The organism is Actinoplanes subglobosus (genome assembly GCF_042650585.1).
In the GTDB taxonomy this organism is placed as follows: domain Bacteria; phylum Actinomycetota; class Actinomycetes; order Mycobacteriales; family Micromonosporaceae; genus Actinoplanes; species Actinoplanes subglobosus.
Map to the genome: position 1 here is coordinate 24,475 of NZ_JBHSBL010000045.1, position 54,804 is coordinate 79,278.

The 54,804-nt window shown below is 68.0% G+C and carries 60 protein-coding genes and 2 tRNA genes; 35 read left to right on the forward strand and 27 right to left on the reverse strand.

Going from position 1 to position 54,804, the window contains the following annotated elements:
* Nucleotides 1-66: 66 nt before the first annotated feature.
* Nucleotides 67-402 carry a hypothetical protein gene (locus ACFO0C_RS48440; protein WP_378073792.1) on the reverse strand — a complete coding sequence of 112 codons (336 nt, stop codon included), beginning with the start codon at nt 400-402 and terminating at the stop codon, nt 67-69.
* A 234-nt stretch (nt 403-636) separates the two neighbouring features.
* Nucleotides 637-1,860: a GNAT family N-acetyltransferase gene (locus ACFO0C_RS48445; RefSeq protein WP_378073712.1), complete on the reverse strand. Its 1,224-nt coding sequence runs from the start codon at nt 1,858-1,860 to the stop codon at nt 637-639.
* Nucleotides 1,861-1,961: 101 nt separating this feature from the next.
* Between ACFO0C_RS48445 and ACFO0C_RS48450 the strand changes: the two genes are divergently transcribed.
* Nucleotides 1,962-2,588: a DNA-directed RNA polymerase II gene (locus tag ACFO0C_RS48450; RefSeq protein ID WP_378073713.1), complete on the forward strand. Its 627-nt coding sequence runs from the start codon at nt 1,962-1,964 to the stop codon at nt 2,586-2,588.
* Between the two features lie 41 nt (nt 2,589-2,629).
* Here the strand turns inward: ACFO0C_RS48450 and ACFO0C_RS48455 are convergent, their stop codons facing one another.
* The 17 genes from ACFO0C_RS48455 to ACFO0C_RS48535 all read right to left on the reverse strand — a co-directional run bounded on the left by ACFO0C_RS48455 (nt 2,630) and on the right by ACFO0C_RS48535 (nt 16,363).
* Nucleotides 2,630-3,502, reverse strand: coding sequence for an SDR family oxidoreductase (locus ACFO0C_RS48455; RefSeq protein ID WP_378073714.1), 873 nt, complete (start codon nt 3,500-3,502; stop codon nt 2,630-2,632).
* A 38-nt stretch (nt 3,503-3,540) separates the two neighbouring features.
* Nucleotides 3,541-4,608 carry a hypothetical protein gene (locus ACFO0C_RS48460; RefSeq protein WP_378073715.1) on the reverse strand — a complete coding sequence of 356 codons (1,068 nt, stop codon included), beginning with the start codon at nt 4,606-4,608 and terminating at the stop codon, nt 3,541-3,543.
* On the reverse strand, nt 4,605-5,219 hold the full coding sequence (locus ACFO0C_RS48465; protein ID WP_378073717.1) for an ABC transporter ATP-binding protein: 615 nt from the start codon (nt 5,217-5,219) through the stop codon (nt 4,605-4,607). Before ACFO0C_RS48465 ends, ACFO0C_RS48460 begins: the two co-directional genes overlap by 4 nt.
* Nucleotides 5,216-6,247 (reverse strand): peptidoglycan-binding domain-containing protein, encoded by a 1,032-nt coding sequence (locus tag ACFO0C_RS48470; RefSeq protein WP_378073718.1) that lies wholly within the window; start codon nt 6,245-6,247, stop codon nt 5,216-5,218. Before ACFO0C_RS48470 ends, ACFO0C_RS48465 begins: the two co-directional genes overlap by 4 nt.
* A 1-nt stretch (nt 6,248) precedes the next feature.
* Nucleotides 6,249-6,899: a hypothetical protein gene (locus tag ACFO0C_RS48475; protein ID WP_378073720.1), complete on the reverse strand. Its 651-nt coding sequence runs from the start codon at nt 6,897-6,899 to the stop codon at nt 6,249-6,251.
* 75 nt (nt 6,900-6,974) lie between these two features.
* Nucleotides 6,975-7,283 (reverse strand): hypothetical protein, encoded by a 309-nt coding sequence (locus tag ACFO0C_RS48480; protein ID WP_378073722.1) that lies wholly within the window; start codon nt 7,281-7,283, stop codon nt 6,975-6,977.
* 144 nt (nt 7,284-7,427) lie between these two features.
* The gene (locus ACFO0C_RS48485) at nt 7,428-8,087 is read right to left on the reverse strand and encodes a hypothetical protein (protein WP_378073724.1); all 660 of its coding nucleotides are present in this window, start codon (nt 8,085-8,087) and stop codon (nt 7,428-7,430) included.
* Nucleotides 8,084-8,623 carry an RNA polymerase sigma factor gene (locus tag ACFO0C_RS48490; RefSeq protein WP_378073726.1) on the reverse strand — a complete coding sequence of 180 codons (540 nt, stop codon included), beginning with the start codon at nt 8,621-8,623 and terminating at the stop codon, nt 8,084-8,086. Before ACFO0C_RS48490 ends, ACFO0C_RS48485 begins: the two co-directional genes overlap by 4 nt.
* A gap of 38 nt (nt 8,624-8,661) precedes the next feature.
* Nucleotides 8,662-9,486 carry an AfsR/SARP family transcriptional regulator gene (locus ACFO0C_RS48495; RefSeq protein ID WP_378073727.1) on the reverse strand — a complete coding sequence of 275 codons (825 nt, stop codon included), beginning with the start codon at nt 9,484-9,486 and terminating at the stop codon, nt 8,662-8,664.
* Nucleotides 9,487-9,766: 280 nt separating this feature from the next.
* Nucleotides 9,767-10,147, reverse strand: coding sequence for an AtzH-like domain-containing protein (locus tag ACFO0C_RS48500; protein ID WP_378073728.1), 381 nt, complete (start codon nt 10,145-10,147; stop codon nt 9,767-9,769).
* 1 nt (nt 10,148) lies between these two features.
* Nucleotides 10,149-11,726 (reverse strand): regulator, encoded by a 1,578-nt coding sequence (locus tag ACFO0C_RS48505; protein WP_378073729.1) that lies wholly within the window; start codon nt 11,724-11,726, stop codon nt 10,149-10,151.
* A 4-nt stretch (nt 11,727-11,730) separates the two neighbouring features.
* Nucleotides 11,731-12,387: a cysteine hydrolase family protein gene (locus tag ACFO0C_RS48510; protein WP_378073731.1), complete on the reverse strand. Its 657-nt coding sequence runs from the start codon at nt 12,385-12,387 to the stop codon at nt 11,731-11,733.
* A 14-nt stretch (nt 12,388-12,401) separates the two neighbouring features.
* Entirely contained in the window at nt 12,402-13,124 is a 723-nt protein-coding gene (biuH, locus tag ACFO0C_RS48515; RefSeq protein ID WP_378073733.1) for a biuret amidohydrolase, read from the reverse strand.
* The gene (gene atzF, locus ACFO0C_RS48520; protein ID WP_378073735.1) at nt 13,121-14,767 is read right to left on the reverse strand and encodes an allophanate hydrolase; all 1,647 of its coding nucleotides are present in this window, start codon (nt 14,765-14,767) and stop codon (nt 13,121-13,123) included. The genes biuH and atzF overlap by 4 nt, the downstream gene beginning before the upstream one ends.
* An 83-nt stretch (nt 14,768-14,850) precedes the next feature.
* The gene (locus ACFO0C_RS48525; RefSeq protein WP_378073736.1) at nt 14,851-15,486 is read right to left on the reverse strand and encodes a GntR family transcriptional regulator; all 636 of its coding nucleotides are present in this window, start codon (nt 15,484-15,486) and stop codon (nt 14,851-14,853) included.
* 53 nt (nt 15,487-15,539) lie between these two features.
* The gene (locus ACFO0C_RS48530; protein WP_378073738.1) at nt 15,540-16,046 is read right to left on the reverse strand and encodes an SRPBCC domain-containing protein; all 507 of its coding nucleotides are present in this window, start codon (nt 16,044-16,046) and stop codon (nt 15,540-15,542) included.
* Nucleotides 16,043-16,363 (reverse strand): ArsR/SmtB family transcription factor, encoded by a 321-nt coding sequence (locus tag ACFO0C_RS48535; RefSeq protein WP_378073739.1) that lies wholly within the window; start codon nt 16,361-16,363, stop codon nt 16,043-16,045. Before ACFO0C_RS48535 ends, ACFO0C_RS48530 begins: the two co-directional genes overlap by 4 nt.
* A 101-nt stretch (nt 16,364-16,464) precedes the next feature.
* Between ACFO0C_RS48535 and ACFO0C_RS48540 the strand changes: the two genes are divergently transcribed.
* Both ACFO0C_RS48540 and ACFO0C_RS48545 read left to right on the forward strand, forming a co-directional pair.
* The gene (locus ACFO0C_RS48540) at nt 16,465-17,130 is read left to right on the forward strand and encodes a hypothetical protein (RefSeq protein WP_378073741.1); all 666 of its coding nucleotides are present in this window, start codon (nt 16,465-16,467) and stop codon (nt 17,128-17,130) included.
* A gap of 25 nt (nt 17,131-17,155) precedes the next feature.
* Complete coding sequence (locus tag ACFO0C_RS48545) at nt 17,156-18,139, forward strand: hypothetical protein (RefSeq protein ID WP_378073743.1); 984 nt, start codon at nt 17,156-17,158, stop codon at nt 18,137-18,139.
* On the opposite strand, the gene ACFO0C_RS48550 is transcribed toward ACFO0C_RS48545, so the two are convergent.
* A complete protein-coding gene (locus ACFO0C_RS48550; protein WP_378073744.1) occupies nt 18,136-19,218 on the reverse strand; it encodes a tartrate dehydrogenase in 1,083 nt (360 codons plus the stop codon). The genes ACFO0C_RS48545 and ACFO0C_RS48550 overlap by 4 nt on opposite strands.
* Entirely contained in the window at nt 19,215-19,904 is a 690-nt protein-coding gene (locus ACFO0C_RS48555; protein ID WP_378073746.1) for a GntR family transcriptional regulator, read from the reverse strand. The genes ACFO0C_RS48550 and ACFO0C_RS48555 overlap by 4 nt, the downstream gene beginning before the upstream one ends.
* A gap of 96 nt (nt 19,905-20,000) precedes the next feature.
* On the opposite strand from ACFO0C_RS48555, the gene ACFO0C_RS48560 reads away from it, so the two are divergent.
* The 4 genes from ACFO0C_RS48560 to ACFO0C_RS48575 are packed head-to-tail and all read left to right on the forward strand — an operon-like array spanning nt 20,001 to nt 23,945.
* The gene (locus tag ACFO0C_RS48560; protein ID WP_378073748.1) at nt 20,001-21,221 is read left to right on the forward strand and encodes an MFS transporter; all 1,221 of its coding nucleotides are present in this window, start codon (nt 20,001-20,003) and stop codon (nt 21,219-21,221) included.
* Nucleotides 21,218-22,174: a phosphoglycerate dehydrogenase gene (locus ACFO0C_RS48565; protein WP_378073749.1), complete on the forward strand. Its 957-nt coding sequence runs from the start codon at nt 21,218-21,220 to the stop codon at nt 22,172-22,174. Before ACFO0C_RS48560 ends, ACFO0C_RS48565 begins: the two co-directional genes overlap by 4 nt.
* Nucleotides 22,171-23,619: an acyclic terpene utilization AtuA family protein gene (locus tag ACFO0C_RS48570; RefSeq protein WP_378073750.1), complete on the forward strand. Its 1,449-nt coding sequence runs from the start codon at nt 22,171-22,173 to the stop codon at nt 23,617-23,619. The genes ACFO0C_RS48565 and ACFO0C_RS48570 overlap by 4 nt, the downstream gene beginning before the upstream one ends.
* Nucleotides 23,616-23,945, forward strand: a complete 330-nt coding sequence (locus ACFO0C_RS48575; RefSeq protein ID WP_378073752.1) for a DUF4387 domain-containing protein — start codon at nt 23,616-23,618, stop codon at nt 23,943-23,945. Before ACFO0C_RS48570 ends, ACFO0C_RS48575 begins: the two co-directional genes overlap by 4 nt.
* A 111-nt stretch (nt 23,946-24,056) precedes the next feature.
* Here the strand turns inward: ACFO0C_RS48575 and ACFO0C_RS48580 are convergent, their stop codons facing one another.
* Nucleotides 24,057-24,488, reverse strand: coding sequence for a hypothetical protein (locus tag ACFO0C_RS48580; protein WP_378073753.1), 432 nt, complete (start codon nt 24,486-24,488; stop codon nt 24,057-24,059).
* A 289-nt stretch (nt 24,489-24,777) separates the two neighbouring features.
* On the opposite strand from ACFO0C_RS48580, the gene ACFO0C_RS48585 reads away from it, so the two are divergent.
* The 12 genes from ACFO0C_RS48585 to ACFO0C_RS48640 all read left to right on the forward strand — a co-directional run bounded on the left by ACFO0C_RS48585 (nt 24,778) and on the right by ACFO0C_RS48640 (nt 36,479).
* Nucleotides 24,778-25,416, forward strand: a complete 639-nt coding sequence (locus ACFO0C_RS48585) for a hypothetical protein (RefSeq protein ID WP_378073755.1) — start codon at nt 24,778-24,780, stop codon at nt 25,414-25,416.
* A 58-nt stretch (nt 25,417-25,474) separates the two neighbouring features.
* Entirely contained in the window at nt 25,475-25,861 is a 387-nt protein-coding gene (locus ACFO0C_RS48590) for a hypothetical protein (protein ID WP_378073756.1), read from the forward strand.
* Nucleotides 25,862-25,870: 9 nt separating this feature from the next.
* Nucleotides 25,871-27,064: a glycosyltransferase gene (locus ACFO0C_RS48595; protein ID WP_378073757.1), complete on the forward strand. Its 1,194-nt coding sequence runs from the start codon at nt 25,871-25,873 to the stop codon at nt 27,062-27,064.
* A 3-nt stretch (nt 27,065-27,067) separates the two neighbouring features.
* On the forward strand, nt 27,068-27,628 hold the full coding sequence (locus tag ACFO0C_RS48600; protein ID WP_378073758.1) for a TetR/AcrR family transcriptional regulator: 561 nt from the start codon (nt 27,068-27,070) through the stop codon (nt 27,626-27,628).
* 50 nt (nt 27,629-27,678) lie between these two features.
* Nucleotides 27,679-28,128, forward strand: coding sequence for a hypothetical protein (locus ACFO0C_RS48605; RefSeq protein ID WP_378073760.1), 450 nt, complete (start codon nt 27,679-27,681; stop codon nt 28,126-28,128).
* 237 nt (nt 28,129-28,365) lie between these two features.
* Complete coding sequence (locus tag ACFO0C_RS48610) at nt 28,366-28,848, forward strand: hypothetical protein (RefSeq protein ID WP_378073762.1); 483 nt, start codon at nt 28,366-28,368, stop codon at nt 28,846-28,848.
* Between the two features lie 855 nt (nt 28,849-29,703).
* Nucleotides 29,704-30,372, forward strand: coding sequence for a hypothetical protein (locus ACFO0C_RS48615; RefSeq protein ID WP_378073763.1), 669 nt, complete (start codon nt 29,704-29,706; stop codon nt 30,370-30,372).
* 185 nt (nt 30,373-30,557) lie between these two features.
* On the forward strand, nt 30,558-30,836 hold the full coding sequence (locus ACFO0C_RS48620) for a hypothetical protein (RefSeq protein ID WP_378073765.1): 279 nt from the start codon (nt 30,558-30,560) through the stop codon (nt 30,834-30,836).
* Between the two features lie 197 nt (nt 30,837-31,033).
* On the forward strand, nt 31,034-32,908 hold the full coding sequence (locus tag ACFO0C_RS48625) for an IS481 family transposase (protein WP_378073767.1): 1,875 nt from the start codon (nt 31,034-31,036) through the stop codon (nt 32,906-32,908).
* 232 nt (nt 32,909-33,140) lie between these two features.
* A complete protein-coding gene (locus tag ACFO0C_RS48630) occupies nt 33,141-33,983 on the forward strand; it encodes a hypothetical protein (RefSeq protein ID WP_378073768.1) in 843 nt (280 codons plus the stop codon).
* Nucleotides 33,973-34,455, forward strand: a complete 483-nt coding sequence (locus ACFO0C_RS48635; protein ID WP_378073769.1) for a hypothetical protein — start codon at nt 33,973-33,975, stop codon at nt 34,453-34,455. The genes ACFO0C_RS48630 and ACFO0C_RS48635 overlap by 11 nt, the downstream gene beginning before the upstream one ends.
* Nucleotides 34,456-34,616: 161 nt before the next feature.
* Nucleotides 34,617-36,479: a hypothetical protein gene (locus ACFO0C_RS48640; RefSeq protein WP_378073770.1), complete on the forward strand. Its 1,863-nt coding sequence runs from the start codon at nt 34,617-34,619 to the stop codon at nt 36,477-36,479.
* A 53-nt stretch (nt 36,480-36,532) separates the two neighbouring features.
* Here the strand turns inward: ACFO0C_RS48640 and ACFO0C_RS48645 are convergent, their stop codons facing one another.
* Complete coding sequence (locus tag ACFO0C_RS48645) at nt 36,533-37,003, reverse strand: NUDIX domain-containing protein (protein WP_378073771.1); 471 nt, start codon at nt 37,001-37,003, stop codon at nt 36,533-36,535.
* A gap of 24 nt (nt 37,004-37,027) precedes the next feature.
* Complete coding sequence (locus tag ACFO0C_RS48650; protein WP_378073772.1) at nt 37,028-38,254, reverse strand: helix-turn-helix domain-containing protein; 1,227 nt, start codon at nt 38,252-38,254, stop codon at nt 37,028-37,030.
* 348 nt (nt 38,255-38,602) lie between these two features.
* Between ACFO0C_RS48650 and ACFO0C_RS48655 the strand changes: the two genes are divergently transcribed.
* The 3 genes from ACFO0C_RS48655 (at nt 38,603) to ACFO0C_RS48665 (ending at nt 39,932) form a co-directional block, all read left to right on the forward strand.
* Nucleotides 38,603-38,851, forward strand: a complete 249-nt coding sequence (locus ACFO0C_RS48655; RefSeq protein ID WP_378073773.1) for a hypothetical protein — start codon at nt 38,603-38,605, stop codon at nt 38,849-38,851.
* The gene (locus ACFO0C_RS48660; RefSeq protein ID WP_378073774.1) at nt 38,848-39,123 is read left to right on the forward strand and encodes a hypothetical protein; all 276 of its coding nucleotides are present in this window, start codon (nt 38,848-38,850) and stop codon (nt 39,121-39,123) included. Before ACFO0C_RS48655 ends, ACFO0C_RS48660 begins: the two co-directional genes overlap by 4 nt.
* Nucleotides 39,124-39,206: 83 nt before the next feature.
* Nucleotides 39,207-39,932 carry a GntR family transcriptional regulator gene (locus ACFO0C_RS48665; RefSeq protein WP_378073775.1) on the forward strand — a complete coding sequence of 242 codons (726 nt, stop codon included), beginning with the start codon at nt 39,207-39,209 and terminating at the stop codon, nt 39,930-39,932.
* 59 nt (nt 39,933-39,991) lie between these two features.
* On the opposite strand, the gene ACFO0C_RS48670 is transcribed toward ACFO0C_RS48665, so the two are convergent.
* Nucleotides 39,992-41,008, reverse strand: a complete 1,017-nt coding sequence (locus ACFO0C_RS48670) for a serine/threonine-protein kinase (protein WP_378073776.1) — start codon at nt 41,006-41,008, stop codon at nt 39,992-39,994.
* Nucleotides 41,009-41,977: 969 nt separating this feature from the next.
* Here ACFO0C_RS48670 and ACFO0C_RS48675 point away from each other — a divergent pair.
* The 7 genes from ACFO0C_RS48675 to ACFO0C_RS48705 all read left to right on the forward strand — a co-directional run bounded on the left by ACFO0C_RS48675 (nt 41,978) and on the right by ACFO0C_RS48705 (nt 48,292).
* Nucleotides 41,978-42,397, forward strand: coding sequence for a hypothetical protein (locus tag ACFO0C_RS48675; RefSeq protein WP_378073777.1), 420 nt, complete (start codon nt 41,978-41,980; stop codon nt 42,395-42,397).
* 139 nt (nt 42,398-42,536) lie between these two features.
* Nucleotides 42,537-42,746 carry a hypothetical protein gene (locus tag ACFO0C_RS48680; RefSeq protein WP_378073778.1) on the forward strand — a complete coding sequence of 70 codons (210 nt, stop codon included), beginning with the start codon at nt 42,537-42,539 and terminating at the stop codon, nt 42,744-42,746.
* Between the two features lie 223 nt (nt 42,747-42,969).
* On the forward strand, nt 42,970-44,376 hold the full coding sequence (locus ACFO0C_RS48685) for an FtsK/SpoIIIE domain-containing protein (RefSeq protein WP_378073779.1): 1,407 nt from the start codon (nt 42,970-42,972) through the stop codon (nt 44,374-44,376).
* Nucleotides 44,373-45,086 (forward strand): DUF2637 domain-containing protein, encoded by a 714-nt coding sequence (locus tag ACFO0C_RS48690; protein ID WP_378073781.1) that lies wholly within the window; start codon nt 44,373-44,375, stop codon nt 45,084-45,086. The genes ACFO0C_RS48685 and ACFO0C_RS48690 overlap by 4 nt, the downstream gene beginning before the upstream one ends.
* 65 nt (nt 45,087-45,151) lie before the next feature.
* Nucleotides 45,152-46,816 carry a replication initiator gene (locus ACFO0C_RS48695; protein ID WP_378073782.1) on the forward strand — a complete coding sequence of 555 codons (1,665 nt, stop codon included), beginning with the start codon at nt 45,152-45,154 and terminating at the stop codon, nt 46,814-46,816.
* A gap of 22 nt (nt 46,817-46,838) precedes the next feature.
* Nucleotides 46,839-47,057: a helix-turn-helix domain-containing protein gene (locus ACFO0C_RS48700; RefSeq protein ID WP_378073783.1), complete on the forward strand. Its 219-nt coding sequence runs from the start codon at nt 46,839-46,841 to the stop codon at nt 47,055-47,057.
* Nucleotides 47,057-48,292: a tyrosine-type recombinase/integrase gene (locus tag ACFO0C_RS48705; RefSeq protein WP_378073784.1), complete on the forward strand. Its 1,236-nt coding sequence runs from the start codon at nt 47,057-47,059 to the stop codon at nt 48,290-48,292. The genes ACFO0C_RS48700 and ACFO0C_RS48705 overlap by 1 nt, the downstream gene beginning before the upstream one ends.
* 81 nt (nt 48,293-48,373) lie before the next feature.
* Here the strand turns inward: ACFO0C_RS48705 and ACFO0C_RS48710 are convergent.
* Nucleotides 48,374-48,444, reverse strand: a tRNA-Gly gene (locus ACFO0C_RS48710).
* 131 nt (nt 48,445-48,575) lie between these two features.
* Here ACFO0C_RS48710 and ACFO0C_RS48715 point away from each other — a divergent pair.
* The 6 genes from ACFO0C_RS48715 to ACFO0C_RS48740 all read left to right on the forward strand — a co-directional run bounded on the left by ACFO0C_RS48715 (nt 48,576) and on the right by ACFO0C_RS48740 (nt 54,039).
* Nucleotides 48,576-48,649: transfer RNA gene (locus ACFO0C_RS48715), tRNA-Pro, on the forward strand.
* 36 nt (nt 48,650-48,685) lie between these two features.
* Nucleotides 48,686-50,029, forward strand: a complete 1,344-nt coding sequence (tig, locus tag ACFO0C_RS48720; RefSeq protein WP_378073786.1) for a trigger factor — start codon at nt 48,686-48,688, stop codon at nt 50,027-50,029.
* A gap of 206 nt (nt 50,030-50,235) precedes the next feature.
* Nucleotides 50,236-50,874, forward strand: a complete 639-nt coding sequence (locus tag ACFO0C_RS48725; protein WP_093620423.1) for a ClpP family protease — start codon at nt 50,236-50,238, stop codon at nt 50,872-50,874.
* 11 nt (nt 50,875-50,885) lie between these two features.
* A complete protein-coding gene (locus tag ACFO0C_RS48730) occupies nt 50,886-51,542 on the forward strand; it encodes an ATP-dependent Clp protease proteolytic subunit (protein ID WP_093620424.1) in 657 nt (218 codons plus the stop codon).
* A gap of 216 nt (nt 51,543-51,758) precedes the next feature.
* A complete protein-coding gene (gene clpX, locus ACFO0C_RS48735; protein WP_093620425.1) occupies nt 51,759-53,051 on the forward strand; it encodes an ATP-dependent Clp protease ATP-binding subunit ClpX in 1,293 nt (430 codons plus the stop codon).
* 193 nt (nt 53,052-53,244) lie between these two features.
* Nucleotides 53,245-54,039, forward strand: a complete 795-nt coding sequence (locus ACFO0C_RS48740) for a carbon-nitrogen hydrolase family protein (RefSeq protein WP_378073788.1) — start codon at nt 53,245-53,247, stop codon at nt 54,037-54,039.
* Nucleotides 54,040-54,079: 40 nt separating this feature from the next.
* Here ACFO0C_RS48740 and ACFO0C_RS48745 read toward each other — a convergent pair whose 3' ends face one another.
* The gene (locus tag ACFO0C_RS48745; protein ID WP_378073790.1) at nt 54,080-54,295 is read right to left on the reverse strand and encodes a hypothetical protein; all 216 of its coding nucleotides are present in this window, start codon (nt 54,293-54,295) and stop codon (nt 54,080-54,082) included.
* Nucleotides 54,296-54,804: the final 509 nt, after the last annotated feature.

A 54,804-nucleotide genomic window follows, 5' to 3' on the forward strand; every position in this document is an offset into this window, starting at 1 on the left:
CGTTTCCGTCACCGGTCCTCACCGGCGGTGGTAGGCCTCTGATGACGGCAGGTCCCTGACGGGTTCTCACCGGCGCGGGAGGTCCTCGCGAGGCAGCCAGTTGCGCCGGATGATCGGCAGGTCCCGTTCGGCCTCGGCCAGGTCGTCGTCGCTGGGCCGTGACGCGTCCCGGGCCCGCAACGCCGCCCCGACACTCACCTGGGACGATCCGGACCCGACCAGACCGCGCAGCCCCCGCTCGGACTCCCGCTCGTCGCCGCCCACGGCACCGGGCCGTTTCGGCATGCCACCGCGGGTCGGCCGGCCGGTCGACCGGTCACCGGCGGACGGCGGCCCGTCGGGGGTCACCGCGGCCGGAGGCGGTGCGTGCGGCGGAGCGGGAACCGGCGGCGGAGCCGGCACCGGAGGGTGCGGCGGAGGCGCGGGCACCGCGGGTGGGGCGCTGGGGGCCGCGGGTGGGGCGCTGGGGGCCGTGGGTGGGGCAGTGGGCACGGGGACAGCCGCAGCCGGCCCGGGGGCCGCCTTGGTGGTCGTCTCGTCGGTGGTCGTCTCGGCGGACGCCGAGGAGGGACGCACACGGCGGCGTCGGCGTTCGGGCTGGCCCATGCATCCGACGGTACCGCCGTGCCGATCAACTCAGAACACCTCGGTCGGGCTGGGCAGCCGGTTCCAGCGGAACGCGATCGTCGGGTCGTTGCCGGTCAGCTGACGGACCCGCCCGGCCGCGGCGAGCGTGCTGAACGAGGTGCCGCCCAGATAGACCGCGCCCAGATCGGTCACCGACAGGGCCACGTCGGCCGGGTCGGTGGTCGCCGTGCAGGTCGCCCCGTCCGGTCCGCCGGTGAGGCGCCAGCGGCCGGTGTTCGCGGTCAGGATCGGGTCGGTGACCTCGAGGACCACGTCGACAGCGGTGGCGTAGCGCCGGGCGGCCAGCGCCCCGGGTACGTCGATCACGCGCAGCCACAGGGCGTCGACATGACCGGCGCCGAGCCGGCGGGGCTCGTCGACCATGTAGATGAGCGGCTCCTCGACGGCGGCCAGCCGCATGGTGACGCTGCGGGTCAGGTCGATGCCGAGCAGGAAACGCCAGAGCGCCTGATAGGTCTCCGGGTCGGCGGCGACCACCTCACGGACCTGCACCTCGGCGCTCGGGCCGTGGCTGTTCCAGTCGTCCTTGATCCGCCACAGCGCATAGCCGGTGGGGCCGCCGGGACCCTCGTGCACCACGGCGTACCGCTTGGTGGCGCCGTCCCGATGGTCCTTCGGGTCGCCGAGGACCCAGGTCCACCAGCGGTCGTCCCGGCTGGACCAGCCGACGCGCCCGGGCCGCAACTGCTCGTACACCTTGGTCATCTCGGTGCGGAGGTTCTCCGGATCGGCCATCCGCAGCCGGCCGGACGGTTCCGGCGGCGGGGCGGGGAGACGTACCTCACGATTCATGATGTTGAGGAACAGCCGGTTGGCGGCCGGGCCGTACCCGAATCGGGGGTAGATCGAGGTCTCGCTGGCCCAGAGGATCGCCACCGGCTCCCGGCCGGCGTCGGCGATCTCGTGCAGTTGCCGGTGCATCATCCGGGTGAGAAGGCCACGCCGCCGATGGGTGGGCAGTACGCCGACCCCGGAGACGTGCGCGGCCGGGATGATCGCCCCGGGCACGGTCAGATCGCGGCTGAAGGCCTGGACATGCCCCGCCACCAGCCCCGCGTCGTCGGCGACCATCGAGCGGTCCAGCTCGTAGACCACCCCCTCCAGGTCCCGGAGCTCCCCGCTGATGTCCTCGTGGAAGACGGTGCTGAGAAGCCGGAAGATGTCCGCGAAGTCGTCGTCCTTGCTCGGGCGCAGTACTGTCTCATCCTTCATAAGCTGTGTGTAACGGACTGCTGTGTGCTGCGGCGACCGATTTGTTGGCTCGCTACGCTCGAACTTGTCGCCAGTCGGCGACCGCAGCCGGAGGGGGAACGATGCCGGAGCAACCGCAGTGGTCCGAGCGGACGCTCGACATGCCACCGCAGGACCCGTGGGCCGATCAGCCGACCAGGCAGACGACCCCGGAGAGCGCCGCCACCTCGCAGGTGCCGGCCGCGCAGGCGCCCACGTCGCCGGCTCCCGACCCGTCCCCCTTCAGTCAGGGGCGCGCCCGGGTCGGCCAGCCCACCCAGCGCACCGAGCAGTTCCGGGCCGGCCACGAGCCGACCGGCACCGGCTGGCCCGAGCAGCATCACCAGGAGCGCCCGCAGCGCAGCCTGAGCTGGCACATGCGCCAGTGGCGGCGGGGCGGCGAGTGGAGCAGCGCGGCGGTGCTGTTCGCGTTCGTCGGCTGGGGCATCTGGGCGATCTCCGAGGGCGGCAGTCTGGGCGGGCCGCTGATCATCTTCCTGGTGACGCTCGCCGTCGCCGTCGGCGTCTTCGCGCTGGCCCGGCTGGTCGGCCGGCTCGTGCTGGAGCAGCGGCTGGGCCGGCAGCGGCACACCGCCCGCGGCGCGCACATGGTGACCGGGCTGTTCCTGGCCGGTGTCGGGTTCGCGTTCCTGCGCCAGACCGGCTGGGTCGTCGACGCCTTCAACTGGGTGACCGGTTTGTTCCGTTAGCCGGCCGCTGTCCGGGCAGGCCCGGGGGCCTGCCCGTGACGTCAGCTGACCGGCTTGCCACCGGTGACGCCGAGCACCTCACCGGTGGTGTAACTGGAGTCATGGCTCGCGAAGTAGACGTAGGCGGCGGCGAGTTCGGCGGGCTGTCCGGCCCGGCCGAGTGGGGTGTCCCCGCCGAACGACTCCACCTTCTTCGCCGGCATGGTCGCCGGGATCAATGGTGTCCAGATCGGGCCGGGCGCGACGGCGTTCACCCGGATGCCCTGCTCGGCCAGGTCCTCGGCGAGCGCCTTGGTGAAGGCCACGATGCCGCCCTTGGTGGTGGCGTAGTCGAGCAGGGCGCTGGACGACAGATAGGCCTGGATCGACGCGGTGTTGACGATGGCCGCGCCGGGCGGCATGTGCGGGACCGCCGCCCGGCAGAGCCAGAACATCGCGTACAGGTTGGTCTTCATGACCCGGTCGAACTGCTCGTCGGTGATCTTGGTGATCCCACCGGGCTGGGCCATCTGGTAGGCGGCGTTGTTCACCAGGATGTCGACGCCGCCGAGTTCGTCGCGGGCCCGGTCGATGATCGCCCGGCAGTGTCCCTCGTCGCGGATGTCGCCGGGCACGAGGACCGCCTTGCGCCCGGCCTTCTCGATCCACTGTGCGGTGTCGTCGGCATCGGACTGCTCCTCCGGCAGGTAGGAGATCAGCACGTCGGCGCCCTCCCGCGCGTAGGCGATCGCCACGGCCCGGCCGATACCGGAGTCCCCGCCGGTGATGACGGCTTTCCGGCCGGTCAGCCGGCCGGTGCCGCGGTAGCTCTCCTCACCGTGGTCCGGCCGGTCCGGCATGGCCGAGGTGAGACCGGGCGGCCGCTGGTCGCCGCCGTCGAGTGCGGGCTTCGGGTACAGGTCGCGTGGGTTCATGCCTTCCCGCATTCCCGGGAAGCGCGCCGTCAACCACGTCAGCGGTTCTTGAAGTAGCGGAACAGGTGCCGTTCGCGGACCGTCAGTACGCCCAGGACGGCACCGATCAGGGCGGCGCACACCGCCGCGAGCGGCCCGCGGACGTCGACCAGGTAGACCGCCGCCGCGTCCTCCGGGCCGGCCGCCGTCACCCCGGCCAGCAGCGCCACCGCCGCCAGCACCACCGCCGCGCCGGACCAGGCGGCCGTCTCGATCACCTGGGTGGCCAGCAGATCCCGCCGGGACTCGCCCAGATGCAGTGCGGCGGCCAGCTCCAGCCGCCGGATCCGGACCGCCGCCAGACCGATCAGCAGACCGGCCAGCGCGCAGGCCGGCAGCCCGAACCGGGTCGGCCGGCCGGTGAACTCGGCCAGCGCGTCGAACCGGTTCCCCCGGCTGGTGTTGAGCTGGCCGACGGTGACCGCGTCGGCTGCCGACGCGTCCACGTCCAGTGCGGCGTGCAGCAGCTGCTCGCGGTCCCGGGACAGCGGCCAGATGTCGGCCCAGCACTCGTCGAAGGAACCGGCCGCCGGTTCGGGAAGCAGCGCGGCGTACGCCAGCCGGCTGTCCCGCCCGTCGTCCGGGTAGTCGTAGAGCCCGGCGACGGTGAGCGTCCCGGAGGCGGTCGGCAGCTCCTGACCGGGCTGTACGCCGAGCGTGCGGGCCAGCGGAGCGGGCAGCCACGCCCCGGCGGGTGCGGCCGGGTCGCCGCCGAGCACCGCGATCAGCCCCGGGGTCACCGAGTAGGCGGGCACCGGGTTCGCGTTCATCGTGCGCAGCACCACGGCGCCGGACTCACGGAGCGCGCCGGCGGCCCGTACCCCGGCGACGGTGGCGAGGCGTTCGCACGAGGCGGCGTCGGTCATGGCGGGGGCGACCATCACCCGTACCGAGGCGCCCGACGCGACGAAGTCCGCGGCCCGCCGCTGCACGCCGATGACCGTCCGCGCGTCCATGATCGCCGCGCCGGCTGTCACCGCGGCCAGCAGCAGGGCGAACAGCAGCGCCCGGGACGTGCCGGTGACCAGGTTGCGCCCGGCCTCGGACAGGATCGACCGGAACCTCATGACACACCCACCGCCAGGTCGACGACTCGGGTGCAGGCGGCCCGGGTGTGCGGGTCGTGGGTGGCGATGACCACGATGGTGCCCTCCTGCGCGACCGCCCCGAGCGTCCGGTTGACGGTCGCCGCCGTGGTGATGTCGAGCTGGGCGGTCGGCTCGTCGACGAGCAGCAGGTCCGGGGCGGCACAGACCGCCCGGGCCAGCATGAGCCGCTGCGCCTCGCCGCCGGACAGCTCCCGGAACGGCTGGCGCTCGGACCGGTCGAGCTGGAAGGTGGCGAGCACCTCGCGGGCCCGCTCCCGGGCCTGCGCGCGGGTCCGGCCGGCGGCGAGCAGCGGCAGGCAGACGTGGTCGAGCGCGGTGCGGGCGGGTACGCCGTACGGGTTCTGGAACACCCAGCCGGTCCGGTGCACCCCGATCCGCTCGATCCGCCCCTCGACCGGCGTCACCCAGCCCGCCAGCAGCGACAGCAGCGTCGACTTGCCCGACCCGGACGGCCCGCAGAGCCCGGTGATCTCGCCGGGTTCGAGGGTGACGTCGAGTCCACGGAACAGGAACGGCGCCCCCGGGAAGTGGTGTCCCAGCCCTTCGCCGCGGAGGAGTTTCGTGGTCACTCGCAGCCTCCGGTGGCGACGGCCGGCCCGAGGTCGACCCGGTCCGGCGCCGGGCCGTCGACGGTGACGAGGGTCGCGCCGAGGCGGGAGCTGACCACCCGTACCGCATAGGTCTGCTCGCCGGACCGCACGCACCCGGTGTCGCCCTCCAGGCCGAAGATCGCGCCCGGCGGCATCTTGAGGGTCTCCAGCGGCTCGCGCAGCGCGAGGCTGCCGGTCACGTCGGCGTCCTTGCCGCTCGCCTCCAGCAGCCGGTACTCGGCGCTGGCGGCGACCTCGTCCAGGAGCTTCGTGTCGGTGGCGACGCCGTCCCGGCCGATCGGCCCGGTCGCGCCCATCACGGTGAGTGTCCGCTCGCCGTCGACCAGGTTGGCCGGCAGGGTGTCGACGGTGATCGCGGTGAGCCGGGCGGGCACCTTCGCGAACTGCTGCCCGGCCGCGATCCGCGCGCCCTTGACCAGCTCGCACGAGCCGGGCCGGACCGAGGCGGCGGGCAGCCACAGCACCTCGGCGGCGGCCAGTTTCCCGTCCGGCGCGGCCTTGCCGGTCGCCTTCTGGAGTTTGCGGACCGCCGCCGACGTCCGCCGGTCGTAACGCCCGGTGTCCGGCGCCGGGTAGCCGAGCCGCCTCAGCTCACGCTGCACCGCCCGTACGTCGTCGCCCTTGTCGCCCCAGGTCAGGTCCCGGTAGGGCGGCACCGAGGTGGCCATCGCGACGACCGGGACGCCGTCGACCCGGGCGGCGCGCTGCCCGGCGGCCAGCGGCCGGCCGGGCCGGCAGGAGACCTCGGTGACCCGTCCGGCGAGTCCGACGGTGAGAGGTGCGGCGGGTGCCCGGGCCAGAGAGATCTTGACGGTACGGTCGTCCGCCAGCCGTTCCCGCCCGACCGGTGCGTCCGCCAGTCGTTCCGCCGCCCGCAACTGGTCCGGGGCGGTGGCGGGGCGGAGCAGGAAGCCGGTGGCCCCGGCCGCGCCGAGCAGCGTCAGCCCGGCCAGGATCGCGGTCCCCGCGAACCGTGTGTCGGCCACCTCAGCTCCCGCCCTTCGGGGCGTCCACCTGGACCGCGATGCCGCCGGCGGTGAGGCACTTCTGTGCCTCCGGGTTCATCGGGTCGAAGTCGCCGGACGAGTCCATGTCGGACTTGAGGTAGGCCATCAGGTCGTCCGGGGTGTAGGAAGACGGCACCAGGCCCGCCTTGACCAGGCAGCGGACCGCCACCAGCCGCGGGTCGGAGAGCAGATCCGGGTTGTCGACCTGGGTCCGCAGCAGCGCTTCCAGGCTCATCAGGCCGGCCTTGGCCGCGCAGTCCTGCATGGTCGCGGCGTACGCGTCGATCCCGTCACCGAGGTCCGCCGGCGGAGTGATCTTGTAGATGCCGTTGGCCTGCTTGGTGTAGGTGCCGGCCAGCCCGGCGTCCTCGGCGCACCGCCGGTACCGGCTGAACGCCTCCTCGTAGTCGGCCGGGTCGATCCGTCCGGTCTCGATGGCTCGGTCGAGGGCAGCCTTCTCGAAGTCCGACGCGGCCCGTGCGCGGGCGTCCCGGAACTGGTCGACGAGCGGTTTCATCTGCTCGCCGGAGCCCTGCCGCGGCATCGCCTCGGTGGTCGAGTCGACCCCGCAGCCGCTGGCCAGTGCCAGCGTGACGGCGGCCACGGCCACCCACATCCTCGTTCGTCTCATGCTGTCCCCGATTCGCAGACATGGCGGAGCGCGGCGGGACGGTCGATACGACCCGCCGCGCTCTGCCGGTGGTGGTTACTGGAAGTAGTTGCGAGCGGCGTAGCTCAGCGAGACGCCGCTGTCCGCGCGGGCCCACGACCAGCCGCTGTACCAGCCGGAGAAGATGCTGCTGCCCCCGTGCTGGGCGTAGGAGTTGCTCCAGTACGAGCAGTCCTCGGTGTGGGCCTCGGCGTAGGCGTAGTTGATGTTCGCGGTCCGGGAGTCGGACGCGCAGGCCGCCTGGGCCGGGCTCGCGATGGCGAGCCCCGCGATGGTGCCGCCGAGCAGGAGGCCGGTGGTGGCCAGCCCGGTGCCGAGCTTCTGGCGAAGAGTCGTCGCCGACATGTCGATGCCCCTCTCGTCTGCCGCCGGACGGCGGCTGTCGATGGTTTCCGGAAAAGCGCGTTCGCTGTTTCCGTAAGAAGCATCGAGGCCGGAGATAAGCGTGCGCATAAGCGCGGGATAAGCTAATTCACATTCGCCGCCCGGTCAGTCGCCGGACTCTCGTGGATGATCCGGCACGCCGTCGTCGACGGACGGATCCTGATATCTCTCGCCGGGCTGCGCGGCCCGGCCGAGGGTGTACCGGACCGACCCGCCGGCGTCCGCGGAAATGCGTATCACCATCGTGCAGGCGGCCGGTTCGAGGCGGCAGTCGACGGCCGCCGGGCCGGTCGGCACCAGCTCGGTCGAGGCGGTGCCCTCGCCGCCGCTGGTGCGCAGCAGCACACCGATCCGGTCCGGCGGGGCCGGCACCAGCTCGATGGCCACGTCCAGCCCCACCGCGTCGAACGCCTCACGGTAGGCGGCCCGGTCGGCCAGCGGGTCCTTGATCCGGGCGACGTAGAAGCCGTCCTCCCGGTGCACGGCGATCGCCGAGTTCGCATACGACGTGGTGCCGGTCGTGCCCAGCAGGCTCGGCCCGAGCACCACCACCGCGGTCGTGACGGTCAGCGCCGCCGTGGCCAGCCCCAGCGTGCGGGCCGGCCGGGCGGACCGTCGCCACCACGGGCGGGCGACCGTCTCGTACGGCTCGGCGGTCAGCGCCGTCAGCAGGGACGACGCGCCCGGGCCACGGTGCAGCCCGGTCAGTTCCTGATCGCCGGCCCGCGCCGTGCGGGCCAGCCGGGTGTCCAGTTCGTCGGTCATCGCGGCCTTCCTGACATGGCCGGTCGGTCGGGGACGTCGCCGGACTCGGCGAGCTGCCGGGTCAGGCGCTTGCGGGCCCGGTGCAGCCGGATCCGGACGGCGTTGCGGGAGACACCGAGCACCGCGGCTATCTCGCCGTGATCCAGCCCCTCCCAGGCGACCAGGGACAACAGCTCCCGGTCCTCCTCCGGCAGGAGACGCAGGGCCGGGCCGAGGGAACCCAGGTCGGCGCTGTCCTCGGCGCTCGGCGCGTAGAACCCGGCCAGGTCGCCGACGAGTGCGTAGGACAGGTCCCGGCGGCGCGCGGCACCCCGGCGATGTGCCGCCAGGACGTTGCGGGCCACTCCGTAGAGCCAGAGGCGGGCCTGGTCACCCGGAGGCACCGCGTCGAGCCGACGCCAGGTGACCGCGAAGGTCTCGGCGACGACGTCGGCGGCGTCCTCGGCACAGTCGCAGCGCCGCATCGCATAGCCCAGGAGATGGTGGAACGTGGCGGCATACAGGGCCTCGAACCGGGCGGTCCGGTCCTCCTGCACGGCAACCCTCCTTCGCTCGGCGAGCGGTGCTGACACCCCTACATGTCGCCGCGCGCCCCGGCATTCCAGGGAACCCGCGGAAAACCTGTCAGGCTCAGCAGCGCGGCCGCCTCGGCGCCCCGCAACAGCTCCTGGTGGAAGCGGTTGAGCAGGGGCATGTCCAGCCCGGTCTGCTCGACCAGGTGATATCTGGCCTGCGGAAACGTCTCGTTGGAGGCCTCCACGCGACGGCCGATCGACGCCTGCGCGGCCATCAGCTGGAGCCACGGCAGCTCCCGTGACGGGTAGCGGATGGTCATCGAGTGCAGGATCGGCAGTGCCTCCTGCGGGTGACCCAGGCGCAGGTGGCACTGCGCGGCCAGCTCCTCGGCCCGGAACCGGGCCTCCTCCAGCCGGTGGGCGGCGATCTCCAGGTCGAGCACGTCACGGACGCCGGTCATCGCCTCGGAACCGCGCCACAGGGCGAGCGCCTCGGTGACCGCGGCCAGCGACTCACGCAGCCGGCCCGCCTCGTGGAGCAGCCGGCTCTGCAGCGCCCGGGACCGGAAGCGGTCCGCGTCGGTCTCCAGGCACAGCCGGTACCCACCGCGGATGCTCTCGACGGCCTCCCCCTGACCGCCGGCCAGCCGCCGGATCATCCGGACGTGGTTGCGGACCATCTGGACCGCGCTGTCCGGAGCGTCGTCGTCCCACACGCGGTCCACGATGTATCGCGCGGTGAGTGGCACCTCGCGGTTTTCCGCGAGCAATGCCATGACCTTGCGTAATTGAACCGACAGTCTTGTTTCCGTCGCTTCGGCTGAATCGATGGTCACCGGCCCGAGAATGAGCACCCGCGCCGGTCGATCATATCTTTTGGTCATCCTTCCCCGCCCCCGTGCGATTATTGACGATCGTCGCTCAACCTAATCGCAGGTCGGCGCGCAGGAAAGTGTACGAGCGGCCGATATTGCGTGATTCCTGCTGTCAACAATCTTCATTGCCGGTGAAAAGGACCGGTGTTCGGATCACCGCGCGGGACGCTGAACTGGTGGTTCACCGTGGCCGCCGGAGCGGGGACCGGGCCCCATCGGGCCGTCCCGGGTGGGTACGCACGTCGCCCGGCCGACCACAATGCGGGACGGCCGGGCGATGGGAGCGTGCTCACTCAGGTGGATCAGCGGGTTCGGAGACGTGGGCGGTCACTATGCGCCACCCCTCGGGCAGGAGGACCCATGTCTGTGACTGTCGCCCCAGCACATCACTGCCGGGATAACCGAACAACGTCGTCACCACGGCGGTGCTCCGGCCGTACCCCCGGATGGTCGTGTCCTTGAGCCGGCGACCCGGCGGCAGACCGCCCTGCGTCTCCCGCCACCTCCTCTGCTCCTCGATGCCGGACTGCTGGTCGGCGATGCCGAACCGGATCGCCTCGGCGGCGAAGAAGCCGATGATCGCGTCGACGTCGTCGGCGACGAGGGCCCGCTCGTAGGCTTCGAACGCCTCGGTGACCTCGGCGATCACCTCGGGAAGGTCGCGCTCCATGTCAGGACACCGTGGCCGGCTCTTCGAGGGACGCCTCCTCGGGATCGGGCACCCGGGGCGCCGGCTTGGTCAGCGCGAAGAGCACGCAGACCGCGGTGAGGAAGAGGTAGCCGAGGGAGACCGGCCCGTCCGCGTTGAACTGCACCTTCTCGGCGTGGATCAGGCCGACGAAGGTGAGAACCGCGCCCGCGCCGGAGAAGACCGCGGCGTGCCAGAACCGTTTGTCGATGATGAACGCCACGATCGCGCCCAGCACCAGACCGGCCAGGATCGCGCCCTCACCGAGCGTCTTCAGGCCGTCGTAGACCACGCCCGCCCCGGCCAGCGCCTCGGTGCCGACCGCCGCGGCCGACGTCCCGGCCGCGGCCAGCGCGTTGTCCATCTGGCCGGTCGCCCACGACGCGATGTTCGGGATCAGCGCGGCCACCACCGCGGCGGCGTGTGCCCGCGGCGTCGCCTGGAACGCCTGCGCACCGATCAGCAGGCCGATGTAGAGCAGGATCGGCACGATCGCCGCGGTCGGGAAGATCGCGCCGAGCAGGCCGAACAACCCGAAGAAGCAGAGCAGCGCGATCACCACGCCGGTCGCCATCGAATATCCGGTACGGCCACCCGCCGCCTTCCACCCGGGGTGACCGACGTAGACCGCCGGCGGGAACGGCGACCCGAGACACGACCCGATCACCGCGCCCGCGCCGTCGGCCAGCAGCACACTGCGCAGGTTGTACCGGTCACCGGCGGTGGCGGCGCTCTCCACGTTGGTCATTGCCTCGGTGAAGTTGTAGACGCCCAGCGGGATCGCCGTCGCCAGCAGCGGTGCCATGTCCTTGAGCCCCTCGACGAGCAGGTCGAACTTGAGGTGCGGGAAGGCGAACGCGATGTCCTTGGCGGCACTCTGCACGTCCGGCACCGACATGGCACCGCCGATCCAGCCGATCGCCGTGCCGACCAGCAGCGCGGCCAGCCCGATCGGGAAGTTGAACGGCAGTTTCACGTCGGTGAGCAGGCCGATCAGCAGCAGGCCGAAGACCGGCAGGGCGATCCACGCGTAGTTCCACATGTTGCCGGCCGGGTTCATCGAGATGAACGTGATCGAGATGCCGGCCAGGGTGCCGAGCAGCGCGGCCCGCGGGGTGTACTTGCGGATGTACGGGCCGACGAACGCGCCGATCAGCACGATCACGCCGATGATGAACGCCCACGCGATGCCGGCCGTCCACGCCGCGATCGGATCCTTCGTGGTGAGGTAGATCGGCAGCATGATCACGAAGATGACGATGAACATGTGCGGGACGCTCGGGCCGTAGGGGAGGGCCGTCACGTCGGTGCGGTTCTCCTTCACCGCCAGCCGCCGCGCGAGGAAGGTGTAGTAGACGTTGCCGGCGACCAGGGCGATGCCCAGCGCCGGGAGGATCACGCCGAAGACGTTGCCGGCCGGCAGCTGGATCACGCCGAGACAGAGGCCGGTCAGGGTGAGCACGTTGACCAGGACGTTGACGCCGAAGCCGAAGAAGGCGTTGGTGTCACCCCGGACCCAGTAGGGCAGTTTGGCCGCCGGAGCGGCAGTGGTGGCGGTCATCTCTTCACTCCTGAATCGCGGCGATCACTGCGGGGGATTCGGCGACCCAACCGAAGATGCCGCCCTGGGCGGCGATCATCTTGAGGCCGACCTGCTGGAACTCAGGGAAGTAGGAGCCGACGCAGTCGGCCAGGACGAGACACTCGTAGCCGCGGTCGTTCGCCTCACGGACCGTGGTGTGCACGCACACCTCGGTCGTGACCCCCGTGACGACCAGGGATTTGATGCCATCGTTGTCGAGGATCTTGTGCAGATCGGTGGCGTAGAACGCGCCCTTGCCGGGCTTGTCGACCACCGGTTCGCCGTCGGCGGGCTTCAGCTCGTCGATGATGTCGTGGCCGTATTCACCGCGGACGAGAATGCGGCCGAAGGTCCCCTGTTGCCCGATCATCGGTCCGCGTTTGAGCTTCGCCGGCGGGCAATCCGACAAATCGGGTAGATGTCCCTCGCGGGTGTGGATGATCGGCAGTCCGGCTCCCCGCCAGGCACTGATCAACGCGGTCAGGGGCTCGATGGTCCGCCGGAGTTCGGCGACGTCGTTGCCGAGCGACTCGCCGAAGCCGCCGGGCAGGAGAAAGTCCCGCTGCATGTCGATGACGACCAGTGCGGTCTCATCTGCTTGAAAGGTGAAGGGTCCGGGTTGAGCGTCGACAGTAGGCATTGGCTGGACCGCCTTCAGTCCGTCTTATGGGTGGTGGGTGGGGCGGTTGGAAGGGTTGCCGCTATCACGTCGTCCGAGGTGGCGACGCAGCCGAAGACGCCGCCCTGCATGGTGACCATGTGCAGCGCGGCGGTGTGGTTGGACGGATCGGTGGCCCCCGTGCAGTCGCTGAGGATCAGGCACTCGTAGCCACGGTCGTTGGCTTCACGCATGGTCGTGTGCACACAGACATCCGTGGTGATTCCGGTCAGGATCAAGTGCGTTATCCCATGGGTACGCAGCACCAGATCCAGATTCGTCGCGTAGAAGGCGCCCTTCCCCGGCTTGTCGACGATGACCTCACCGGGCGCCGGGGCGACCTCGGGCACGATCTCCCAGCCGGGCTCACCTTTGATCAGGATCCGCCCGCACGGCCCCTGCCCGCCGATCTCGGCCCCGATCCGCGCCGACCGCCACCGCTTGTTGGCCGGCAGGTCGGACAGGTCCGGGTCGTGGCCCTCGCGGGTGTGGATGACGAGCATGCCCAGCTCACGGACGTGGGACAGCAGTTTCGCGGTGGCCGGCAGTCCGGCCCGGGTGAGCTCGATGTCGTACCCCATCGAGTCGACGTAGCCGCCGGGTCCGCAGAAGTCGGTCTGCCAGTCGATACAGAGGAGGGCGGTCCGGTTTACGGGAACCGAGCCGTCGTAGGGCCAGGTGTACGGATTGGCCTGGACCGGGCCGATGGTTGCGGTCATGAGTCAGATCCCTTCAGGCGGTGGTTCCGCCAGCCGCCGCTGGCGGTGATGTCCGGGGCGCCGCTCACCGCGTACGCCTCGCACAGGAACCCGGTCACCTCGGTGCCGTCCTCCAGCACGAGCCGGCCCAGCGACAACGGCGCCGGGATGCCCGCGAGGAAGCCGCCCACCGTCGCGGCCGGCAGTTGCCAGAGTTCGATCTCGATCGCCGCCCCGCCGGCTTCGGCCCGGACCAGGCCGGGGGCGCCGGACGGCAGCTCGTACATCCGGTACAGCGGGGCGGTCCGGGCCGTACCGAGCAGGGTGCCGCCGCGTCCGAGCAGCTCACCGTTGCGTGGCTCACCACTGAGATGCAGACCCACGACAGCGACGGTCATGCCTGCCCCGCCCGGGCCGGCGCCGCTCAGCACCCGGCCCGGCAGTGTGTGGCCGGTCGTCTCCACGTCGTCGCGCATCGACCGGGCCAGCGCCATCAGGGAGTCGTCGCTGAACGCCGGCCCGAACAGCGTCAGCGACGCCGGCCGGCCGTCCTCGGTGAACCCGTTCGGCACCGTCACCGCGGCCATGTCCAGCAGGTTCGCGAACTGCGTGTACCGGCCCAGGATCAGGTTCCGGCCGATCGGGTCCCCGGCGATCTCGGCGTGCGTGAACGTGGTGCCGATCGTGGGCAGGACCAGCACGTCGATCCGCTCCCACATCCGGTCCGCGGCGGCCCGCAACTCCTGGAGCCGGTGCTGGGCCCGGAAAGCGTCGGCCGCGGTGAACCCGTGCCCGGTCTCCAGCACCCGGCGGGTCACCGGCAGCACCGACTCCGGGTGCGCGGCCAGGAAGTCACCGAGAACGGCCAGGCGCTCGGCCACCCACGGCCCGCGATAGAGCAGGTCACCGGCTTCCAGCAGCGGCGCGACATCGACCGTCACGTCTCCGGCGAACCGGGCGTAGGCCTTCTCCTGCCCGCTGTCGCCGAAGAACTCCAGACCTTCCGCGACGCCCACCCGGGGTCGCCCGGTCTGCCGCGCCTCCTCCGGCGCCCTCCTCGACCAGGGATCCTCCGGTACGAAGCCCCGCGCGACCCGCATCACCCGGTCCGCGGTGGACAGTTCCCGCGCGAACACCGAGACGCAGTCCAGGGAACGGCAGGCCGGCACCACCCCGAGGGTGCTGAGCAGTCCACGGGTCGGCTTGATCCCGGCGATGCCGTTGAGCGCGGCCGGAACCCGCCCGGATCCCGCGGTGTCGGTGCCGAGCGAGAAGTGGACCGACCCGTTCGCGACCGCGACCGCGGACCCGGAACTGGATCCACCGGAGATCAGCCCGCCCCCGAAGACGCTCTCCGGCGCCCCGTAGGGCGAGCGGGCCCCGGTCAGCCCGGTCGCGAACTGGTCCAGATTGGTCTTACCGACCACGATCGCCCCGGCGTCGACGAGTCGTTGCACCACCGGGGCGTGGCGTTCGGGCAGGTAGGCGAAGTCCGCACAGGCCGCGGTGGTGGGCAGCCCGGCCACGTCGATGTTGTCCTTGACCGCGAACGTGAGCCCGGCCAGCGGCAGGCCGGGATCCACCGCGCTGGCGCGTTCATCCAGTTCGGCCGGGCTGAACCGGCTGATCCAGATCCCGTCCGGAGCGTTCTCGTGTGCGTCCACATCGTCGATTGTCGACAATTCTGTTTCGCCGAGAACCGCGTTGTGTAACGGCCCGATTTCCCGCGGCTATCCTCGCCGCCGGGTCAGTGGAGATAGGTACGGGCGCCGTGTCCGCTCAGCGCTTCCAGAAGTGCGGCCGCGTCACCCTGCTCCGCCGCCTCGAACAACCGCTCGTGCCGCAGCACCCCGTCGAGGGCCCGGGCGGTCTCCGCCTCGCGGCGCATGTTCACCGCCATGTAGAGCTGGATCCGCACGAGGATCGACTCATACAGCCCGGTGAGCTGCCGGTTGCCGCTGAGCGCCACCACCTCGACGTGGAACCGCCGATGCGCGTTGGCCAGCTCCAGCCGATCGTCGGTCTCGGTGGCCTTGCGGATCGACTCGAGGGCCAGCCGCAGCCGGCTCAGATCGCGCCCCGGGGGAGTGGTCGTCACCGCGTGCCGCTCCAGGACGTCGCGAACCTCATACAGCTCGCGCACGTCGTCGTCGGAGAGTGTCGCGACCCGGGCGCCGCGCCGCGGGATGTGCTCGACCAGCCCCTGCTCGGCGAGCAGCCGCATGGCCTCCCGCAGCGGCGCCCGGCTGATCCCCAGCCGGCGGGTCAGCTGCTCCTCGACCAGGCGCTCACCCGGATCGGTCCGCCCACTCAGGATGTCCCGCCGCAGCCGATCGACGGCGAGCTCGACGAGACTGTACGTCTCCAACTCACCGTCGCTCACGCCGCAAGTCTGCCAGCCCGTGCCGGTGTGGCACGGGCTGGCCCCGGCGCATGTCAGGCGTCGGTCATGATCTTGCCGGTCTCCAGCAGCGACTTGAGGTCGCTGAGGACCCAGGCCCATCCGCCGCCACCCTCGGCGCCGGCCTCGGTGTTGCCGCGGATCATGGTGGCGGTGGCCGGCGCGCCCGGCGTGTCGTGGGTGATGGTGACCCGCTGGACGCCGGCGCCGGCCTCCTCGATCTCCCAGGTGAGCGTCGTGAACGGCTCGGCCCCGGTGGTCGGGTCCATCAGCATCCGCCAGGTCTGCACCAGGCGCCGCGGCGGCTCGGACTCCAGCACCTCGCCGTCCAGGATGACCTCCGGCATCGGGAACCCGTTCGCCTCGGCGTAGTCCCGCATGCCCTGGTTCGGGGTGGAGTGGAACTTCCCGCCCTTCTTCAGCTCGAAGAACTGGGGCGCGGCATACCCGTACTTCTCGTTCCACGCGGGGTCGGTGATGGCCTGCCAGATCTTTTCGGCCGGCGCCTTGATCCAGATGCGGAAGACCTGGGTGTCGCTCATGACTCTTCCTCCAGCGTTCGCTTGAGATCGATCAGTGCGGTGACGTGTTGCTCGGTGAACTTGTCGATCCACCGGTCGTGGATCTGCCGGATCGGCACCGGATTGAGGAAGTGCAGCTTCTCCCGGCCGGAACGGCGCACGACGACGAGACCCGCCTCCTCCAGCACCCGCAGATGCTTGGCGACGCCGAACCGGGTCATCTCCAGCTCGGCCTCCAGCTCCGACTGCGTGCGGCCGTCACGCGCGAAGAGCAGGTCGAGCAGAAAGCGGCGGCTCGGGTCGGCCAGAGCCTTGAAAACCCGATCGTCGTCAGTCATGACGCTAAGTTATGTGACCATTTGGTCACCTGTCAAGCCCGGGCCGAGACCAGCATCCGTTCGGGGTAGCCCCCGAAGTGCCGGAACGGGAGAATCCGCGGATGCCGCTGAACGCGTACCTGGCCGGCTTCCGTCCCCCGCCCGACCCGGCCGTCCTCGCCGACGCCACCGGCTGGAGCACCGACCCGGAGTTCTGGCCCGCCTACCTGGTGGTGGCCGGCGGCTCCTGGACGGCGCCGCTGTCGTTCGACGCCGATCCGGCCGACGTGGAGCAGTACGCGGACGCGTTGCACGACGACGGGACTTGGCCGTACATCACCGTCGACCTGCACCGGGACCACCGGCTGCACATCCTGTTCCGCAACTACGAGGACGACTACGGCCTGGACTACCTGCTCCAGCCGGCCGGTTCCGAGGCGTTGATCACGGCCGTCGCGCTGGAGGGCTGCTTTGTCGGGCCGGCGGTCTCCTGGGACGAACTGGCCACCTTCGCGGACCGGCCGGACGCGCTCCTGCTGCTTCTGCCGATGCTGGGCGCGGGCGGCGTACCCCCTGGGTCGGAAGGAACGGTGACCGCCGCGCTGACCGCGGTGGGCATCCGCCGTAACCGCCGGAAGGTCGCCCGGGAACTGCTCACTCCGAGTAAGCGGATGTGGGGTCCGGTCGAGTGGGCGGAGGGGATGTGCCTGGGCCGGTACAGCCCGCGCGACCCCTTGTGCCCGCCGGAGCGCCAGGCGTTGTTCGCCGAGGCCTTCGGCGGAAAGTGATCATCGAGCGGGCTACGCTCCGCCCGTGTGGCCTTTCAACAGGGGGCGGTCCGCCGCCGAAGAGGAAGTTCCGGAGTTCGCCCACTTCCTGGGTGACGCGGCGGCCGAGCGCCTGCGTTTCGTGCTGCGCAAACGTGACTGGGACACGGCCCGGGCGATCCTCTCCACCGACGATCCGGAGCACCGGTCCTACTACATCCGGATCGCGGCCGGCACTCTCGGCATCGAGAAGTGGATCAGCGGGCCGATCCGGGAGGATCCCGATTCGGACCTGCCGCTGCTGATCAAAGCGTGTCACATGGTCAGCTGGTCCTGGGAGCTGCCCGGCGCCGCCACCGACGGCACGGCGACGTCCGCCGACAAGGAGTCCATGGCCGAGCACCTGCGGCGGGCCGAGGCGATCCTGGACGAGGTACTGGAACGGAACCCGCGCGACGCCGACGCCTGGATGTACAAGCTGGAGGCGAGCCGCGTCCAGGGGCTGCCCCAGGTGGAGCGGTGGCGCCGCTTCGAGCGCCTGATCGAGGCCGACCCCACCCACTGGTTCGGTCACGAGGAGATGCTCTGGTGCCTGCGGCCGGACTGGGGCGGCAACACCCCGGCGATGTTCGACTTCGCCCGCACCCGGGCCGCGGCTTGTCCCGGGACGCATGTGCCCACCCTGGTGGTCCTGGCGCACCGGGCCCACACATGGCATCTGGCGAAGGCGAAGAATCCCGGGAAGGCCGACCGCTCTCTCGATCTCACCTACTACGAGAACGAGAAGGTGATGAACGACATCTGGAACGCCTCCCAGCTCTCGGTCTGGCACGACGACTACCGGGAGACCCTGCTGACGCCGATCGCCTGGAACAACTTCGCCTTCGCCTTCACCTACGGCGACTACCACAAGCCGGCGTGGAGCCTCTACGAGGCGATGGGTGCGGACTGGATCACCGAGCACCCGTGGGACGACGTCGACTTCTTCGTGAAGTCCAAGGCCTACACCCAGGACAACCTGGACGACTAGCGCTCGCGGACCCGTTCGGCGATCGCCCGGCCGAGCTCCGCGGTCGTGCCCTTGCCGTGCAGGTCGGGGGTGAGCGGCGCCCCGCCCGGCCCGTGTGCCAGGACGTCCTCGATCGCGCCGAGCAGGTGCGCGGCTGCCTCCGGGTGTCCCAGGTGGTCGAGCATCATCGAGCCGCACCAGATCTGGCCGACCGGGTTGGCGATGCCCTGCCCGGCGATGTCCGGCGCCGAGCCGTGCACCGGCTCGAACAGGCTGGGGTGCAGGCCGTCCGGGTTGATGTTGGCGCTCGGGGCGATGCCGAGCGTGCCGGTGCAGGCCGGGCCGAGGTCGGACAGGATGTCGCCGAACAGGTTGCTGGCCACCACCACGTCGAACCGGCCGGGGTGCAGGACGAACAGTGCGGCCAGCGCGTCGATGTGGAACCTGTCCACCCGTACGTCCGGGAACCGCTCGCCCATCGCGGCGACCCGCTCGTCCCAGTACGGCATCGAGATGGAGATCCCGTTGCTCTTGGTGGCCGAGGTGAGGTGCTTCCTGGGGCGGCGTTCGGCCTGCTCGAACGCGTATCTCAGGACCCGGTCGACGCCGATCCTGGTCATCACCGTCTCCTGCAGCACGGTCTCCCGCTCGGTGCCCTCGAAGATCCGGCCGCCGACGCTGGAGTACTCACCCTCGGTGTTCTCCCGGACCACCAGGAAGTCGATGTCACCGGGCTCGCGGCCGGCGAGCGGGCTGCGCACGCCGGGCATCAGCCGGCAGGGGCGCAGATTCACATACTGATCGAAGGTGCGGCGGAACTGGAGCAGGCTGCCCCAGAGCGAGATGTGGTCGGGCACCACCTCGGGCCAGCCGACCGCGCCGAAGAAGATCGCGTCGAAGCCGCGCAGCGTCGCCTCCCAGTCGGCCGGCAGCATCGTGCCGTGCCGCTGCCAGTAGTCGGCGCTGGCGAACCCGAAGTCGGTGAACTCCAGGCGCAGGCCGAACCGCCCGGCGGTCGCCTCCAGGGCCTCGATCCCGGCCGGGACGACCTCCTTGCCGATGCCGTCGCCCGGGATGACGGCGATCCGGTGCGTGGTCATCGGCTCTCCCGCAGTGCTTCGAGCCCGCCCTGTGAGTCGGCCAGGGCGATCCGCTCGGCGGCGGCCGAGTCACCCGCGCGCAGCGCCCGGACCAGGGCCCGGTGACTGGTGTAACGCTCCAGCCCGAACGTCTCGTCCTCGTGCACCCGCTGGAGCAGCAGCTCCCGCCGCCGGGGCCGGGAGAACACCCGGCTCTGATCGAGCATCCGGGTCAGCACCGGGTTGTGGGCGCACGCGTCCACCGTGTCGTTGAACTCCTGCATGGTGTCGAGCAGGGCGGTGAGATGACGGTCGATCGGGCGGTCGTGGCGCCGGTGCTCCTTGAGCAGGATCAGCAGGTCGTCGGCCCGGTCCAGGATCTCGTCGAGCGCGTCCAGCTGGGCGGCGGTGGCGTGCCGGGCGGCGAACCGGGCGACCAGGCCACGCAGGCCGACCTCGACCTCGGCCAGGTCGTCGATGGCGGCGTCACGGATCGCGGCGACCAGGACCGTGCGCGGGCCGATCCGCTCGATGAGCCCGTCGAGCTCCAGCCGGCGCAGTGCCTCGCGCACCGGGGTCGGGCTGATCGCCAGGCGCTCGGCGACACCGCGCTCGGTCACCTTCTCCCCGGGGGCCAGCTCACCCGAGGCGATGGCCGTGCGGACATGTCGATAAGCCTGGTCAGCGAGGGTCTCGGCGACTGTCATGACCGCACTGTAGCGCATGCCATGGCGAACTACGTTTGCAACTGTTGACGGTTTTGCTGTAGCAAATTAGCGTGACGCCGGACACGCGGAGGCGACATGGCCGAAACTCGAAAGATCACTTTCTTCATCGCGCTGACCCTGTTCGCACAGGAGTCGACCTGGAACTTCTACGACAACCAGGTGCCGGCGCTGCTGCGCGACCACGTCGCGAGTGCCGCTCTCGTCGGCGTGCTGATGGGCATGGACAACCTGCTGGGGATCTTCATCCAGCCGTGGATCGGCAACCGGTCCGACAACACCCGGACCCGGTGGGGGCGGCGCATCCCCTATCTGGCGGTCGGCATGCCGGTCGCCGCACTGCTCTTCCTGCTGCTGCCCTGGGCCACGTCGCTGACCGTGCTGATCGTGGTGATGGTCGCCTACGCCCTGATCATGAACACCATGCGGCCGCTCGCCGAGGCGCTCACCCCGGACTTCATCGCACCCGAGCGCCGCGGCCGGACCAACGCCGTCGTCAAGATCGCCGCGTCGCTGACCATCATCGTGGCCTCGCTGATCAGCCTCTTCGTCGTCGACGACCACCCGCGGGCGGCGTTCGCGATCCCGGCCGCGATCCTGCTCGCGGTCACCCTGGTCCTGATCGCCAAGGTTCGTGACAACGAGTCACCGGGCTACCGGGCGGCGGTGGCCGAGGACGGCACCGGCGAGGCCGGCACACCGCTGCGCGGAGTGCTCGCCGACCTGGTCACCAGCCGGGACCGCCGCCGCGTGCTCCTGCTGCTCACCGTCTTCCTGTTCGGCGGGGCCTGGTTCGCGTCGAGGTCACTGATGACCCCGTACGGCATGGAGGCCCTTGACCTGACCCGCGGTGAGGCCGGCGGCCTGACCCTGCCCAGCGGCGTCGCCTTCCTGGTCGCCGCCTATCCGGCCGCGCTCGCGGCCGAGCGCTTCGGCAGGCTGCGGGTGATCGCGATCGGCATGGCGGTCTTCGCCGGCGCCCTCGTCGCCGGCACCCTCACGCAGTCGGCGACCGGCACGATCGTGGCCCTCTGCGTCGGTGCCGCCGGCGCGGCCGGCTTCTCGATCAACGCGGCCGTCGCGCTCTGGAACCTCGCACCGTCCAGCCGGATGCTCGGCGCCTACACCGGCCTCTACCCGGTCACCTGGTACCTCGGCGGATTCGCCGGCCCGGCCCTGATCGGCGGCGCGGTCGACCTGCTCGGCTGGCGCTGGATGCTGCTCGCCACCGCCGTGCTGGCCTTCCTCGCCGTGGCGGTGGTGCTCCGCCTGGCCCGTCTACAGAGAGCACACGTATGAAGATCCTCATCACCACCGACTACCTGACCCCGGGCGACGAGGTGGACACCTATCTCACCGGCCGGGGCTTCACCACCCGGCACGACCCGATGCGCGGCGCCCGGCGCCCGGAGGACCTGATCAAGGCCCTGACCGGCGTCGACGGCGCGCTGATCGCCAACGAGCCGATGACCGCCGACGTGCTGGCCGCCGCACCGCGGCTGCGGGCCGTCGTCCGGACCGGGGTCGGCTACGACTCGGTCGACGTGCCGGCCGCGACCCGCCTCGGCATCAGCGTCAGCAACCTGCCCGGCATCAACGCCAACGCCGTCGCCGAATACACCATCGGGCTGATGCTGGCCCAGGCCAGGCGTCTGGTCCAGGTGGCTGCCGGGGTCCGGGCCGGATCATGGCCGAGACAGCAGGGGTACGAACTCCGCGGAAAAACCGTGGGACTGATCGGCCGGGGTCCGGTCGCCCGGCACGTGGTCCCGCTGGCCACCGCGTTCGGGATGACAGTGCTCTGCACCGGCGACATCACCGGCGCGCGGCAGGCCGGCTTGGACGAGCTGCTGGAACTGTCCGACTACGTGTCGATCCACACCGCGCTCACCGGCCGTACCCGGCATCTGATCGACGCCGCCGCACTCGCCCGGATGAAGCCGGCCGCCCACCTGATCAACACCGCCCGCGGCCCGATCGTCGACGAATCCGCCCTGGCCGAAGCGGTCCGCGCCGGCCGGATCGCCGGAGCCGCCCTCGACGTGACCGACGTCGAGCCGCTGCCCGCCGGCAGCGCCCTGCGGGGGGTCGACGGGATCACCGTCTACTCACACATGGGCGGCCAGACCGCCGAGGCCCGCCGCGACTCCGGCATCGACGGCGCCCGCGAACTGGTCGCCGCACTCGCCGGACGACCGGCAACGTCGATCAACGCCCACCTCATCCCGGCTCTGCAGGGAGGAAACCCATGAAAGACACCGATGCGGTACGCGTGATGGTGCCCACCGGAATGCTGGGCGGCGGATTCCCGCCCGAGACCGTCACCCGTGGCCTGGAACTCGGTGCCGACGTGATCGCCGTCGACGGCGGCTCCACCGACTCCGGCCCCTACTATCTCGGCGCGGGAGTCGCCAAGACCGCCCGCGCCGCCGTCGCCCGCGACATGCGCCTGCTCCTGCGGGCCGCCGCCTCCGCCGGGATCCCGTTGATCATCGGATCGTGCGGGACCAGCGGGACCGACTCCGGCGTGGACTGGGTCGCCGGGATCACCCGCGAGATCCTCGCCGAGGAGGGCCTGGAGCTGACGGTGGCGACCATCTACAGCTCCCAGAAGGCCTCCGACCTGGCCGGACTGCCGATCCGGCCGCTGCCGCCGGCCGGCCCGCTCGACGCCGCGGTCCTGGAGAGCTGCGAGAACATCGTCGGGATGATGGGCCACGAGCCGATCGTCGCGGCCCTCGAGGCCGGCGCCGGCGTGGTGCTCGCCGGCCGGGCCACCGACACCGCCGTGGCCGCCGCGTTCCCGCTGATGAAGGGCATGCCGCCCGGGCCGGTGTGGCACGCGTCGAAGATCGTCGAGTGCGGCGGCCAGTGCACGACCAACCCGCGGGCCGGGGGAGTGCTGGCCACGATCGACGCCGACGGCTTCACCATCGAACCGCTCGACCCGGCGGTCGCCTGCACACCCACGTCGGTGGCCGCCCACATGCTGTACGAGACGGTCAACCCGTTCACCATGCGGGAGCCGGCCGGCACCATCGAGGTGGGCGACGCCGTCTACACGGCACTCGACCCCCGCCGGGTCCGCGTCACCGGCTCCCGGTTCGCGCTCGCCGACCAGCACACCATCAAGCTGGAGGGCGCCCGGATCACCGGCTATCAGACCATGTCCTTCACGGCGATCCGCGACCCGCACATCCTCGGCCAGATCGACACCTGGGCCGCCCTGCTGCGCCGGATGATCACCGAGTGGGTGTCGACCACGCTCGCCCTGGGCCCCGCCGACTACTCCTTCGACATCCGCCTCTACGGCTACGACGCGATCCTGCGGAAGCTCGACCCGTCACCGGTGCCGCCGCGCGAGGTGGGCGTGATGCTGCTGGTGCAGGCGCCCTCGCAGGAGACCGCCACGGCTGTCGCCAAGGTCGCCAACCCGCTGATGCTGCACCTGCCCACGCCGGACATGGACTACCTGCCCAGCCTGGCGTTCGCCACCTCACCGGCCGAGACCGAACGGGGGGCGGCGTACGAGTTCGTGCTCAACCACGTCGTCGAGGTCGACTCGCCGACCAGCCTGTTCCGCATCCACCTGCCGTCGTCCCCATCGTCCCTGCCGTCGCCGTCGCCGTCGCCGTCGCTGTCCCCGTCCTCGTCGCCGTCCCCGTCCTCGTCGTCGTTTTCGGAGGAGACCCGATGATCCCGATCACCGCACGAGTCGTGTCCGATCTCGCCCATGAGGTCCGCTCCAAGAACGCCGGCCCGTTCTGGGTCACCCTGGAGATCTTCGTCCACGACGCCGCCGGCTACGCCGTGGTGGCCGACCCGGGTTTCCTGAACGAGCCGGTGATCGCCGCCCTCTACGCGATCGAGGACGTCCGGACGATCCAGATGTTCCGCATCCCGGAACTGAACGTCGTCAAGATCTCGTTCCCCCGTCCGGTGACGCAGGGAAGCCTCCTCGACCGCGACATCCACGCCGGCCAGCACCACGTACCGCTGGCGCTCCTGCCGTTGCCGTCCTGATCATCCGTTCGATGGCAGCGCTGCCAAGGAGTGGTCCCGCCACCAGGCATCATCGCGACCCTCGCGATGTGCCGCCGGGGCGCGCCGGCCCGCAGGCCGGCGCGCGTCCTCCTACCCGGCGGAGGCCGACGGTGCCGGGCTGCCGGCCGCCGGCGGGGCGTTCACGCAGGACTCGTACGCCTCCTTGTAGTCCTTGTCCGTGGTGATCTCACCCTTCACCACACGGAAGACCTGGCCCTGCCGCCAGTAGCCGGCCGGCGCGCCCGTGGTGGCATCGACGGGCCACAGTCTCGTCCCGTCCGGGCAGTCGATCGCGGCGATCGACTGGACCACGCCCTCCTTGTTGGCACAGCCGGTCTGGTCATCGAATCCGGTGACCGGCTTGTCGGGAACGAACACGTCGCTGCATGCAGGCAGAGCGGCTTGCGACTCGACGGTCGCTGCTGATGCCTTGGGCGCGGCGGCGTCGTCGGCCGGGGCCGGGCTGGAACACCCCGCCAGAGCGACCAGTGCAAAAGCACCAATGACGTGACCTGCCCTCATGTATCCACTCCTCTACGCGTGGGGCAAATGGGGCGAACGGTAATAGCCGCCGATCACCCGCTGTCGCACACGCAGTCCGCACCCCAGCCCTCTGCCCCGACCGGATTCGCCTGATTCGCCCCGCCGTCGATGGCCGCGGAGCCTCCCAAACCTGACAAACGGTCAAGGATGTCCCCACGGACGGCCGACCACCGAACCCGTCACGCGCCGCCCCGCGGTGGGGGCGCCGGTGCGGTGTGATCACAATGCGCAGGCCGGATCATCGAAGTCGTCGCCCCGAGGAATCGCATTGAGAACCTTCACCCGCCTGCTCGCGGCCATGGCGGCGGTGGGCGTTCTCGCTGCCTGTGAAGCCGGTGACACGACGCCGACGGCCTCGGCTCCGCCGATTGCCGAGTCCGGGGTACCCGCGCCGGTGACGTCAGGCTCGTGCGGCCTGGAGAGTCCGCCGCGCGGACTGCTCAAGACGGAGGACGGCTGGTCCGCGGCTGAACTCGACGCGTGGTCGCAGAACGCGTACCAGCTCGACGAGACGTGCGACAGCGGGCCGGCATGGCCGCGCGACTGCGACCTGTTCGCCGGCCTGCTCCTCGAAGGATGGCCCGGTTACCGCACCGAGGGCGTCCACCACATCGCCGGAATCAGCCTCCTGAACACGTCCGGGAGCACCATCGAGGAACGGGTCCTGCTGTTCCGCACACCCGGCAGCAACGGCCGCCGCCTGCTCGCCGACCAGGCGAAAGCCTGCAAAGCCACCCAGCGGTCCCTCTCGAAGGATGCGGTGCTCCACGAGTTCCCGGTCCAGCAAGGCAGGCGCCGCTTCCTGGTGATCGATCAGACCCTGGCGATCCAGCTCGCCGTTCCCGAGGGCGTGGACGCCCCCGGTTTGATCGAGACGGCCCGCCGCCGAGCGCGAGACGGCACGTGACCCATCTGTTGACGCCGTTCCTACTATAATCATAGTAGGAACGGCGAAGGGGTGTGCGATGCGCGGTCGGCGATGGTTTCTCGCGGCACTCGTGCTGACCGCCGTGGTCAGTGCGGCTCTCCTGGTGCTTCCGTTGTATGCGTACGAGACGGCGACGGGGCCCGCCGCTTCGTCCGGCGAGGTGGGCGCCGGTTACTCGTACGAGCGTGGCCATCGGAGCCTGCTGGCGGTGGAGGGTCCCGGCGTGGCGTTCCTGCTGGCGGTGCCGGTCCTCGTGTCCGGCCTGCCGGTGCTGGTGCGTGGGCGGCGGCAGCGGCTCGCGGGCTGGGTCAGCACCGCGCTGCTGAGCGTCGGTGTGCTGGTCGGGATCGCCTCGATCGGACTCTTCTACCTGCCGGGCGTGCTGCTGTCGGCGATCGGTACGGCGCTCAGCAGAACCGAGTAGGGGCCGCACATGACGCAGATCGTGATCATCACGCTGGGTACCAGGGGCGATGTGGTGCCGTACGCATCCCTCGGCGCGGCGCTGGCGGCCACCGGCGACCGGGTGCGTATCGCGACCCACGAGTCGCTGCGCCGCCACGTGCTGGAGGCCGGGCTCGACTTCGCCGCACTGCCGGTCGACCTGCCCGCCGACGAGCCGTTGACCGCGTCGCGGCTCGCCCGGCTGCTCGCCGCCCGCTGGCTCGACCTGGGCCAGGCGATCGCCGCGGCCGCGCGCGACGCGGATCTGCTGCTGCTCGCCCCGATGGGCTGGCTCGGCTACCACGTCGCCGAGGCGACCGGCGCCGCGAGCATGGGCGCCTTCCTCCAGCCGCTCGAACCGACGACGGCGTTCCCGCCGCCGCTGGTGACCACCCGCTCGCTGGGTGGCTGGGCCAATCTGCACACCGCACGCGCGTTCCGCCTGCTGGGTCAAGCGCCCTTCGCCCGGCCCGCTGCCGAGTTCCGGCGTCGACTCGGGCTGCCGCCGTTGACCCCGGCGGCGATGTTCCGCCGGATGGACCGCGATCGTTGGCCGGTGCTCTACGGCTTCAGCTCACACGTGGTGCCGGCACCGGCGGACTGGCCCGCACACCGGCCGATGACCGGTTACTGGTGGCCGCGGCCCGGGGCGGGGCTCTCCCCACGGCTGCGGGACTTCCTCGACGCCGGCGAGCCACCGGTCTTCCTCGGCTTCGGCAGCATGGTCGCGCCGGGCGTACCCGACGTCGTAGAAGAGGCCCTCGCCCGGCTCGGCCCGCGGCGGATCGTCGTGCAGCGCGGTGCCGCCGACCTGTCCACCACCCGCGCCGACATCCTGGTGGTCGGCGACGAACCGCACGCCGAACTGTTTCCGCGGGTATCCGTCGTGGTGCACCACGCGGGAGCGGGCACCACGGCGGCCGCGCTGCGCGCCGGAGTCCCGGCCGTCACCGTGCCGTTCACCGCGGACCAGCCGTTCTGGGCACACCGGGTCACCGACCTGCGCGCCGGACCGGCACCGGTGCCGCTGCGCCGGCTCAGCGCCGGGCGGCTCGCCGAGGCGATCGAGGCAGCGGACGCCTACCGTCCGGGTGCCGCGCGGGTGGCCGACCGGCTCGCCGCGGAGGACGGCCTGGCCGCCGCGGTGGAGCAGGTCCGCCGGCTGGGTCGCTCGGTACAGTGAGCCGTGCCCTCCGCCACCGCCGTCCGCGTGACCGACGCGGCCCTTCAGGTGCTCGGCACAGGCGGCTTGCACGCTCTGAGCCACGCGCGCGTCGACGCGACCGCCGGGCTGCCGGCCGGTTCCACGTCCAACTATTTCCGCACCAGGGCCGCGCTCGTGGAGTCGGCGGTGGTCCGGCTGCGCGAGCTCGACGCCGCCGACTGGGAGGCCACGCTGGCCGCCGGCCCGCCCCACCATCCGGCTCAACTCGCCGATATGTACGCCCGCTTCGTCGATGACGCCACCGGAGCCGCGCGTATCCGTACGATCGCCCGGTATGTGATTTTTGTGCAGGGAGTGGTGCAGCCGGACCTGCTCGAGTCGCTGAACGCCGATCGGCGTCTGCTCGTCGACTGGACGGCCCAGGTGTTGCGGTCGTTCGATGTGCCACAGGCGACGGCCACCGCGGAGACCCTGCTGGCCGCAGTCGAGGGTTTGATCATGCATCGCTTGACCAGTTTCGTGACGGCCCCGGCCGGCCCGGAGGTGCACCGGCTGGTCGACGCCCTGTGCCGCCGGGTGTGACGCTTGCCGAGGCGTTCCGGATTCGGAGTCGCCGTGATGGGATCGTCGCCGTGGCAACCCATCACGGCGACGACTGGGAGTTCGGCCAGGACTTCGCCGACCTCGTCGAATACGCGAAGGCGGAGGGCGCCGAGGGCTACGAGGTGCACGAGGTCCGGCTGTGCGAGTGCGCGTCGTGCGGCGGCCACGTGTTCGGTCTGCACGGCGACCTCACGGAGAACACGGCGAAACGTCTGTGCCGTGGGTGCGGCCAGGAGCATTTCATCGCAGACAGCGGCGACTACTGGGACGAGAGCAGAACCGGCGTCATGGTCTGCGAGTGCGATGGGGACGACGACGAAGAGGACTTCAACATCGCGGTCGGCTATTCGCTCTACGAAGGCGGCGACGGCATCCGGGCACTCGCCATCACCAGCCGCTGTGTCGCGTGCGGCCGACTCGGCTACTGGGACGACTGGATGGTCCGCGGCGGCGACATCCACCTCCTGAATCGCGCCTAGGCTCGCCTATCGATCCGTTCCTGGGCCACTCGCGTGGCGCTGTCTTGACCTGGCCAGGTACAACCCGTCTGGTAGCGCTCGCATGTCGATGAATGATCGAGATCGGGCCCGTACCGCGGTGTGGTGATCATTCGGGTGCGGCGTGGAGGCGGCGTGGAGATTCCTGAGTGGGCACGCAGGCCTCCCCGGCCTCCCGGACCACCGTTGCGGGATTTCGGTGGCTGGGTCGCGTACCTGGTGGCGCCGGTGATGTTGAGGTTCTGGCTCAATCGTGGTGAGCCACCGGAACGACGCACCAGCGTGGATGATTTCCGGCAGGATGTGCGGCGCGGTCCGGTCGACTCGGGTGGCATGGAGACCGCGAACGCGGTACGAGCGGTCGCCTGGGTGTTCACGTGCACCGTATCGGTGCTGCTGTTCGCGGCCATGACGTTGGTACGGAGAGGAGTGCCGTCTCTGGCCTCCTTCACGGCGGTTCCGGAAGCGACATTGGTCGGTATCAGCATGCTCGCCGCCGGTGCCGGCATCGCCAGCGGAGCCCGGTGGACGCTTTCGTCGGCCTTGGAGAACCGGGTGGACGCTTCGTGCGACCGAGCTGCGCCGGGCACACGCCCCCGTGGTCTGGCGGTGTGGTTGTGCATGCCGTCGAACGTCGATCTTCTCTTCGCTCTGACCTGGGCGGCATGCTTCACACCCGCACTGCTGGATCCGCCGGGATAGCGAACCTCAACACGGTTGAGCGTGAGAACGAGGTCTTGAGCACAATCCGTGCCGTCCCCGGTCAGGGCCGGGACTACCCCGGAGCACCCGGTCGCCCGAGTGCTCGCGTTCGCCGAGCAGATGCCGCCCGATACGTGGCGTTGATCACGGTCGCTGCAATCTCCGGCACATCGGCAGCAACATCGTGGCGCCAGCGCCCGTGAGCTGATGCTCCGGATGGGTCACGCGAGCATGCGTGTGGCGTTGAGCTATCAGCACGCGAGGCATGAGCGGTACCGCAAGATCGCCGCGAGCACACACAAGCGGATCGTCAAGGGAACGAAGCCCCGGCAAGCGCGGAGCGCAGCAAGCCGACAGAAGGCGGCGCCAAGCTCGGCAAGCGCAGGCAGGATGCGAACCGGGACTCCTAATGGCACGCAAGATCATCCGGGTGGGTGAATGACGAAGGCCCAGACCAGCGAAACCACCGCTGACCTGGGCCTTCATGTTGGAGCGGGCGACGAGAATCGAACTCGCGTAATCAGTTTGGAAGATCGCTGCGACCTGTCATGATCCGCCCGAATTGCCTGCTCAGAGGCCCTGCCCGACTACCCGATCATGACCGCTGGAGACCGCTAATGGCATGGAGAGATGGCACGCTCCTGGCATGGTCCGCGGTGCTCGACCGTCGCGGCAACGTCCCGCTCACGGTGACCACCCGAGCCGGTGGCAAGCCGCGAAGCGGCGCGGCAGCAACTTCACGGTGACCATCCGGCGTGCGGCAGCAATGTACCTTCGTGAGCCGTTCGTATCGATGATCTTCGGAGGTAGTGATTCGTGGGTGCTGGAACGGAGTCGCGGGCAGTGGGTCGCCGGATGCTCGATCGACTGTTCGTCGACGGGCAGGCCGCGGTGTCAGCCGGCAAGCACGGCATTCAGACCCCACCGGTCGAGGGAGCACCACGCTGGGGCCTATCGGTTCTGCTCCGCCCCGACCCGGCATCGGCCGAGAACCTGGCCCGTACGGCGCATGAGGCGGCCAGCATCGCTGGCGGTCGTCAGTGGATAACCGGCGCGAAGGACAGCGTGCATCTGACCATGCGCACGTTGGAACCCTGGCGGGAAACGATCGCATCCGATGACGTCCTCATGAACCGGTACGCCCATGCGCTCGCCGTGGCGGCCGCCCAAGTCGGGCCGCTGAGATTCGATGTCGTTGGGCTGACCCTGACGCCAGGGTCGGTGATGGCTCACGCGGTACCGGTCGACGAACAGGCGGACCGGCTCGCCGACGCCTACACCAGCGCGCTCGGTGAGAACGGCTGGTATGAGAACAACCGCGGCATCCTCCGAGACTTCTGGTACCTGAACTTGCTCCACTTCGCGGATGCCATTCAGCACCCCGAACAGCTCATCACCTGGATAACGGAGCGCCGCGACCACGACATCGCCACCGTCGTCGTCGATGAGGTGCAGCTCGTCCAGTGGCGGTACTCGGGCAGCGGCATGCACCCTGTGCCAGTCACGACAGCACGCCTCATCTGACCTGCGGCAAAGGCGTTCAAGGGCGGCCCAGGTCGGATTCATGCGGGAGCCGCCACGGCCGAGCGCGCGGTACGCCTTGCCTCATGGCCGCGGAGCGGTCAATGTGAACCTCCGCCATTGGCAGCATGCGCGCCAAGCAGGCAGATCGCTGTGGATCTTCCGACGCCACACGTAGCGTCCGAGAGGTGACGACTGACGATGGAAGTGAGCCGGTTCAGTTCGACCTGATCATCTCGTCGAAGGCGATCGACGGGCCGGAGTTTGATCAGCAGACAGCTCTGATCAGGTCGAGTGGCGCCGGTTTCGACACCTACTCGAAGACGTGGCGCCTTCCCCTGGAACACGCGCTGGCCGGTGATGAGCCTGCACTTGAAATCCTCTTTCGGGCCGCTCGTGACTACGGCGCCTCCGTCTGGCTGAGGCGGCGGCAACCAAGTCAGGGCTTCTTTCGTACGCCTGAGTAGTGGCCGGTGCGCCGGCCGATGCCGGGCGGAGCCCGCCAGCAGGCCGAGCGCGACCGGCCGCGCCGCGCTTGCGCGGCGCCTTGATCCGAAAGAGATCGTTTCGGCAACGAATCTTCTTTTGTTCATTGTCCTCCGTCGACTGATGTGCGACACGCGTTCGCCAGGTGATCTGCGACAGCGGTCTGTTTCGGCACCCTGTGCTCGACGTCTCCGCGGGGCGTCTGTGCTTCGGGAGGCCGGGATTGGCTCTGGTTGTCTTGTCGGTTGTCGAGCAGCGTTTGGACGCGGTTCGTGCGGTGCTGGCGGGTGCGGATGTCACCGAAGTCGCTGCCAGCGTGGGGGTGCACCGGTCGACGGTTCACCGGTGGATGGGTCGTTATCTGAGTGAGCAGCTGGCCGGGCTGGTGGATCGGTCGCATCGGCCGCATTCGTCGCCGGCTCAGGTCGAGGACGCGGTCGAGGTCGTGGTGGCGGAGATGCGCCGGCAGCATCCGCGGTGGGGGTCACGGCGGATCCGGCTGGAGATGCTGCGCGGTCCGGGGCCGTGGTTCCGCGGGGACCTTGCGGTGCCGTCAGAGCGGACCATCGACCGGATCCTGCAGCGGCAGGGTCTGCTGCGGTCCCGGCCCCGCAAGCGGGCCAAGGACTCGTTCGTGCGGTGGGAACGACCGGCGGCGATGCAGTTGTGGCAGATGGACATCGTCGGCGGTGTCCGCCTGGTCGACCCGGCCACCGGCGTGTTGCGGGAAGCGAAGCTGGTCACCGCGGTCGACGACCATTCCCGGTTCTGTGTGATCGCCAAGGTCGTCGAACGGGCGACCGCGCGGGCGGTGTGTCTGGCGCTGGCAGAGGCATTGTCCCGGTTCGGCGTCCCCGAGGAGATCATCACCGACAACGGCAAGCAGTTCACCGACCGGTTCGGCAAGTACCGGCCCCGCACCGGCGAGGTCCTGTTCGACAAGATCTGCCGCAAGAACGGGATCACGCACCGGCTCACCGCACCGGCCTCACCGAACCAGAACGGCAAGGTCGAACGTTTCCACGGCACCCTGCGCCCGGAACTGCTCGACACCGCCGGCCCGTTCGTGAGCGTGGCCGACGCCCAGGCCGCGGTCGACGACTACGTGCGCCACTACAACACCGACCGGCCCCACCAGGGCCTGGACATCAAAACGCCGGTCACTCCCGGCGACCGGTTCCAGCCGGCACCCGCCGATCAGCAAGGACTGCTGGACCTGTGGCTGCCCGCCACCCTGGCCCCGGTCCCCGCCCCGGAGCCAGCCGAAGCCGAACAGGCCGATCCGGCTCCGGTGCCGATCCCGGTGGCCTACTGCGGTGGCCCGGTCGAGTTCGACCGGGTGGTACCGGCCTCGGGCAACATGATGGTGTGCCAGCGGCAGTTCTGGATGGGCACCGCCCGAGCCGGGACCGTGACCCGGATCTGGGCCGACTGCGACCTGATCCACGTCATGATCGCCGGAGTCCGAATCAAGACCGTCCGATCCCATCTGAGCGTCACTGACCTGGCCACACTCGTCGCTCAGGGCGCCGTCCCGGCCGGGCCGTCACCACTGCCACCGATCGCCGAGGGTGACGCCGTCGAGGTCGAACGCAGCGTCAGCCGCAACGGCTGTGTCTCGCTGGGCCAGCACATCGTCCTGGCCGCGGAGATCCTCGGCGGCCGCCGGGTGGGGATCCGGATCGAGCCGGCCACCCTGATGTTCTACGACCTCGACACCCGCGAGCTGCTGCGCACCCGCGCCAACCCGCTGACCCCGGACCAGGTCAAACGGCTGCGTGGCGCGCGCCCGGCCGGACCACCGCCACGCCCGTCGGCCGAGCCGATCCGGGTCCAGCGACGGGCCTCCAACAGCGGCGTGATCATGGTCGTCGGCCAGAAGATCGCCCTCGGCCGGCACTACCGCCACCGCACCCTGACCGTGAACGTCTCCGACACCACCCTCGCCATCGAGCTCGACGACGGCGACGTCAAAGTCGTGCGACGCACCAACAGCCAACCGGTCCGTAGCATCAAGGGCCAGCGACCGCGGATCGCTACCCAAATTTCCTAGACCACCTGTCGCGCATCACCTGGCGGATCCGCGTCGCACATCAGTTGTCGGGTCACAATCTTCTTTTGTTCAGGTGGAGCGCGATGTTCGGACGAAGCTCTAGCGCCTCAATAGGGCATCCTGTACTTTGAGTCACAATATGACTACGGATGTGCTAGCCAGTCGCCCAGCGGTAGATCCTGGCAATGACTTTGAGCAGCGGTTCTTTGGGCTGCTTCGAAGGCGATACTCAGTGCAAGACCTGGTCTTCATCCCAGCTGACATGGGTGGCGACTGTGGTATTGAAGGGTATTCCCGCGACGGCATCGCGTATCAATGTTACGCGGATCGCGATTCCTTAACGCTTAGGCATAGAACTGACAAGCAGATTGCCAAACTGAATAGGGATACTCTTAAGATCCAAAAGTATCAGCAGCGTTTGACTGAGGTGCTAGGTCAAACCAAAATCAAGGCTTACATTTTGGGCGTCCCGGAATACCATGCCGCTGAGCTAATCACTCATGCAAATAAGCGTGCCGATGTGGTAAAAGGCTGGGGCATCCCTTTCATTGATCCGAACTTCATAATTGGGATCAAAACACCGGTCGATTATCCAGCGGAGCTTAGTGCGGCTTTGGCGGATCGGGCGGCTGAAGCACTATTACCAGCCGCCTCTGTGGACGATGAGGAGGTGGAAAGTTTCCACAGTAATGAGCCGCAGCTTGTCCATGTTCTCGGAGAGAAGCTTGCGGTGATGCGGAGCGAGATCCGGAATCCTGACGGGTTGCGCAGAATGTTTGTCCGTGATTTTCTGCGTAAAGAGCAGCTTATGGTTTCCTTGAAATCTTGGCCGCATACCTGGGAAGCGGTGGAGCGGCGACGTGTGGCGCGCCAGGAAGAGATTGAATTCGATAACGAGCTGAGTTCGGATTCCGCTAAGACTAGAATCAGAGATTTGATTAATCAGTATCGCGGAGAGTTGCTGGCTGCTGCAGGCGGCCTTCGATATGACGATGCCAACCTCATTGCCAGAGGGCAGGTCGGAGGTTGGCTTATGGAGTGCCCTCTTGAGCTTAGGCATGTCGATGGATTCTGAACTCGATGACCTGGAAGCCCTCCTTGATATGGGCTTCGCGTTCAGGCCTCGGCCTGTCCCTGCGGCGCCAGCGACCCGTCCTCAACTGAGGGTTCCACTGCTTTTGTTGATCTTGTTGAAATGCAGAGCATCCAGGTTGCACTGGAAAGGGCTGCAGGTTCTAAATTGGGCAATCCAAAGCGACGCGCGTATGGAAGTGCTATCCATCGTAATCGGTGGCGGTCATGTTCCGCATATGCCGATTGTAAGAATTGAGCCGATGCTTGATCGGGCTATTGATCTTGCTGTTGGGTTGGGCTACGTCACCTTCGACAGCGGTCGGACAGTTGGTTTAACGGCCCTTGGTAAGGAGCGAGCGCAGGAAATCTCCCGCACGCCTGTGCTCGCGCCCGAAAAGAAGAGGCTAATGAAACTTTCCGGTAAGATCACGCAATCGCGGATTGATCTTCTTCTTGAGTGGCGCAGCGAATGAGTCTACGGCTTGATTTTCTTCGATTGAGAGCAATGACCCCGCGGGGGGTATTTGGAGCCGACATTCCTCTAGGTGAAGGATTAGTTGTAATCCGAGCCGAGAACTCCAGGGGAAAATCGACGGCTGTCCGCAGTATCTTGCTAGCGCTCGGGCTTGAGCGGATGATTACGGCTAAGGCCAGCAGTCTGGTGACTGCGGCGATGCGAGACACCCTAATCTATGATCCGATTACCAAAGCCGAGACTCCTGTTCAGCAGTCCTGGGTTTCCTTAGAAATTTCTAACGGAAACGGTGATGTGGCGACACTGACCAGGTGGGTGAAGCACCCAACCATTACTGATGGAGTAATCAGGGTTCAACATGGTCCAGCGCTAACCACCTCAGCGATACTTCCATATGACGACTTCTTTGTGGGTAGGGCAGGCTCTGTAACGAGCCCACGAGGATTCCACAACTGGCTTGCTCAGTTCATAGGCTGGAGACTTCCCGAACTTTCGGCCCGAGATGGCCGGACTGCGCCGCTATACATGGAGCAGGTTTTCCCTCTCCTGTTTGTCGAACAGAAACGTGGTTGGGCAGGAATTCAATCGCAGATGCCTTACTTCTCGGCGGTGCCGGATGTGCGTAAGCGGGCAATCGAATTCCTTCTTGCGCTAGAAGTCGGCGGCCTTGATTTGAGGAGACAGGAACTCCAAGCGAACCTGCGTGGGTTGGAAAGCCAATGGACTACGGAGCGTCAACGATTTGTTGATCGGGCATCAGGAAGTGGCATCACGCTTGAAGGTATTCCGAAGCAGATCAAGGCTGGATGGACGCCGGACGGCCGAGCAGAATTGCTTTCTGCGGATGGGGCAGGATGGATTCCAGTGTTGGAAAAATTGCGGCGAATGCGGCTGGAACTTAAGTCGGCTAGCGCGCGAAATGTTCGAGCAGTCGGGCAGATCTCTCAACTCATTGAGCAGCAACTCCAAGCGGCCCTTGACAAATCCACTCGAATCCAGGAGGACGGGGCCATTATCCGTGACGAGATTCTTCGCGACCAAGATGAGTTGACCGCTATCGAGGGCCGTCTAGCAGCGCTGGAAGATGATTTGCGTCAGTACCAGGATGTAGCGACACTCGAGCGCCTTGGCTCTCACACAACGGCGGACTTACAAAGCGATTGCCCAGTGTGTCACCAGACACTTCCAGGGTCGCTTCTTGGAGATCAGTCGACTCATCTGATGTCGATTCAGGACTCCATAAACTACATTAAGCAGCAAACGGAACTATTTGCTGCAATGGAGCGCGACAGCCGACGCTCACTTGAAGCCAAGCGTGAGCAACTTGCTGGACTTCGGACTGAGGCCTCCGAGACTCGCGCATTAATCCGTCGTCTGCGTTCCGACCTCGTGTCGCCGAATGATGTTCCATCGGAGGAGGAGGTTGCAGCTCGTGTGCTGCTGCGTCAACGGGTTGAGGCGGCTGAACGAGTTCTCGAGGATTTTGAGGTACTGCAAGCCGCGCTCGTACGCCTGGCTAGTGCCGCTGATGCTTTGAGAATTGAGCTAGCATCTCTGCCCAAAGATCGATTGACTGAGGTAGACCGAACGAAGCTAGAGGCGCTTCGCCTGTCCTTCGTCAAACAGCTCCAAGAATATGACTTCGGATCTTTTTCAGATGAACGTCTGCGATTGTCGGATGATGACTACTTACCTAGGCGTGACGACTTCGATCTGCAAGCGGACATCTCGGCCTCGGACTCCATTCGAGTGATCTGGGCTTATCTGATAGGTTTGTTGGAAATTGGCCGGAGATTCGAGACGAATCATCCGGGACTCCTGGTATTCGATGAACCGCGGCAACAGAGTGCCAAGGATGTTTCATTCGCTGCGCTCCTGCGACGCGCCTCACAGCATGCACGAGGAGGGCAGGTTCTGCTGGCTACGTCGGAGAGGAGCGAAACGCTCTCGCAAATGTTGGCCGGGGTCCCCGTAAGGATGCATAATGTCGCTGGATACCTGCTGCAGCCTGTGGAGGAGTAATCTTGTGCTGCCAGATGTCGAGATGGGCGGTGCGGCTTTTGTTGATCTGCTGGTTAAGGCATGCCCTCTCCGTGTTCGGCGTACGAGGAAAGTCCTCGTTCCTTAGCTTCGATAGCTGTGCGTAGGCGTCTGGTAAGACGCTGCGGAGTATATTCACCAAGCGCATTGGGATGAATTATCCTCCACTCGGAGATTTCTCCATCTAGAAACTTGATATTTGCTAGTTGTTCCATGGTGATTTTGCCAGCGTCGAAGACGAACAGTATTTTGTCGCCCTCCTTTTCCGTCGGAGCCCAGTCGACGACTAGCAGTCCAGCGATGGTGGGAGTGATCCCTAGCTCTTCTTGAATCTCACGGATGCATGCCGCCCGTGGCGACTCATGGGGTTCAACGTATCCGCCGGGTATGTCCCAACCGGCTTTGTAAGTAGGTTTGACCAGTAGGACATGCCCAGCGTCGTTGAAGAGGAGTGCTCCGGCTGCCACGCGTGGTTTAGCCATTGCCGGGATCTCGGATGTCGTCACATCGAGCAGCGTAGGGGGAGTGGATCAGTCCAGCACGTGGAGCCGGCGCGCCAAGGTAACCAACTTGGACGAGGGCTTGCCGCGCTGCTGCCTGACCCAGGTAAGTACGAGCTGGCGACCGAGGTAGTGATGCCGGACTTGCTCGGGTGCCATCTGCTCGGCGTCGAGTAGTACGGACAGCGCTTCGTCCTGGCGGTTCCATGCTCCGTACGCCCGTGACACCTCCAGGGCGTGACGGACACGGCGCTCCATCGGCAAGCCGGCGGTGTCGAGGCTCGGCCCGAGGTCGATCGCGACTTGGACGTTTCCGAGTTCGCCGGCGGTGGCGACCCGGTGGATTGCGACGTTGGTCGGTCCGAATGCCGTCCACAGGTAGTTGGCGTCCTTGCCGACCCGTACCGCGGCCTCATCAGCGGCTGTGAGGAAGGTCCGGGCCGTACCGGCGTCGTTTGCCCTGGCGGCGGCGACCGAGCCGCCGAGCAGCAGCGTCCCGTATACGGACAGCAGCTCCGGCCCGGCGTCAGTGAGGTGCTGGTCCAGGTAGTCGGCGGCGTCGGTGGTGAGTCGGACGGCGTCCTGGTATCGGCCGGTCGACAGGAGAGCGTGGCTGACAGACCGGAACAGCGACCCGGTGATGGCCGGGTCTCCGACGGGCCGCACGACGGACAGCCCGCGATCAGCCGCGATCCAGGCGAGATCGGTCTCGCCGAGCTTCGTGAGCTGGGTGGCTGCCAGTTGGTAGGTCAGGCCCAGAAGTCCACGGGCCTCTTCCTGAGCGCGGCCGTCGAGTGAATCGGCGGCGGCCTGCGCCCGGCCGAGGAGTCCAGGCAGCTGCCCCGTGACGTACCCGAATCGGGATGCCTGGTAGGCGGTCCACAGCTTGGCCGTCTCCTGCCGGAGCTCGTCTAGGTCCGGCGCCGTCGCCTCAGCGCCGGGAGTGCCGAGCGAGGTGATGGCCCGATACTTCATGAGCGCCGCCCGCAGAGCTGGCACCGTCTCCATGCCGCTCTCCGTGCTCCACTCGACGAGCGACGGCTCCGCGAGCAGGTCGCCGAGCGAGACGTCCAGGACGTCGGCGAGGGACTTGATGACCGAAAGCCGGTCCAGCTCGATCCGGTTGTTCTCGATCTTGCCGAGCCAGTCCGCGGTCCGGCCGATGAGTCCGGCGAGGACTTCCTGCGACAGGCCGCGACGGCGGCGGTACCAGGCGACTCGCTCGCCGATCGTCAGATTCATGTTCATGCCACGCATGCGTTGACCTTCCCCGATGCGAGATCGGCTACCCCGGAATGATTTTCCGGGTTCTCGGGAGGTTTTGGCCACAGCCTGTCTCCATGACCGTTTCCGCCGCTTCCGTCTCGCCCTCCGCCTGCCGTTCGTGTGCTGGCGTTGGCGGGAAGTACACGACCCACCGGACCGCTCTGCGGATGGTGGCGCAGTCGTGCCAGGAGGCGCGTGTTCCTGCTCGCCGGTCCTGCATGGACTGCGGTGGGCGCGGCACGACAGCGGCGACAGCCTCGTAGGCCGGCACCGGGGCGGGTGCCGGCGACCACGCATGCCCGCCCGCCTCGGTGCCCTTTCAACCCGCTGGGAGGACCTGTGACTCCGCGCCCGGGTGACGTCCTGATCGTCGACAAGCACGCCTCGGTGCAGTTCGCCGCCGGGCGGGGCCTGGTCTTCCGGGTGATTTCAGTAAGCCGGCAACCGACCTACGTCGGGTGGACGTGGCTCACCGGCTACGTCCTGGACGAAGCCGGAAACGCCAAAGAGCGCCGGGAGATCTTCGTACGAACGGACGGACTTCGCTGCGTCCGGCCCGGCGGACCAAGAACGGGGAACAGCCGATGACCGTCTTCCTGACCGCTGCTATCCAGGAGCAACTCGACTACGCCCAGGAGCAGCTCGACCGGCACACCGCACCGAGCGCTGACAGCCGATGCGCCGTCTGCGGCGAAGAGGACCCGTGCAGCCTCCGCCGGGTCGCGTTGCGGGTGTTCGGCCGCTACGGCTGCCTGCCTCGCCGCTGGCCCGGCGCCTCACGTCCGGAACAAGTCGGCACCCCGAAGGTCTGGTCCGGCTGGCTGAAGAACGCAACGGGTGTCGAGAGCCCGACCGACTGAGCCGTCTTGTTCAGTCGTCCTTACAGGGCTTATGGTCCTGTAATAACATGCTGTGATCTATTGAGCCTGGTGGGTGGATCCCAATGGCGTACGAGATTCCGACGCCGAAGTACCTGCGTGTGCTGAACACGCTGCGCGGCCGTATCGAGGACGGGACCTACACTCCCGGCGCCGGCCTGCCGTCCGAGAGCCAGCTGTGCTCCGAGTTCGACGTGTCCCGCCCGACAGTGCTGAAGGCGCTGGGCATCCTCAAGCAAGACGGCTGGATCGAATCCCAGCAAGGCAAGGGCAGCTTCGTACGCGGGCGCCCGCCATCCGAGCGCAGCTCACCGCAGTACGCCCGCGACGCGATCGACCTGGACGAGACGGCCGAGACAGAGATCCTGCATGTCGGCCCGGTACTAGCCGTTCCCTGGGTCTCGACCGCACTCGGCATCCCAGAAGGAACACCGGTCTACGAGCGGCGCCGGCGCACCGTCTCACCGTCTGGCCCGATCGACCTGGTCTCGACGTTCGTGCCAGTGGACATCGCCGTCGGCACCGACGTGATCCGCCCCGAGCCGATCACCGGCAGCCTCCTTGCGCACATCAGGGCCAAGAAGAGTCTGCGTGCCGACTACGCGACCGAGCGCCTGACTGCACGTCGGGTCGAAGACGCAGAGGCAGCTGCCTTGGAGGTGCCAGTCGACGAGGCTGTCCTCACCGTGGTCATCACTGCACATCAGTCGTCGGGCGTTCCGATCCTGACGTCGCGAATCGTGATGCCAGGAAGCCGCCACGAGATCGAGGACTCTTACCCCCTATCCTGACCCAGGGGCGTGCCTTCCGAATATGCCGATGGGGGCACATGTTGAGAGAATCCGATTCATCAACGACCGCTGACAGCTACTCTTTGCAAAACGGCTGCCGCGTGATCCAACGCGTTCGCCCTAGATGTGAACTGAGCGCAGTCGGCCGTGACCGACCGAAAGTTCTTGCCGGGAGTCCTGCGCTTCAAGAAGAAGCCTAGTCCACGCTTGCTATTCTCCACTCCAGCCCGCCATTCAACACCTACAGTGCTGATCCCCTCCCATGTGTCGCTGGTAGTCATTCGCCAAGATACTTTAGGGCGAGCAGCTTCCAAGGCGTGGCGCATGTCGCTGGCAGATTGGAATCGTTTTGTAGGGTCTATGTGCAGTGCCTTTATCGCTACACGGCGAAGGCTCTTATGGATGTGCGGCGCAAATTCATCCCTCGGCGGCAAGGCTCCGGTTTGGATTAGTCGTGCAAGCTCGTCATTATCGACTGTCGCGATGGCAAACAGAAAGCCGTCTCCATTAAGCATTCGATATAGAGTTACGCCCATCGCGTAGATGTCGCCGCCAACGCTCTCGATATATTGCGGATCGGGGAAGCATTCCGGCGGTAAATGCGGCGCATAGCCTATTGGTGCGAATGCTGCCTGGCCTTTCTCGCACGCAAGGCCAAAATCCGAAACCTTCACTGAGCCCTTCGCGGTCAACATAAGGTTGGCTGGTTTCAAATCGCGGTGAAGAAGGCCTTTCGAATGGAGAAATTCTAGGCCGCGGCAAGCGTCTTCGGCAGCGGAAATTGCATGCTTTATCGCCAGTGGCGTTCCGTGGTTCTTGTCCTCGATACTGCCAGACGACAGGTATTCCATTCTGATTACAGGAACCGAGCCCTCCAGTTCGGCAGAGTAGATGTCGACGACGTGCTCATGTTTGGACTGCAACATGCTTCGGGCCTCAGCGAAGGGGTCAACAAGCCCGGAGGAGCCGGGCCCGTTTAGATACTTCGCTGCGCATAGACGCCTCAAGGCAAGGTCCTCCTCCAGCCATACCTCTCCGAAGTAGCCCGATCCAAGAACTCGCAAACGCTTATACATAGTCTATGTGTCCAAGAGAGTTAGCGCCGCAGTTACGGGGTCGCGGCGAGATTTTGCTGTTTGCGTCACTAGGGGGAACTGAGTCAATGCTTGCTCAAGATCGGCAGATCTTCTTGCGGAGAATGCGCCCCGAAGGGTAACTGCAAGAACCCTCCGACAGTCGAGCCCCTTCGATGCAATGGCCTCCTGCACCACTCCCTCAACTTCTGCGCGCGGCAGAGAATTGCCTTGTCCTCCCGCTTCGGCGGCGCGGATTGCTGTCGCGTTTAGCTCATGCTTTCCGAGAATTTCTATGATCTCCTTGCGGACCCAAGTCAATTCGTCACCTCGGCTCCCCTCGGGAGCGGTTGCGTGACCTGATTCAAGGACGGTGGCCGAAGCCCGATCCGTGCCTTCAAGGATCGCCCAATCTAAAGAGTTCTTAGTGCATTTAACGCCTAAAATGCGCAACACAGTTATACTCCAGGCAGTTATCAAGTATCGAATCGGTTGGGCTACTGCAATGAAGTGGCCAAGTAAGGCTACATGGCGGCTAGCTGATCATCGGCGGAAATAGGAAATCTCCTATCTTATCCGCGATTGGTATTGTCGAGATGCGGGCGCACGCAATGCTGGTCTCTGAGGCGGCGGCGGTATTACTGGAAACTGGCTTAGGCGTGAGAGCCAAGAGTTGATAAGGCCAGGTTCATTGCGCTGATCTGTCACGGATCGGTGGTTCTGCACCCGGCGTGTCTATGGAGCGCCTGTGTTGGCCGCTGAGCGTGACGCCGTGTGTTGCCATAACTCCCGTGTTCTCCGGCTTTGCGCAACGGCTGTGTGGGCTCCGCTCAAAGCCGAACTGACCGTAGCTGATCGTTGCGCTATCTGAAGATTGGACATCTGCCGTTGCTTATGCTTACATGCTGACTTAACTTGTAAGCATAAGCGGACGTCAGGTTGATGTCCGTTCGATCAGGAGGTTAGGTCCGGATGGTTCCGCTGACGTTGAAGGTGCCTGTCCCGTTCGACTATGTCTTTCCGGCGGGTGTGCTCTGCCTCGGTGTGGAGGCTGCGGTCGACTTCGAGCGCCGCAGCGATCCCGACAACCAGGTCCGCGACAAGGAGACCGGCGAACGGGTCTGGGTGGTCCGAGTGCTCGACCTCGACCCGGCTGCGGGCAAGTTTGGCCGTACCACCGAGGTCAAGGTCAAGATCTGTGCGCCGCATCAGCCGGTCCCGCCGGCGTCGGCCGTGCCGGGTTACCCGCCGGCCATCGAGTTCGACGGGCTCACGCTCACGCCGTACGTCGACTCTCAGCGCTGCAAGGGCGCTGGCCCCTGCAAGTCCCGGATGGCGTACTCGCTGCGCGCGACTGCCATTCGTCCCGCCGTCGTCGGCGCTGCCGCTTGACGGCTTCTCGCTGGATGCGCGGGCGGGCCGTTTCCCCGCCAAGAGTCCCGGCCCGTCCCGCGCGGCGACCCCTCAACCCCTCGACATGCGAAGGAGGGCCTGGTGCCCACCGTAGTTAGGCTGCCCGGCGGCGGCCGTCATGACCGACCTGACCACCGTCTCCGCCGAGCTGTCCGCCCTGCTGGGCAGCATGCCGGACCTGTCGACCCCGGCTGCTGACCGGGCCGACTGGTTCGACCGCAAGGCCGACCTGTTGGACAGGGTCGCCGTCACCGTGCCGGAAGCGGCCGAGCTGGCGACTGTGGCCCGCGATCGGGCGACTCGGATCCGGACCGGAGGTGCGGCATGAACGCCCGCCGCCCCGATCCTCGCCGTGGCCGCGTCCAGGTCAGGCTCACTCTGCTGCTTCACCAGGTCACCGGCCGTTCCGGGCTGGGCGTGGTCAAGGCGTACCTGTGTCCCTGGTGCGTCTCGTGGGTAGCCCCTCGCCGTTTCGACCGGCGGCACATGGCGTGCCGGTCGTGCGTTCGGTCGCTGGGCCGTCCGGCCCGGACCGGTCGGGGGTGGCGCGAATGCCGCTGATCAACGTGATCCCGGGGGAGAAGATCCCCACCGCTCCGCTGAACACCCGTTTGCCGGTGTGGCGGATCCCGGGCTGGCTGCTCCTCGTCGTGTGGCTGGCCCGGGGCACGTTCCGCACAGTCGTGCTGGCGGCCCGATACTGGTGGATCACCGGCCCTGTCGCCGTGTCCTGGTGGCTCGCCGAAACGCACGGCTGGCCGGTGCTCCTGGGCGTCTTCGTCGGCCTCGTCGCCGTTGGTGTCACCTGGTGGCGACTGCACCCGGTGTCCTGGCTGCGATTCGGCTGGTACCCGGCAGTCGCCCAGATCCGGCGCCTGTGGATTTACCGCCGTGGCTGGACTCCGGCCATGACCGCGTGCGGCCTGGTCGGCGTGCACGGCGGCGACCGCTGGGTGCCTCGCCTGCTCGGCGTCCGCTCGAACCGCTGGGGCGACCGGGTGACGGTCCGCCTGCTGCCCGGCCAGCACCCTGACGACTGGGCGAAGGCTGCGCCGCGTCTGGCGTACACCTTCCAGCTTCGTGAGGCGCGGGCCTACACCACCAACCGACCCGACCGCGTGGTGTTGTACTTCGCCCGTCGCGATCCGCTGACCGGCACGGTGCGACACCTTCCGGTCCCGGCTGCGCCGGACCTTTCCAACCTCAACCTGGGCGTACGCGAAGACGGCACCGCCTACCACATGAGGCTGACCGGTTCGCATGTCCTGATCGCCGGTGCCACCAACTCCGGCAAGGGCTCGGTGATCTGGTCGATGCTGCGCTCACTGGCCGGTGGGATCGCGTCCGGCCTGGTCGAGGTGTGGGCGTTCGACCCGAAGGGCGGCATGGAACTGGCCGCCGGCGCCCCGCTGTTCACCCGGTTCGCCTACGAGGACCCGGACAGCATGGCCGGCGTCCTGGAGGAGGCCGTCAAGCGCATGCGCCAGCGGGCGAACCGCCTCCGGGGCGTAACCCGCCAACACACCCCGACCGTCGACGAGCCGCTGATCGTGGTGGTCGTCGACGAGCTGGCGGCACTGACCGCCTACTTGACCGACCGGAAGGTCCGCGACCGCATCCGCGAGTCGCTGGGCCTGCTGCTTTCCCAAGGCCGCGCGGTCGGCATCCACGTGATCGCCGCCTTGCAAGACCCGCGCAAGGACGTCCTGCCGTTCCGCGACCTGTTCCCGACCCGGATCGCGCTGCGGATGACCGAACCGGAGCAGGCCGACATGGTCCTCGGCGACGGCGCGCGGGACAGGGGAGCGGTGTGCGACCTGATCCCGGAGACGTCGGCCGGCGTCGGCTACGTCGTCCTCGACGGCGTCCGTGAACCGGTCCGGGTCCGCTTCTCCTACCTCGATGACGACGACGTCACCGAGCTGGCCGCCACCTACGCCCGCGGCGGTGACCGATGAAGCGCATTGAGGGCGCACTCCTCGTCGCCATCCTGCTCACGGTCGGCGGCTTCGCGGGCGCCGCGTCGTTCACCCACGTCAAGGACTGGACGATGGCCAACTCCCCGGCGGGTACGGGGGAGTGGTTCGGCTGGGCAAACGCGGTGATCTCCGAACTGATCCCGATGGCGGCGCTGCTGGTGATCCGGCAGCGCCGCCGGACCGGCGGCTCGGTCGGCTACCCGATGTTCCTGCTCGTCTGTGCCGCGGGCCTGTCCCTGTCCGCTCAGCTCGCCGTCGCCAAGCCGGGTCCGTCCGGCTGGCTGCTCTCCGCCGTCCCGGCCTTGGCCTTCCTCGGCCTGTCCAAGCTCGTCCTGGCCGGTGCGCCGACCACCACGGCGGCACCATCAGCTCCGGCGGTCCCGGCGACAACGGTCACCGCGGCTGGGCCGGCGGCTACTCCGGTCGCACAAGCGCGGCCAGCGTCCGCTGCTCAGGTCGCGCCAGTGAGCCCGATGACGACGGCGGCGCCGACGATCCCAGCAATGCCGATCGCCCCGGCTGCGCTGGCCGAGCATTCCGCCCTGGCTCGGGACACGCCGGTCCAACAGACACCGCTCCTGGGACCGCCCGAGCAGAAGGCCGGCGAGGTGCCGACCCGACCTCGTCCTGTCCTGGTGCCCGTCCCGGCGACCGCGTTCCCGACTCGACCCCGTGAGGCCGCACTGTGACCGACCCAGCTCCAAAGCCCACGCTGACCCTCGTCGAGCCTCGTCCCGGTTCCCGCGCGGCCCGGATGCGCCAACCTCTCGCTCGTGAGGCCCTGACCCTGCTCGCCGAGCGGAACGGCGTCTGCGTCCGCCCGCTCCCGCTCCGCCGCACCGACACCGTGACCGGCCTGACCGAGGTCGTCGAGATTCCGTGCGGCGCCCGGCTGGCCGCCAAGTGCAAGCCCTGCGCCGAACGCAACCGCCGTCTCCGCATCCAGCAGATCCGCGAGGGCTGGCACCTGGAAGACGAGCCGGCAATCCGCCCCGACCGCCCCGGAGAGGACGCCCTCGACCTGGTGAAGACCCGCGCTCACCTGGAGTTCGACCGGGCCGCGGTGCACTACCAGCCGATGACTCCGGACGAGCGTGTCGAGCAACTGGCCGAACTGGACGCCCGCATCGCTGAGGTCGATGAGGTCCTGGCCGAGACGGACCTACGTGGCCACCTGACTCCGAAGGAGCGCGATGACCGTCCCCGCCGCGCCCGCTCGACCAAGCGCCGGCACGACTCACCGGACCTGCCTCGCTTGCCCGTCGACCCACGCACGGTCGGCCGCGCCTTCCAAGGCAAGGCGGGCCAGACCTACCGCCCGTCGATGCTGGTCACGCTGACCCTCGACTCGCACGGACAGGTCCACTCCCACATGCGGCGCGGCGCCTACGTGATCCCGTGCGCCTGCGGCGAGCGCCACCACCCGCACGACCCGAAGCTCGGCACGCCTGTGGACCCCACCGCCTACGACTACCGACGGGCCGCGCTCGACGCGATCCACTTCGCTCGGGTGCTCGACCGCTGGTGGCAGAACCTGCGCCGGGCCGCGGGCTGGAACGTCCAGTACGCCGGCGCCATTGAGCTCCAGCGCCGCCTTGCCCCGCACGCGCACTTCGCCGTGCGGGGCACCCTGCCCCGACGCCTGGTCAACCAGGTGGCCGCCGCGACGTACCACCAGGTGTGGTGGCCCCCGTTCGACGAGTTCGTCTACACCGTTGACCGGCCGCCGATCTGGAGTGCCGACCTGGGCGGCTACGTCGACCCGGCGACCGGCGAGACCCTGCCGACGTGGGGCGAAGCGCTGGACGCCTTGGAGGACCCGGACGCGCGCCCCGCGTACGTCGCAAGGCTTGGTCGTGTCGACGCCCGTGGCATCGCCCAGGGCTCGAAGGACGCCGAGCGCTCGATCCGCTACGTCACGAAGTACGTCACCAAGGACCTGACCGAGCACGCGCCGGCGAACTCGGCCACCCAGAAGGCGCACGCCGATCGCCTGCACGCCGAGCTGTCCGTCCTGCCCTGCTCGCCCACGTGCGCGAACTGGCTGCTCTACGGCGTCCAGCCGGACCGAGTCAAGGCGGGCCTGGTCCCCGGCCGCTGCACCGGCAAGGTCCACCAGCGGGCAACCCTCGGCTTCACCGGCCGCCGCGTCCTGGTCTCTCGGCAGTGGTCGGGCAAGACCCTGGCCGACCACCGCGCCGACAACCGGGCGTGGATCCGCGCGGCCCTGGGCGGCGACGCCGAGCAGGAGGCGACCCCGGACGAGAAGGACCGGTACCGCTTCGAGCTGGCTCGCCCCGAGGACCCGGACGTCCTACCCCTGGAACACCGGATTTTGCGGGCCGTCTCGGAGCGAATCCGCTGGCGAGCCCAGGTCAGATCTCTTTCGGCAACTGTCCCAACCCAGCAAGCCGCCTGATCCCGACATGAGGAGGACCCGAATGGATGACGAGCTGTTGACCGCCGATGAGGTCGCCGCTCGCCTTCGTGCCACACCGAGATTCGTGCGCCGTCTCGTCTCCGAGCGCCGCATCGAGTTCGTCAAGGTCGGCCGCCTGGTCCGCTTCGACCCGGCCGCGATCGTCCACTACATCGATTCGCACCGCGTCGCCCCGACCGACCGGGCCGCGATCCGCGCTTACGTACGGGGGGCCCACTGATGGCCAACCAGAAGCGCCACCGCCGTTTCGGCAACATTCGCAAGCTGCCCTCGGGCCGCTACCAGGCGCGCTACCTCGGCCCGGACGGGATCACCCGCAACGCTGACCACACCTTCGAGACGGAGAAGCTGGCGGCCCAGTGGCTGACCCTGATCGAGTCGGAGATCATCCGCGGCGAGTGGCAGGCACCGGAAGCCGGCGAGGTGCACCTCTCCGGGTACGGCAAAGAGTGGATCGCCCACCGCAAGCTGCAGCCGCGCACCCGCGAGAACTACGAGGACCTGTTCCGCCTGCACATCGAGCCGATCCTCGGCCACCTCTCGCTCGGCGCCATCAAGCCGCAGACGATCCGCTCGTGGCGAGGCAAGCTGCTGGCAAGTGGCACCACCGAGTCGCAGGCCGTGAAGTCCTACTCGCTGCTCCGGGCGATCCTCAACACCGCGGTCCGTGAAGACGAGATCTTGAAGCAGAACCCGTGCCGCATCCCCGGCTACGACCGGTACCACACCCCGGAGCGCCCGGTCGCCACCGTCGCCCAGGTCCTCGCGCTCGCCGAGCAAATGCCGCCGCGATACGTGGCGTTGATCACGGTCGCTGCGTTCTCCGGTCTCCGGTGGGGCGAGTTGGCCGCGCTGCGGCGGTGCGACGTCGACTTGGCGGCCGGGACCGTACGCGTACCCAGGAAATTGGCGGCTTTGAAGTCAGGTCTGGAGTTCGGTCCGCCGAAGTCAGCGGCAGGAATCCGGGTCGTCGCTCTTCCGGCAGTTGCCCGCAAGGCTCTGATCAGCCACTTGGGGAAGTTCACCGGCGCACACCCGGAAGCGTTGATCTTCACTGGAGACAAGGACATGCCGCTGCGGACGGGGAACTTCCGACGGGCGGTGAAGTGGGCCAAGTCGCTGGCGGACGCGGGGATGCCAGCGGGATTCCACTTCCATGACCTCCGGCACACCGGCAACAACATCGCGGCGGCCAGCGGCGCCAGCACGCGCGAGCTGATGCACCGGATGGGCCACGCCAGCATGCGGGCCGCGTTGATCTATCGGCACGCGACGAGCGAGCCAGACCGCGAGATCGCCGAGATTATGGACAAGCGGATCACGAAGATCGCGGAGAACGGGAAGCCGGCGAAGGCCGCGGGCGACAGGCTGGCGAAGCGCAGCAAGCCGACAGACGACGGGACCGGCGACGGCAAGGCGGGCAAGCATCGCCGGGACCGGCCCGCCGATATCTAGTGGTGGACAAGATCATCCGGGCGGGTGAATGACGAAGGCCCAGACCAGCGAAACCACCGCTGACCTGGGCCTTCATGTCAGAGCGGGCGACGAGAATCGAACTCGCGTAATCAGTTTGGAAGACTGAGGCTCTACCATTGAGCTACGCCCGCGAGACCCCCGGTAAACCGTGGGGCTCGTGCACAGCTTACTGAATCATCTCCCGTCCGCGCGAACCGGATTCCCCAGCAGGTGACTCCAGCGCACACGCGGGCGAGCCGACCGCATACACTGGCCGACGCCACGGGGTGTGGCGCAGCTTGGTAGCGCACTCGCTTTGGGAGCGAGGGGCCGTGGGTTCAAATCCCGCCACCCCGACTGATACCAACATCCGCAGCAACAAGGAGTACGCCTGTGAAGAGCACCGTCGAGACTCTGAGCCCGACTCGGGTGAAGCTCGCCATCGAGGTGCCGTTCGAGGAGCTCAAGCCGAGCCTGCAGAAGGCGTACCGGGAGATCGGCGCGCAGGTCCAGGTGCCGGGCTTCCGCAAGGGCAAGGTTCCGGCGGCGGTGATCGACCAGCGTGTCGGCCGTGGCGCCGTGCTGAACGAGGCCGTTCAGGAGGCGATCCCGCAGCAGATCCTCGCCGCGGTCCAGGAGCACGACGTCAAGACCCTGGGGCGTCCCGAGGTCGAGATCACCGAGTTCGCCGACAACGCGCCGCTGAAGTTCACGGCCGAGGTCGACGTCCGCCCGGAGATCGTCGTTCCGGACCTGGCCGCGATCACCGTCGAGGTTCCGGCCGTCGAGATCGGCGACAGCGAGATCGACGAGCAGATCAACGGCCTGCGTGAGCGCTTCGCGACCCTGAAGACCGTCGAGCGTGCCGCTGCGGAGGGTGACTACGTTCAGCTCGACCTGAACGCCACCGTCGACGGTGAGGACGTTCCGGGCGGCTCGGCCACCAACATCTCCCACGAGGTCGGCAGCAAGCAGCTGCTCCCGGGCCTCGACGAGGTGCTCGTCGGCCTGTCCGCCGACGAGGAGGCCACCTTCACCACGCAGCTCGTCGGTGGCGACTTCGCCGGCCGCGACGCCGAGGTCAAGGTCGTCGTGAAGAGCGTCAAGGACAAGCAGCTCCCCGAGATCGACGACGACTTCGCCCAGCTGGCGAGCGAGTTCGACACTCTCGCCGAGCTCCGCGAGGACCTGCAGACCCGGATCACCAAGGTGAAGAAGGTCGAGCAGATCTACGCGGCCCGTGACGAGGCGCTCAAGCAGCTCGTCGAGGCGGCGCAGATCCCCGCTCCGGAGGGTGTCGTCAAGGACGAGGTCGAGGGCCGCAAGCAGGCCATGACCGACCAGCTCGAGCGGATCGGCGCGACCCTGGCCGACTACCTCGCCTCCGAGGAGAAGACCGAGGAGCAGATCGACCAGGAGCTGACCGAGGCCGCTCAGGAGGGCGTCCGGATCCAGCTGCTGCTCGACACGATCGCCGACGCCGAGGACGTTCAGGTCACCGACGACGAGTTCGGCCACGAGATCGTGCACCGGGCGCAGCGCGCCCAGATGCAGCCCCAGCAGTACTACGACCAGCTGGTGCGTTCGGGCGCCGCGGCCGCCGTCTTCGGCGACGTCCGCCGGGGCAAGGCGCTCGCGTCGGTCATGGAGCAGGTCACGATGAAGGACTCCGAGGGCAACACGCTCTCGCTGGAGGACCTTCGCGACGGTGACGACCACGCGGGTCACAACCACTGATCTGATTCGCTTCACCCGGCCACCGCGCACCGCTCACGGTGCGCGGTGGCCGGTGTCTTTTCCGGGGGTACGGCCACCCGATGCGCTGTCAGCGAACACCTGCCCGAGCGGGAAGCTGATGCGCATCCGACCAGTTAGGTTGGTCGTACGACGGACAACCTGCCGGCCGGATCTTCGGCCGACACAGCAAGCTGTGAAGGGCTGCCATGACCGATCTCCACATCCCCACCGGGCCCGTGTCGCGGCGCGGCGGCGGTGACACCCTGAGTGGCAACCTCGACGACTCGGTCTTCAACCGCCTGCTGCGCGAGCGGATCATCTTCCTCGGCAGCGAGGTGACCGACGCGAGCGCCAACCGGATCTGCGCGCAGCTGCTGCTGCTCTCCGCCGAGGACCCGGAGGCCGACATCCACCTCTGGATCAACTCGCCGGGTGGCTCTGTCTACTCGGGTATGGCCATCTACGACACGATGCAGTTCATCGACAACGACGTGCAGACGGTCGCGATGGGCATGGCCGCCTCGATGGGGCAGTTCCTGCTCTGCGCCGGGACCCCGGGAAAGCGTTTCGCCCTGCCGCACGCCCGCATCATGATGCACCAGCCGTCCGGTGGCATGGGTGGCACCGCCGCTGACATCGCCATCCAGGCGGAGCAGATGCTCTACACCAAGCGGATGTTCCAGGAGCGGATCGCGTTTCACACGGGTCAGACTCAGGAGCAGATCGCGGCCGACTTCGACCGGGACCGCTGGTTCACGGCCGAGGAGGCCAAGGACTATGGCTTCATCGACAAGGTGATCACCGGGGCCACGCAGGTCCCGGACGGTGCCGGAACGCTGAACTGAGGAGCTGAACCATGACCGACCTTTCCATGCCTCCCGGGTTCGCTCCGGTGCACAACCGCTACGTGCTGCCCTCGTTCTCCGAGCGCACCTCGTGGGGCATCAAGGAGTCCAACCCCTACAACAAGATGTTCGAGGACCGGATCATCTTCCTCGGCGTCCAGGTGGACGACGCGTCGGCCAACGACGTGATGGCCCAGCTGCTGACGCTGGAGAGCACCGACCCGGACCGTGACATCCTGATGTACATCAACTCGCCCGGTGGCTCGTTCACCGCGATGACCGCGATCTACGACACCATGCAGTATGTGCGGCCCGACATCAGCACGGTCTGCCTCGGTCAGGCGGCCAGCGCGGCCGCGGTGCTGCTCGCCGGTGGCACCCCGGGCAAGCGGATGGCGCTTCCGCACTCGCGGATCATCATCCACCAGCCGGCCACCGAGGGTGGTTACGGCCAGGGGTCGGACATCGAGATCCAGGCGCGCGAGATCATGCGGATGCGGACCCAGCTGGAGGAGCTGATTTCGCACCACTCCTCGAAGCCGGTGGAGCAGGTCCGCAAGGACATCGACCGCGACAAGATCATGACGGCGGACGAGGCCAAGGAGTACGGGCTGGTCGACGTCGTTCTGGCGACCCGCAAGAAGAGCCTCCAGACCGCCGGCGTCTGACGCGGAGCACGCGATGTCAGGGGCCGGCCGGCAAGCGCTAGACTGGCCGACCCCTGACACGCCCGTTTTGGGGGGTCGGAGAACAGCCCCTTTGCGGGTAACGTCGAGTCGGCAGCCTCAGGTAGGCGGGTCGGCGGACGATAGATGGCAACGAGGCAATCAGTCCTCGTACAAGGTCCGGTCGACGGCCGGCCAATGAACGCAGGGAGAACGTAGGTGGCACGGATCGGCGACGGTGGCGACCTACTGAAGTGCTCCTTCTGTGGGAAGTCGCAGAAGCAGGTCAAGAAGCTCATCGCGGGCCCCGGGGTCTACATCTGCGACGAGTGCATCGACCTCTGCAACGAGATCATCGAAGAGGAGCTGGCCGAGACCGGCGAGGTGAAGTGGGAAGAGCTTCCCAAGCCGATGGAGATCTGCCAGTTCCTGGACAACTACGTCGTTGGCCAGGAGCAGGCGAAGAGAGCACTCTCCGTCGCGGTCTACAACCACTACAAGCGGATCCAGGCCGAGTCGAACGGCGCTCCCGGCGGGGGCTCCGACGTCGAGGTGGCCAAGTCCAACATCATGCTGATCGGCCCGACCGGCTGCGGTAAGACGCACCTGGCTCAGACGCTGGCCCGCATGCTGAACGTGCCGTTCGCCATCGCGGATGCCACTGCGCTCACCGAGGCCGGATACGTCGGCGAGGATGTCGAGAACATCCTGCTCAAGCTGATCCAGGCCGCCGACTACGACGTCAAGCGCGCTGAGCAGGGCATCATCTACATCGACGAGGTCGACAAGATCGCCCGCAAGAGCGAAAACCCGTCGATCACCCGCGATGTCTCCGGCGAGGGCGTCCAGCAGGCCCTTCTCAAGATCCTTGAGGGTACGGTCGCGAACGTCCCGCCCCAGGGCGGACGCAAGCACCCGCACCAGGAGTTCATCCAGATCGACACGACGAACGTGCTGTTCATCGTGGGCGGCGCCTTCGCGGGCCTGGACCGGATCATCGAGCAGCGGGTCGGACAGAGCGGCGTGGGCTTCGGCGCCCGGCTCCGATCGATCTCCGAGCGGAACACCGACGACATCTTCGGCAAGGTCATGCCGGAGGACATGCTCAAATTCGGTCTGATCCCCGAGTTCATCGGCCGGCTCCCGGTGATCACGACGGTCCGTAACCTCGACCGTGACGCGCTCATCAAGATCCTCACCGAGCCGCGCAACGCCTACGTGAAGCAGTATCAGCGTCTCTTCGAGCTCGACGGCGTGGAGCTGGAGTTCGACGAGGGCGCACTGGAGGCCATCGCCGACCAGGCGATGTTGCGGGGCACCGGTGCCCGTGGCCTTCGGGCGATCATGGAGGAGGTGCTGCAGAACGTGATGTTCGAGGTGCCGAGCAACCCTGACGCCGCCCGAGTCGTGATCACCCGCGAGGTCGTCGTGGAAAACGTGATCCCGACGATCGTCCCGCGCGAGTTCGTGGGCCGCCGCCGTCGTCCGGAGCGCGAGGAGAAATCCGCCTGACCGGCTTCCTGCTTCGTCATGCTGCCGCTGCCCTCACTGGGCGGCGGCAGTGCTGTTTCCGGCGGACGTGAGGCGAACAGGCGTGGGTGGAAGGCCGACTGGCACCCGACCGTCGGGGCCGTGACAGCACCGGGGGCCGGTCACGGAGTCTTGGACCGGCACGGATCGGGGCGTGTGGCCGTACGCTCGATCCATGCGCGTCGCCGTCTGCCAGCTGAACTCACGGGAAGACCGTGCCCACAATCTGACCGTGGCTCGTGAGCTGCTCGAACGTGCCGCCGCGGGCGGCGCGGAGTTCGCGGTCCTCCCGGAGTATGTCGATTTTCTCGGCCGCTCGGCCGACGCCCCGAAACCGGAGCCGGTCGACGGCGAGTTCGCCGGGTTCTTCGCGGCCGCGGCCCGTGAGCTCGGGCTCTGGGTGCATGCCGGCTCGTTCCACGAGACCGGGCCGGACGCCGACCGGACCTACAACACCTCGCTGGTCTTCGCTCCCGACGGCGAGAGAGCGGCGATCTACCGCAAGATCCATCTGTACGACGTGGAGATCGCGGGCCGGGTCTCCTATCAGGAGTCGCGCACCGTGGCGCCCGGCGACGTCACGGTCGTCGCCGAGGTCGGTGGCGTGCCCACCGGGCTGAGTATCTGCTACGACCTGCGGTTCCCCGAGCTGTACCGCGAGCTGGCGATCGCCGGCGCCCGGATTCTCGTGGTGCCGGCCGCGTTCATGCTGCACACGGGCCGTGACCACTGGGAGGTGTTGCTGCGTGCCCGCGCGATCGAGAACCAGTGTTACGTGCTCGCGGCGGGGCAGGTCGGTGATCACGAGCCGGGCCGGACCTGTTTCGGTCGCAGCATGATCGTCGACCCGTGGGGCACAGTCATCGCCCAGGCCGTCGACTCGGTCGGCGTCACCTTCGCTGACCTGGACCTGGACCGGCTCGAGACGATCCGTACCGAGGTGCCGAGCCTCGCCAACCGTCGGCTCTAGAACCGGATGACGGAGCCCAAGATCCAAGGTGTATCCGGCGTCACAAACTCTCGACGATGTAGCTGATCGCTGTCAGGACGAGCACCGCGCCGCCGACGAGAAGGAGCGCCCCGCCCATCCGGGTGGGGCCGCGCATCAACAGCTTCCGCGCCGACACCACGACCGTGACCAGCACAAGTAGCCCGATCGCCCACTGCCAGAGCGGGACGAGCAAGCCCAGGACCGCGTCGGTCGCCAGCGCCGGGGGAGTGGCCATGCCACCACTCTGTCATGGGTTGCCTCCATCGTGTGTGGTCTCAGCGCCCGCGGCGGGCATGGACGTCGATTTGCGGTCAGCGGCATGGGTCGCGTAACTTTCTCTCTGCCAACGGGAAACCGGTACGGAGCGCCACGAAAGTGACATTCCAGAAGGTGCCACGGGGGTCGTCGAGAGCGAGTTATGCTCGATCTCGACACCGGGTGGAGCGACAAAAGATCCAAGAATTTGGATTTGCGGTTGCGAAGCCGACCGGGTAGAGTGGCTAAGCCAGCAGGGAGCCGGGCGGCGAGATCACGAAAGTGGTCGTAGGCCGGTTCTGCTAAGGCCACTTCCCGCATCGCGGGGAACCACTTGGGCGTTGCCAGCAGAGGTCAAATCTGTGCGGCGAAAACGACCAAGTATTATGGAGCGGTTGCCTCAGGGGCGAGCCTGAATAGGGCTCGGATCTTGATGTGCGGTTGTTCTTTGAGAACTCAACAGGGTGCTTGATAAGCCAGTGCCAATTA

Bases quoted from the DNA above. Each gene is read 5' to 3' on its own strand.
- ACFO0C_RS48445 (WP_378073712.1), bottom strand. From the start codon at position 1,860: ATGAAGGATGAGACAGTACTGCGCCCGAGCAAGGACGACGACTTCGCG.
- ACFO0C_RS48450 (WP_378073713.1), top strand. From the start codon at position 1,962: ATGCCGGAGCAACCGCAGTGGTCCGAGCGGACGCTCGACATGCCACCG.
- ACFO0C_RS48455 (WP_378073714.1), bottom strand. From the start codon at position 3,502: ATGAACCCACGCGACCTGTACCCGAAGCCCGCACTCGACGGCGGCGAC.
- ACFO0C_RS48460 (WP_378073715.1), bottom strand. From the start codon at position 4,608: ATGAGGTTCCGGTCGATCCTGTCCGAGGCCGGGCGCAACCTGGTCACC.
- ACFO0C_RS48475 (WP_378073720.1), bottom strand. From the start codon at position 6,899: ATGAGACGAACGAGGATGTGGGTGGCCGTGGCCGCCGTCACGCTGGCA.
- ACFO0C_RS48480 (WP_378073722.1), bottom strand. From the start codon at position 7,283: ATGTCGGCGACGACTCTTCGCCAGAAGCTCGGCACCGGGCTGGCCACC.
- ACFO0C_RS48485 (WP_378073724.1), bottom strand. From the start codon at position 8,087: ATGACCGACGAACTGGACACCCGGCTGGCCCGCACGGCGCGGGCCGGC.
- ACFO0C_RS48495 (WP_378073727.1), bottom strand. From the start codon at position 9,486: ATGACCAAAAGATATGATCGACCGGCGCGGGTGCTCATTCTCGGGCCG.
- ACFO0C_RS48500 (WP_378073728.1), bottom strand. From the start codon at position 10,147: ATGGAGCGCGACCTTCCCGAGGTGATCGCCGAGGTCACCGAGGCGTTC.
- ACFO0C_RS48505 (WP_378073729.1), bottom strand. From the start codon at position 11,726: ATGACCGCCACCACTGCCGCTCCGGCGGCCAAACTGCCCTACTGGGTC.
- ACFO0C_RS48510 (WP_378073731.1), bottom strand. From the start codon at position 12,387: ATGCCTACTGTCGACGCTCAACCCGGACCCTTCACCTTTCAAGCAGAT.
- biuH (WP_378073733.1), bottom strand. From the start codon at position 13,124: ATGACCGCAACCATCGGCCCGGTCCAGGCCAATCCGTACACCTGGCCC.
- ACFO0C_RS48530 (WP_378073738.1), bottom strand. From the start codon at position 16,046: ATGAGCGACACCCAGGTCTTCCGCATCTGGATCAAGGCGCCGGCCGAA.
- ACFO0C_RS48535 (WP_378073739.1), bottom strand. From the start codon at position 16,363: ATGACTGACGACGATCGGGTTTTCAAGGCTCTGGCCGACCCGAGCCGC.
- ACFO0C_RS48540 (WP_378073741.1), top strand. From the start codon at position 16,465: ATGCCGCTGAACGCGTACCTGGCCGGCTTCCGTCCCCCGCCCGACCCG.
- ACFO0C_RS48550 (WP_378073744.1), bottom strand. From the start codon at position 19,218: ATGACCACGCACCGGATCGCCGTCATCCCGGGCGACGGCATCGGCAAG.
- ACFO0C_RS48555 (WP_378073746.1), bottom strand. From the start codon at position 19,904: ATGACAGTCGCCGAGACCCTCGCTGACCAGGCTTATCGACATGTCCGC.
- ACFO0C_RS48560 (WP_378073748.1), top strand. From the start codon at position 20,001: ATGGCCGAAACTCGAAAGATCACTTTCTTCATCGCGCTGACCCTGTTC.
- ACFO0C_RS48565 (WP_378073749.1), top strand. From the start codon at position 21,218: ATGAAGATCCTCATCACCACCGACTACCTGACCCCGGGCGACGAGGTG.
- ACFO0C_RS48570 (WP_378073750.1), top strand. From the start codon at position 22,171: ATGAAAGACACCGATGCGGTACGCGTGATGGTGCCCACCGGAATGCTG.
- ACFO0C_RS48575 (WP_378073752.1), top strand. From the start codon at position 23,616: ATGATCCCGATCACCGCACGAGTCGTGTCCGATCTCGCCCATGAGGTC.
- ACFO0C_RS48580 (WP_378073753.1), bottom strand. From the start codon at position 24,488: ATGAGGGCAGGTCACGTCATTGGTGCTTTTGCACTGGTCGCTCTGGCG.
- ACFO0C_RS48590 (WP_378073756.1), top strand. From the start codon at position 25,475: ATGCGCGGTCGGCGATGGTTTCTCGCGGCACTCGTGCTGACCGCCGTG.
- ACFO0C_RS48595 (WP_378073757.1), top strand. From the start codon at position 25,871: ATGACGCAGATCGTGATCATCACGCTGGGTACCAGGGGCGATGTGGTG.
- ACFO0C_RS48615 (WP_378073763.1), top strand. From the start codon at position 29,704: ATGCTCGATCGACTGTTCGTCGACGGGCAGGCCGCGGTGTCAGCCGGC.
- ACFO0C_RS48635 (WP_378073769.1), top strand. From the start codon at position 33,973: ATGGATTCTGAACTCGATGACCTGGAAGCCCTCCTTGATATGGGCTTC.
- ACFO0C_RS48640 (WP_378073770.1), top strand. From the start codon at position 34,617: ATGATTACGGCTAAGGCCAGCAGTCTGGTGACTGCGGCGATGCGAGAC.
- ACFO0C_RS48650 (WP_378073772.1), bottom strand. From the start codon at position 38,254: ATGCGTGGCATGAACATGAATCTGACGATCGGCGAGCGAGTCGCCTGG.
- ACFO0C_RS48660 (WP_378073774.1), top strand. From the start codon at position 38,848: ATGACCGTCTTCCTGACCGCTGCTATCCAGGAGCAACTCGACTACGCC.
- ACFO0C_RS48665 (WP_378073775.1), top strand. From the start codon at position 39,207: ATGGCGTACGAGATTCCGACGCCGAAGTACCTGCGTGTGCTGAACACG.
- ACFO0C_RS48670 (WP_378073776.1), bottom strand. From the start codon at position 41,008: ATGTATAAGCGTTTGCGAGTTCTTGGATCGGGCTACTTCGGAGAGGTA.
- ACFO0C_RS48675 (WP_378073777.1), top strand. From the start codon at position 41,978: ATGGTTCCGCTGACGTTGAAGGTGCCTGTCCCGTTCGACTATGTCTTT.
- ACFO0C_RS48680 (WP_378073778.1), top strand. From the start codon at position 42,537: ATGACCGACCTGACCACCGTCTCCGCCGAGCTGTCCGCCCTGCTGGGC.
- ACFO0C_RS48685 (WP_378073779.1), top strand. From the start codon at position 42,970: ATGCCGCTGATCAACGTGATCCCGGGGGAGAAGATCCCCACCGCTCCG.
- ACFO0C_RS48690 (WP_378073781.1), top strand. From the start codon at position 44,373: ATGAAGCGCATTGAGGGCGCACTCCTCGTCGCCATCCTGCTCACGGTC.
- ACFO0C_RS48695 (WP_378073782.1), top strand. From the start codon at position 45,152: ATGCGCCAACCTCTCGCTCGTGAGGCCCTGACCCTGCTCGCCGAGCGG.
- ACFO0C_RS48700 (WP_378073783.1), top strand. From the start codon at position 46,839: ATGGATGACGAGCTGTTGACCGCCGATGAGGTCGCCGCTCGCCTTCGT.
- ACFO0C_RS48705 (WP_378073784.1), top strand. From the start codon at position 47,057: ATGGCCAACCAGAAGCGCCACCGCCGTTTCGGCAACATTCGCAAGCTG.
- ACFO0C_RS48725 (WP_093620423.1), top strand. From the start codon at position 50,236: ATGACCGATCTCCACATCCCCACCGGGCCCGTGTCGCGGCGCGGCGGC.
- ACFO0C_RS48730 (WP_093620424.1), top strand. From the start codon at position 50,886: ATGACCGACCTTTCCATGCCTCCCGGGTTCGCTCCGGTGCACAACCGC.
- ACFO0C_RS48740 (WP_378073788.1), top strand. From the start codon at position 53,245: ATGCGCGTCGCCGTCTGCCAGCTGAACTCACGGGAAGACCGTGCCCAC.
- ACFO0C_RS48745 (WP_378073790.1), bottom strand. From the start codon at position 54,295: ATGGCCACTCCCCCGGCGCTGGCGACCGACGCGGTCCTGGGCTTGCTC.